The organism is Labrys sp. F242 (assembly GCF_057813875.1).
The window spans coordinates 286015-343082 of record NZ_JBVASG010000004.1 but is presented as its reverse complement, the minus strand read 5'-3'; the positions used below and the strand labels follow the sequence as shown (position 1 = coordinate 343082).

Annotated in this window: 53 protein-coding genes (2 of these 53 only partly in view); 22 read left to right on the top strand and 31 right to left on the bottom strand. The window is 63.9% G+C overall.

The features are described 5' to 3' along the window. The 5 genes in view from ACZYTC_RS25045 to pcaD are tightly spaced (at most 7 nt apart) and all read right to left on the bottom strand, a layout consistent with a single transcriptional unit that may run on beyond the window. Positions 1-935: the 5' portion of a 3-carboxy-cis,cis-muconate cycloisomerase gene (locus ACZYTC_RS25045; RefSeq protein WP_488990824.1), read on the bottom strand. 130 nt of this gene lie to the left of the window's left edge; 935 of the gene's 1065 nt are visible here — the first part of the coding sequence; it begins with the start codon at positions 933-935; the stop codon falls past the left edge of the window. After that, complete coding sequence (gene pcaG, locus ACZYTC_RS25040) at positions 932-1546, bottom strand: protocatechuate 3,4-dioxygenase subunit alpha (protein ID WP_434960892.1); 615 nt, start codon at positions 1544-1546, stop codon at positions 932-934. The genes ACZYTC_RS25045 and pcaG overlap by 4 nt, the downstream gene beginning before the upstream one ends. Continuing rightward, on the bottom strand, positions 1546-2298 hold the full coding sequence (pcaH, locus tag ACZYTC_RS25035; protein ID WP_488990823.1) for a protocatechuate 3,4-dioxygenase subunit beta: 753 nt from the start codon (positions 2296-2298) through the stop codon (positions 1546-1548). The genes pcaG and pcaH overlap by 1 nt, the downstream gene beginning before the upstream one ends. After that, positions 2288-2704, bottom strand: a complete 417-nt coding sequence (pcaC, locus tag ACZYTC_RS25030; RefSeq protein WP_481271278.1) for a 4-carboxymuconolactone decarboxylase — start codon at positions 2702-2704, stop codon at positions 2288-2290. The genes pcaH and pcaC overlap by 11 nt, the downstream gene beginning before the upstream one ends. A gap of 7 nt (positions 2705-2711) precedes the next feature. After that, complete coding sequence (gene pcaD, locus ACZYTC_RS25025) at positions 2712-3509, bottom strand: 3-oxoadipate enol-lactonase (protein ID WP_434960895.1); 798 nt, start codon at positions 3507-3509, stop codon at positions 2712-2714. A 92-nt stretch (positions 3510-3601) separates the two neighbouring features. Between pcaD and pcaQ the strand changes: the two genes are divergently transcribed. Next, a complete protein-coding gene (gene pcaQ / locus ACZYTC_RS25020) occupies positions 3602-4519 on the top strand; it encodes a pca operon transcription factor PcaQ (protein ID WP_488990822.1) in 918 nt (305 codons plus the stop codon). Between the two features lie 186 nt (positions 4520-4705). On the opposite strand, the gene ACZYTC_RS25015 is transcribed toward pcaQ, so the two are convergent. The 8 genes from ACZYTC_RS25015 to ACZYTC_RS24980 form a co-directional block, all read right to left on the bottom strand. Further along, positions 4706-5560, bottom strand: a complete 855-nt coding sequence (locus tag ACZYTC_RS25015) for an alpha/beta fold hydrolase (protein WP_488990821.1) — start codon at positions 5558-5560, stop codon at positions 4706-4708. Next, on the bottom strand, positions 5553-5753 hold the full coding sequence (locus ACZYTC_RS25010; RefSeq protein ID WP_434960898.1) for an FAD-dependent monooxygenase: 201 nt from the start codon (positions 5751-5753) through the stop codon (positions 5553-5555). Before ACZYTC_RS25010 ends, ACZYTC_RS25015 begins: the two co-directional genes overlap by 8 nt. A 166-nt stretch (positions 5754-5919) precedes the next feature. Then, on the bottom strand, positions 5920-6180 hold the full coding sequence (locus tag ACZYTC_RS25005) for a hypothetical protein (RefSeq protein ID WP_434960899.1): 261 nt from the start codon (positions 6178-6180) through the stop codon (positions 5920-5922). Between the two features lie 591 nt (positions 6181-6771). After that, a complete protein-coding gene (locus ACZYTC_RS25000) occupies positions 6772-7233 on the bottom strand; it encodes a Ros/MucR family transcriptional regulator (protein WP_434960900.1) in 462 nt (153 codons plus the stop codon). 371 nt (positions 7234-7604) lie between these two features. Next, positions 7605-8093 (bottom strand): hypothetical protein, encoded by a 489-nt coding sequence (locus ACZYTC_RS24995; protein WP_488990820.1) that lies wholly within the window; start codon positions 8091-8093, stop codon positions 7605-7607. A 264-nt stretch (positions 8094-8357) separates the two neighbouring features. After that, positions 8358-9362 (bottom strand): hypothetical protein, encoded by a 1005-nt coding sequence (locus ACZYTC_RS24990; protein ID WP_434960902.1) that lies wholly within the window; start codon positions 9360-9362, stop codon positions 8358-8360. A gap of 335 nt (positions 9363-9697) precedes the next feature. Next, entirely contained in the window at positions 9698-9907 is a 210-nt protein-coding gene (locus ACZYTC_RS24985) for a cold-shock protein (RefSeq protein ID WP_434960903.1), read from the bottom strand. A 361-nt stretch (positions 9908-10268) separates the two neighbouring features. Next, entirely contained in the window at positions 10269-11183 is a 915-nt protein-coding gene (locus ACZYTC_RS24980; RefSeq protein WP_488990819.1) for an AraC family transcriptional regulator, read from the bottom strand. A 100-nt stretch (positions 11184-11283) separates the two neighbouring features. On the opposite strand from ACZYTC_RS24980, the gene ACZYTC_RS24975 reads away from it, so the two are divergent. The 4 genes from ACZYTC_RS24975 (at position 11284) to ACZYTC_RS24960 (ending at position 15875) form a co-directional block, all read left to right on the top strand. Beyond that, the gene (locus ACZYTC_RS24975; protein ID WP_488990818.1) at positions 11284-12027 is read left to right on the top strand and encodes an SDR family oxidoreductase; all 744 of its coding nucleotides are present in this window, start codon (positions 11284-11286) and stop codon (positions 12025-12027) included. Between the two features lie 464 nt (positions 12028-12491). Next, positions 12492-13490 (top strand): HlyD family secretion protein, encoded by a 999-nt coding sequence (locus ACZYTC_RS24970; protein ID WP_488990817.1) that lies wholly within the window; start codon positions 12492-12494, stop codon positions 13488-13490. Position 13491: 1 nt separating this feature from the next. Then, positions 13492-14712, top strand: a complete 1221-nt coding sequence (locus ACZYTC_RS24965) for an ABC transporter permease (RefSeq protein ID WP_434960907.1) — start codon at positions 13492-13494, stop codon at positions 14710-14712. Next, positions 14709-15875: an ABC transporter permease gene (locus ACZYTC_RS24960; protein ID WP_488990816.1), complete on the top strand. Its 1167-nt coding sequence runs from the start codon at positions 14709-14711 to the stop codon at positions 15873-15875. Before ACZYTC_RS24965 ends, ACZYTC_RS24960 begins: the two co-directional genes overlap by 4 nt. Positions 15876-15880: 5 nt before the next feature. Here the strand turns inward: ACZYTC_RS24960 and ACZYTC_RS24955 are convergent, their stop codons facing one another. The 3 genes from ACZYTC_RS24955 to ACZYTC_RS24945 all read right to left on the bottom strand — a co-directional run bounded on the left by ACZYTC_RS24955 (position 15881) and on the right by ACZYTC_RS24945 (position 19197). Continuing rightward, positions 15881-16606, bottom strand: coding sequence for a haloacid dehalogenase type II (locus ACZYTC_RS24955; protein ID WP_434960909.1), 726 nt, complete (start codon positions 16604-16606; stop codon positions 15881-15883). Positions 16607-16781: 175 nt separating this feature from the next. Next, entirely contained in the window at positions 16782-17855 is a 1074-nt protein-coding gene (locus ACZYTC_RS24950) for a tartrate dehydrogenase (RefSeq protein ID WP_488990815.1), read from the bottom strand. A gap of 28 nt (positions 17856-17883) precedes the next feature. Then, entirely contained in the window at positions 17884-19197 is a 1314-nt protein-coding gene (locus ACZYTC_RS24945) for an MFS transporter (protein WP_434960911.1), read from the bottom strand. A gap of 125 nt (positions 19198-19322) precedes the next feature. On the opposite strand from ACZYTC_RS24945, the gene ACZYTC_RS24940 reads away from it, so the two are divergent. Next, positions 19323-20237 carry a LysR family transcriptional regulator gene (locus ACZYTC_RS24940; protein ID WP_441773715.1) on the top strand — a complete coding sequence of 305 codons (915 nt, stop codon included), beginning with the start codon at positions 19323-19325 and terminating at the stop codon, positions 20235-20237. Between the two features lie 45 nt (positions 20238-20282). On the opposite strand, the gene ACZYTC_RS24935 is transcribed toward ACZYTC_RS24940, so the two are convergent. Continuing rightward, positions 20283-21185 carry a LysR family transcriptional regulator gene (locus ACZYTC_RS24935; protein ID WP_481271274.1) on the bottom strand — a complete coding sequence of 301 codons (903 nt, stop codon included), beginning with the start codon at positions 21183-21185 and terminating at the stop codon, positions 20283-20285. A gap of 145 nt (positions 21186-21330) precedes the next feature. On the opposite strand from ACZYTC_RS24935, the gene ACZYTC_RS24930 reads away from it, so the two are divergent. Continuing rightward, positions 21331-22179 carry an alpha/beta fold hydrolase gene (locus ACZYTC_RS24930; protein ID WP_488990814.1) on the top strand — a complete coding sequence of 283 codons (849 nt, stop codon included), beginning with the start codon at positions 21331-21333 and terminating at the stop codon, positions 22177-22179. A 22-nt stretch (positions 22180-22201) separates the two neighbouring features. Here ACZYTC_RS24930 and pcaF read toward each other — a convergent pair whose 3' ends face one another. From pcaF to ACZYTC_RS24915, 3 genes are read right to left on the bottom strand one after another with little or no spacing between them, the layout of a single operon-like run. Next, positions 22202-23401: a 3-oxoadipyl-CoA thiolase gene (gene pcaF / locus ACZYTC_RS24925; protein WP_488990813.1), complete on the bottom strand. Its 1200-nt coding sequence runs from the start codon at positions 23399-23401 to the stop codon at positions 22202-22204. Between the two features lies 1 nt (position 23402). Then, on the bottom strand, positions 23403-24071 hold the full coding sequence (locus ACZYTC_RS24920; protein WP_488990812.1) for a 3-oxoacid CoA-transferase subunit B: 669 nt from the start codon (positions 24069-24071) through the stop codon (positions 23403-23405). Position 24072: 1 nt separating this feature from the next. After that, on the bottom strand, positions 24073-24804 hold the full coding sequence (locus ACZYTC_RS24915) for a 3-oxoacid CoA-transferase subunit A (RefSeq protein WP_488990811.1): 732 nt from the start codon (positions 24802-24804) through the stop codon (positions 24073-24075). 120 nt (positions 24805-24924) lie between these two features. On the opposite strand from ACZYTC_RS24915, the gene ACZYTC_RS24910 reads away from it, so the two are divergent. Next, a complete protein-coding gene (locus tag ACZYTC_RS24910; RefSeq protein WP_441773710.1) occupies positions 24925-25683 on the top strand; it encodes an IclR family transcriptional regulator domain-containing protein in 759 nt (252 codons plus the stop codon). Positions 25684-25697: 14 nt separating this feature from the next. On the opposite strand, the gene ACZYTC_RS24905 is transcribed toward ACZYTC_RS24910, so the two are convergent. From ACZYTC_RS24905 to ACZYTC_RS24865, 9 genes are all read right to left on the bottom strand, one after another. Beyond that, complete coding sequence (locus ACZYTC_RS24905) at positions 25698-26420, bottom strand: metallophosphoesterase family protein (protein ID WP_434960919.1); 723 nt, start codon at positions 26418-26420, stop codon at positions 25698-25700. Continuing rightward, positions 26413-27246, bottom strand: a complete 834-nt coding sequence (locus ACZYTC_RS24900; protein WP_441773709.1) for a nucleotidyltransferase family protein — start codon at positions 27244-27246, stop codon at positions 26413-26415. The genes ACZYTC_RS24905 and ACZYTC_RS24900 overlap by 8 nt, the downstream gene beginning before the upstream one ends. Before the next feature lie 318 nt (positions 27247-27564). Next, a complete protein-coding gene (locus ACZYTC_RS24895; RefSeq protein ID WP_454819317.1) occupies positions 27565-28038 on the bottom strand; it encodes a VOC family protein in 474 nt (157 codons plus the stop codon). A gap of 257 nt (positions 28039-28295) precedes the next feature. Further along, positions 28296-29246: an ABC transporter ATP-binding protein gene (locus tag ACZYTC_RS24890; protein ID WP_488990810.1), complete on the bottom strand. Its 951-nt coding sequence runs from the start codon at positions 29244-29246 to the stop codon at positions 28296-28298. Then, complete coding sequence (locus ACZYTC_RS24885; RefSeq protein ID WP_488990809.1) at positions 29243-30442, bottom strand: amidohydrolase family protein; 1200 nt, start codon at positions 30440-30442, stop codon at positions 29243-29245. The genes ACZYTC_RS24890 and ACZYTC_RS24885 overlap by 4 nt, the downstream gene beginning before the upstream one ends. Before the next feature lie 29 nt (positions 30443-30471). Further along, complete coding sequence (locus tag ACZYTC_RS24880) at positions 30472-31395, bottom strand: ABC transporter permease (RefSeq protein ID WP_434960923.1); 924 nt, start codon at positions 31393-31395, stop codon at positions 30472-30474. After that, positions 31392-32357 (bottom strand): ABC transporter permease, encoded by a 966-nt coding sequence (locus ACZYTC_RS24875; protein WP_434960924.1) that lies wholly within the window; start codon positions 32355-32357, stop codon positions 31392-31394. Before ACZYTC_RS24875 ends, ACZYTC_RS24880 begins: the two co-directional genes overlap by 4 nt. 490 nt (positions 32358-32847) lie before the next feature. Then, a complete protein-coding gene (locus ACZYTC_RS24870; protein WP_488990808.1) occupies positions 32848-34419 on the bottom strand; it encodes an ABC transporter substrate-binding protein in 1572 nt (523 codons plus the stop codon). A 283-nt stretch (positions 34420-34702) separates the two neighbouring features. Then, positions 34703-35692, bottom strand: coding sequence for an ABC transporter ATP-binding protein (locus ACZYTC_RS24865; protein WP_454818157.1), 990 nt, complete (start codon positions 35690-35692; stop codon positions 34703-34705). A gap of 220 nt (positions 35693-35912) precedes the next feature. On the opposite strand from ACZYTC_RS24865, the gene ACZYTC_RS24860 reads away from it, so the two are divergent. Beyond that, complete coding sequence (locus tag ACZYTC_RS24860) at positions 35913-36575, top strand: GntR family transcriptional regulator (RefSeq protein WP_434960927.1); 663 nt, start codon at positions 35913-35915, stop codon at positions 36573-36575. Here ACZYTC_RS24860 and ACZYTC_RS24855 read toward each other — a convergent pair. Further along, on the bottom strand, positions 36522-37313 hold the full coding sequence (locus ACZYTC_RS24855) for an aspartate/glutamate racemase family protein (RefSeq protein WP_488990807.1): 792 nt from the start codon (positions 37311-37313) through the stop codon (positions 36522-36524). The genes ACZYTC_RS24860 and ACZYTC_RS24855 overlap by 54 nt on opposite strands. A gap of 367 nt (positions 37314-37680) precedes the next feature. Here ACZYTC_RS24855 and ACZYTC_RS24850 point away from each other — a divergent pair, with 367 nt between their 5' ends. The 12 genes from ACZYTC_RS24850 (at position 37681) to ACZYTC_RS24795 (ending at position 55001) form a co-directional block, all read left to right on the top strand. Next, a complete protein-coding gene (locus ACZYTC_RS24850) occupies positions 37681-38676 on the top strand; it encodes an ABC transporter ATP-binding protein (protein WP_434960929.1) in 996 nt (331 codons plus the stop codon). After that, positions 38673-39656 carry an ATP-binding cassette domain-containing protein gene (locus ACZYTC_RS24845; protein WP_434960930.1) on the top strand — a complete coding sequence of 328 codons (984 nt, stop codon included), beginning with the start codon at positions 38673-38675 and terminating at the stop codon, positions 39654-39656. Before ACZYTC_RS24850 ends, ACZYTC_RS24845 begins: the two co-directional genes overlap by 4 nt. 50 nt (positions 39657-39706) lie before the next feature. Further along, entirely contained in the window at positions 39707-41350 is a 1644-nt protein-coding gene (locus ACZYTC_RS24840; protein WP_488990806.1) for an ABC transporter substrate-binding protein, read from the top strand. 335 nt (positions 41351-41685) lie between these two features. After that, entirely contained in the window at positions 41686-42636 is a 951-nt protein-coding gene (locus ACZYTC_RS24835; protein WP_322432131.1) for an ABC transporter permease, read from the top strand. 7 nt (positions 42637-42643) lie between these two features. Next, positions 42644-43585: an ABC transporter permease gene (locus tag ACZYTC_RS24830; protein WP_488990805.1), complete on the top strand. Its 942-nt coding sequence runs from the start codon at positions 42644-42646 to the stop codon at positions 43583-43585. Positions 43586-43589: 4 nt separating this feature from the next. Further along, positions 43590-45107: an amidohydrolase family protein gene (locus ACZYTC_RS24825; RefSeq protein WP_488990804.1), complete on the top strand. Its 1518-nt coding sequence runs from the start codon at positions 43590-43592 to the stop codon at positions 45105-45107. Positions 45108-45147: 40 nt separating this feature from the next. After that, the gene (locus ACZYTC_RS24820) at positions 45148-46608 is read left to right on the top strand and encodes an amidohydrolase family protein (RefSeq protein ID WP_488990803.1); all 1461 of its coding nucleotides are present in this window, start codon (positions 45148-45150) and stop codon (positions 46606-46608) included. A gap of 366 nt (positions 46609-46974) precedes the next feature. Then, positions 46975-47946 carry a LysR family transcriptional regulator gene (locus ACZYTC_RS24815; RefSeq protein ID WP_488990802.1) on the top strand — a complete coding sequence of 324 codons (972 nt, stop codon included), beginning with the start codon at positions 46975-46977 and terminating at the stop codon, positions 47944-47946. Positions 47947-48360: 414 nt separating this feature from the next. After that, positions 48361-50457, top strand: a complete 2097-nt coding sequence (locus ACZYTC_RS24810) for a hydantoinase/oxoprolinase family protein (protein ID WP_434960936.1) — start codon at positions 48361-48363, stop codon at positions 50455-50457. A gap of 111 nt (positions 50458-50568) precedes the next feature. Next, the gene (locus ACZYTC_RS24805) at positions 50569-52716 is read left to right on the top strand and encodes a hydantoinase B/oxoprolinase family protein (protein ID WP_441773695.1); all 2148 of its coding nucleotides are present in this window, start codon (positions 50569-50571) and stop codon (positions 52714-52716) included. A gap of 26 nt (positions 52717-52742) precedes the next feature. After that, a complete protein-coding gene (locus ACZYTC_RS24800; RefSeq protein ID WP_434960938.1) occupies positions 52743-53504 on the top strand; it encodes an SDR family NAD(P)-dependent oxidoreductase in 762 nt (253 codons plus the stop codon). A gap of 42 nt (positions 53505-53546) precedes the next feature. Then, entirely contained in the window at positions 53547-55001 is a 1455-nt protein-coding gene (locus tag ACZYTC_RS24795) for an aldehyde dehydrogenase family protein (protein WP_488990801.1), read from the top strand. A gap of 18 nt (positions 55002-55019) precedes the next feature. Here the strand turns inward: ACZYTC_RS24795 and ACZYTC_RS24790 are convergent, their stop codons facing one another. Continuing rightward, positions 55020-55937 (bottom strand): LysR substrate-binding domain-containing protein, encoded by a 918-nt coding sequence (locus tag ACZYTC_RS24790; protein ID WP_488990800.1) that lies wholly within the window; start codon positions 55935-55937, stop codon positions 55020-55022. A 161-nt stretch (positions 55938-56098) separates the two neighbouring features. On the opposite strand from ACZYTC_RS24790, the gene ACZYTC_RS24785 reads away from it, so the two are divergent. After that, positions 56099-57068 carry the 5' portion of an aromatic ring-hydroxylating oxygenase subunit alpha gene (locus ACZYTC_RS24785; RefSeq protein WP_441773692.1) on the top strand. The gene runs 284 nt beyond the window's last position, so 970 of the gene's 1254 nt are visible here — the first part of the coding sequence; it begins with the start codon at positions 56099-56101; its stop codon lies off the right edge, out of view.

Genomic DNA, 57068 nt, shown 5'->3' with positions numbered 1-57068 from the left:
CGTTCCTGTTCGTGCAGCAAGGCCTGATGCATGCCGGCAAGCTGCGTGGCGTTGAAGCGAGCGAGCGTAACCAGCATCTCCGCCGCCACCGGATTTTGCTTGTGCGGCATGGCGGAGGATCCTCCGCCGGCGGACAAGCCAATCTCGCCGCCGTCCTGGGCCATCAGGGCGATATCCTGGCCGAATTTGCCGAGGCTTCCTGTGATCAGCGACAGCAGACCGGCGAAATCGGCAAGCCGGTCGCGCTGGCTGTGCCATTGCGGGGCATCGCCGAGACCGAGGCGAGCGGCGAGCCCCGCCCGAACGGCAGCGGCCTTGGTCCCGAGCTTGTCCAGCGTGCCCGCGGCCCCGCCGAACTGCACTACCAGCAGCGCCGGCCGCATGGCTTCGAGCCGCTTCCTGTGCCGTTCCAGCGGTTCGCGCCAAGCCTGTATACGGTCGGCGACCGTAATTGGGATCGCCGCCTGCATGCGGGTACGGCCCATCAGCCTGCGGCTGCCGAATTCCAATTCCAGGCCAGCCAGTTTCGCGACCGCCTCGACCAACAGGTCATCCAGCCGCTGCACTATCGCCACCAGTCGCAACACCAGCGCGGTATCGATGACATCCTGGCTAGTGGCGCCGAAATGCAGCCTGTCGCCATGCGGCGTTCCAACCGCTTCACGCAATTGGCGCACCAACTCCGGCACGATGACGCCATCACTGGCAACGCCACGCCTGAGCGCCTCGAGATCGGGGACGAACGAGGCCAGGCCGAAGGCGATCGCCGCGGCGGCATCGGCTTCGATTACCCCCTCTTCGGCTTCCGCCTCGGCGAGGGCAAGCTCGAAAGCCAGCATCGCCGCCATCTCCACTTCGAAGGAGAACTGGCGTGCCGTTTCCTCATCGCCCAACAGGGAGGCAAGAACCGGATGATCGAGGGGCGAGACTGTCATATATCGAAGAACACTGTTTCCTGCTCGCCCTGCAGGTGGATGTCGAAGACATAGGGATCGCCTTCGCGCGCCGCGACGAGCGTGGCGACGCGATGGCGATGCTCGATGCGTGCCAGCACCGGGTCCTCGGCATTCGCCTCCGCTTCGTCGGCGAAATACATGCGGGTCTGCAAGCCGAGATTGATGCCGCGGGCAACGATCCACAAGGTGAGATGCGGTGCCATCAGGCGGCCATCCTTGAACGGCACCCGGCCCGGCTTGACCGTCTCGAACAGGCACTCACCCGTCGTCATATCCGTCGCCTTGCGGCCCCAGCCGGCAAAGTTGGGATCGGCCTTGCCACGCCGTTCCGAAGGCGAATTGTAAAGGCCGGCGCTATCGGCCTGCCAGATCTCGACGAGCGCGTCCTTGAGCGGCGTCCCCAAGCCGTCGAGCACGCGCACCCGCACGCCGATGCGCTCGCCCTTGGTCGCGGCATTGACCATCACATCGCCAAGGTCGCGGTCATAGACGCCCGCTATCCCTGCGAAATTCGGTGTCAGCCCGATATGCACGTAAGGACCGGCGGTCTGCGAGGGGCTTTCCTTGAGGCGATCGAGAGCCTGAACCATCAATTGCCCTCCAGGCGGTTCTCGAACATCGCCGAGCGGCGACCGCGCAGCACGATGTCGAATTTATACGCACGGGCATCCATGGGGATGGTCGCCTGCATGTCGAGGGCTGCGATCAAGGTTTCGATACCAGCCCTGTCAGGGATCGTCTTCACGATCGGGCACAGCCAGATCAGTGGATCACCCTCGAAATACATCTGCGTGATCAGACGCTGGGCAAAGCCGTGGCCGAACACCGCGAAATGAATATGGGCGGGACGCCAGTCATTGACGCCATTCGGCCAGGGATAGGGACCGGGCTTGATGGTGCGGAAGGCATAGCCGCCGTCCACATCGGTGATGGTGCGGCCGCAGCCGCCGAAATTCGGGTCGAGTGCGGCGAGATAGCCTTCCTTCTTGTGCCGGTAGCGCCCGCCGGCATTGGCCTGCCAGAATTCGAGCAGTGCCCCCGGCACGCCCTTGCCGCGCTCATCCAGGACACGCCCATAGACAATGATGCGCTCGCCGATGGCGCTCTCGCCGGGCCTGGCGAAATTGTGGATGAGGTCGTCGTCGAGCGGGCCCAGCAGATCGTGGCCGAAAACCGGTCCCGTGATCTCGGACAGCGTATTGTCGAGCGACAGCAGCGCCTTCTGCGGCGAGCGCAGCACGGACGTCTTGTAGGGCGGCGTCAGGGCCGGCGGATGCCAGCTCCGGTCGCGCTGAAAGAAAGCGCCCGTCTCGGGCCGGAGGTCGGTGCGTTCAGCGGACATCGGATTTTCCGGCCTCCTCGTCCATCTGGGCAAACACCTGCTTGGCGATCTTGATGGCCCGGTTGGCTGCCGGCACGCCGGCATAAACGGCCACATGCAGGAAGGCTTCGCAGATATCCTCCCGCGTCGCGCCGGTATTGGCGGTTGCCCTGACATGCATGGCCACTTCCTCGTCATGGCCGAGTGCAGCCAGCAAAGCGAGGGTAACGATCGAGCGCTCCCGCTGCGTCCAGGTCGGGCGCGACCACACCGTACCCCAGGCAGCCTCGGTGATCAGGTCCTGGAACGGACGGTCGAACGCGGTCGAGGCCCCCTCCGCATGATCGACATGGGCATCGCCGAGCACGGCGCGGCGAACGGCGAGGCCCTCGCGATATCTGGCCGAGCGTGGCGCCGAAACACTCATGACAGGGTCACTCCGATGGCAAGCGTGCGAGAAACTGGGTGATGAGGGCAACGAGCACGGCCGGCTGCTCGATGCAGGGAATGTGGCCGGCGCCGGCGATGACCTCGAATTGCGAACCGGGGATGATATCGGCCATGGAACGCACCAGAGCCGGCGGCGTCGAACCATCCTGATCACCGACGATGCACAGTGTAGGAACGGCGATCGCCTCGGCGGTCCTGGTATAGTCGGCATCGCGGATCGCCGCGCAGGTCGCCGCATAGCCCGCAACGGGCTGACGGGCGAGCATGTTGCGGCAACCATCCAGCGCTGGCTTGCGCTCGGCATGAAAACGCGGCGTGAACCACAATTTCATCACGGTATCGGCGATCGCGGCGATCCCGCCCTTCTGAACAGCGGCGATGCGGCTGTTCCAGCCATCGGCGGTACCGATCTTATGCGCCGTGTCGCACAGCACCAGGCCCTTGACGATGCCGGGTCGGCGGCCGGCAAGGCCGAGCGCGATGAGGCCGCCGACGGAAAGGCCGCACAGCACCACTTCCTTAATGCCGAGATGATCGATCAGGCCAAGGAGATCGTCGACATGGTCCTCGATCTTATAGGGCGTGGGGCCGAGATCGGACAGGCCATGGCCGCGCTTGTCATAGGCGAGCGTGGCGATCGAGCCGTCGAACGCCCCGGCCACCTCGCTCCAGATGCGCAAATCCGTGCCGAGGGAATTGATGAAGACGAGGTGGGGTCGGCCCTGCCCGGCCGGTCTGCGATCGAAATGCAGCGTAATGCCGCCGATGGTGATGAACTGCACGGCCGTCTCCTCCCCGCGAAGATGGATGATGCAATTGGTTTGGTAAAATCATATTTTCTAGCGTTATCTTAACTGCTGGGTTATGGATCGCCATGATCGACAGCCGTGTCAAGTTCCGCCATCTTCAGACTTTCCTGGAAGTCGCGCGACAGAAAAGCGTGATGAAGGCAGCCGGCGTGCTGCATGTCAGCCAGCCGGCGGTGACCAAGACGATCCGCGAGCTCGAGGAAGCCTTGGGCGTTTGCGTGTTCGAGCGGGACGGCCGTGGCATCAGGATAACCCGGACCGGCGAAGTGTTCATGCAGCATGCCGGCCTCGCCGTCAGCGCCCTCAGGCAGGGGATCGATTCCGTCGCCCTCGCCGGCGCCAAAGTGGGGCCGCCCCTTCGCATCGGAGCGCTGCCGACGGTCTCGGCCCATATCATGCCGCTCGCCATGCGGTTCTTCCTCAAGGAGGACACCGGCGTCACCGTCAAGATCGTCACCGGGGAAAACAGTGTCCTCCTGGAGCAGTTGCGCATCGGTGAGCTCGACCTCGTGGTCGGGCGCCTGGCGGCACCGGACAAGATGACCGGTTTTTTCTTCGAGCATCTCTATTCGGAACAGGTCGTGTTCGTGGTGCGGCCTGGACATCCGCTCCTCGACAGCGGCGGCAATCTGTTCGAGCAGATGAGCGCCTATCCCGTGCTGATGCCGACGCGCGGCTCCGTCATCCGTCCCTTCGTTGAGCGTATCTTCATCGCCAATGGCATCGCGTCTGTTCCCACGGAAATCGAGACGGTGTCGGATTCCTTTGGCCGGGCTTTCGTGCGCCAGAGCGATGCAATCTGGGTCATCTCCCACGGCGTGGTCAGCAACGACATCGAGGAAGCCACCCTGAGAGCCCTGCCCATCGAGACCAGCGACACGAAGGGACCGGTAGGCCTGACCATGCGCACCGACATGATTGCCCATCCCGCCTTCGCCATTCTGCTCAGGACCATCCGCGAGGCGGCCGGAAAGCTCGGCTGAAGCGCACTGCAACGGATTGCGATCCCGGCAAGCTCAAGGGATCACGCCCGATTCCTTCGCATCCTCGCTGTCGTCGTCTCGATCGCCATCGGCCTTGCGGGAAGTACAGTGAAGTGAAGTGCATTTATTTCTGCTTCTGGGCTTCACATATCGCAAATTAAGTGCACTTCACCGTAATTACTTAAGTCAGACTCTCGGTGGGCTAGTGAAGAAGCGCCGCAACTCGCTGGCGACCAATCTTGGCTTGCCGACATTGTCGGAGGCCATGTGGCCGATGCCCTTGAGTTCGACCCGCTCCGCCTGAGGCAACTCGTGCTGCAACGCGTCGAGCGCCATCGGCAGATAGGGATTGGAATTGTCACCGCCCATGAGCAGGACCGGCATGCGGATGGCGCCGAAGCGCTGAACCTGCCCGGCCGTGGCGGCGACCAGTTGCAGATCGTAGTGGACGGAGGGCACCAGTTCGCGGATCGCTGCCGCCTCTTCGCCGTCGCCGCGCAGCGCCATACCCATCATCGGAGTCAGCAGCAGCCGGGGCAAGTCGGTGAACCAATCGCGTCGGTCGCCCGTCCCCTTCATCACCGTGACCATGGCGGCCGGCAAATTGCCGGCGGCAAGCTCGCGCTCATAGCGCGGCACAAAGTCCAGCGATGACAGTGTGCCGACCGGCAGCGGCGGCTCGTAGAGCGCAATTCTAGCGAGCGCCTGCGGCCGGTGCAGCGCCGTCCACAGCGTGGCGATGGCGCCCGAACTCAGCGCGAATACGTCGCGCGCGCCCGTTTGCGCCAGCACCGCCGACAGATCGTCGACCTCGGTCTCGATGCCGTAGTCCGGCCCCGGTGGGCCGCTGAGGCCACGTCCGCGCCGGTCAGGCAAATGCAGTGTGAAGCGATCGGCCAGCAACTCTCCCAACTGGGTGAAGTTGCGGCTGCTCTGCATGGCGCCTGCCAGCAGCACGAGGCTCGGGCCAGCGCCGACCTGCCTGTAACCGATGATCGTTCCATCGCGCGAGACAGCGTGACCCACGGTCCATTCAATCATGGCGTTTCTCCAAGCGCGCCGAGCCATAGGCATCGAGGCCGGTTGCGTTCGCCTCACCGCGCAGTACCGTTAGCAGGAGGCGCGCGAGCGCCGCGGCGCCGCCGAAGCCCTGGTCGAGTCCCTGCCCGCCGGCCGGTGAGTGGATGTGCGCTGCACCGCTCGCAGCTTGAACTCGCGGCTGAAACTTCGACATTCTTGGTCGGACATCCATTCTCCTAACGAGAACTGTCCCTATTTTGTCTGTCTCAGTCCAGGGGTTCACTCCAGTCGCAGATTGAGCGCGATAGCCGTAGTTACCAGCTTCGCCTGCGCACGCCGGAGCGACATTGCGATCCCGGCAGGCGTCACGAAATCACGCCCTATTCCTTCGTATCCTCGCTGTCGTCGTCGCCATCGGCCTTGCGGCGTTCGATGACCGCCTGCACCTGCGTGAAATCGGAGGGTGCCATCGACAGGCCCTCGATCTTTTCGCTGCCGATCTGGCCGACGGTCGCCCTCAGCTCACGCACCGGCACGACCTGCACGTCACCGCCATGCAGCATGATCGCCACTGTTCCCGGCTCCACCAGATCGCTGGCGACAATGCCGAGACCGTTCAACAAGATTACCTCACCGGTCACGCATCACTCTCCCCTGAGCAGCTTTCTGTTGATCGAGCACAGGCGCGATCAACAGAAAGCTGCAAGACACCAGACATTGCAGGCGTTCCCGGCGAAGCTCGTCCATGTGCCATGCCGAAAAACCCTGCTTGGTCTCTCCATGCACGTAGCATAGGGGGATCGGGAAAGCGTACCAACCTTTTAAGACTGTCGCCTCGTGCCAAGCTGCCCAAGCATGGAAATCACCGCTGGTTGGCGGCCGACGACGAAATCGGCGAGAAACAGGCGATCGACGGCAAAGCCTCCCTCGCCCCGGCATTTTGCGATTCGGCGGAACCATCAGGGCCGGCAAGGGGCGCGCCAAAACAAGAAGCTGGAGCCAAAGCGCGTTTTCGAAAAATCGAACCTTGCTCCAACTCTTTGTTTCAACAGGTTTTCTTAATCGAGAAGCCTCGTGGCGTAGTTGCTCACGGTGGTGCCACCCCACCCATACCCTCGCCCCGTTCTTACAGCGAGAGGCCAGCCTTTGCTTTGCAAGGGCGAGGGGTGAGGAACAGTACGACCTCAACGGCAGGGGGTGAGCAGTTACTTATCGGCTTTCCCAAAAACGCCTTAGGCGTTGGCTTTCTTGGCCCTGCCGCGCGCGGTGCGGGCCGGGGCCTTCTCCTTGGTCTGGCGGCCCTGCTGACCCAGGCCAAGTTCCTTTGCCAGCCGGGAGCGATGAGCCGAATAGTTCGGCGCCACCATGGGATAATCGGCGGGCAGGCTCCATTTTTCCCGATATTGCTCGGGCGTCATGTCATAGGCGCTGCGCAGATGCCGGCTCAGCGACTTGAACTTGCGTCCATCTTCCAGGCAGATGATGAAGTCGGGTGTGATGGACTTCTTGATCGGTACTGCGGGCGTTGCCGCCACGGCGGCTTCGGCCGGTTTACCAGTATTCAGATCGCTCAGCCGCCCATGCACCGATTGTATCAGTTCGGAAAGGGACGAAGAGGAGACCTGATTGTTTGCGACGTAGGCAGAGACGATGTCGACCGTCAGGTCGACCAGTTTCGTGTCAGCTTCAAGCACGTTCAACCACTTTCATTGTTGTGTTGATTTCAAAGTGAGTGAAGTTTTCTTAGTGGCCGCAGCGTTGTGGACCCGATTGCTGCGGCGAGTCTGAAATTCTCAAGCAAATTGCGACGCGTGTAAAGCCGGGTCGGGGAAGTCTTTGAACCTGTCCGCAGGCAACACCGACAGGGCCAACGATTCGACCGTATCGGCCTTCGGACGCCATGCCCAAGACTGTCGATATGCTTGCGAAAAAGGCAGCCATCGGTGGTCGGCAGCGGCGATGGCAGCTACTCACCAGGATCGTGGCGCAAAGCAGCGGACCTTAGCCTCGCTCCCGGTCCGAGGTGAATCTCGGGCATGGCATGGCATGGCGAGGCCGGCTGGCGTCAGCGCTGGCAGCGCCAATAACGATGACCGTCCCTCGTATAATAGACGCGATGGCAGCCGACAGCACTCGCCGGCTTTCGCGTGGTCAGTCGGCGGTCTTCGCTGGGTGGCGCCGGGGGCGGCGTGGGTGGGGTGGCTGCGGTGGGTGGGGTTTCGGGGGCCTCCGCCGTCTCGATGGGGGCTGAACCGATCGGCAGCATCGCCTGCAGGGCGTGCAGGCGGATCCCCACGACCTTCGCGATCTGGCGGGCATCCTCCTCCTCGCAAGCGAGCCGGGTGAGTTGCGTGAGGGCGGACATCTGACCGATCACCAGGGCGGCCTGCACCGGCGCCACCGGCAGCGGCCCCCGCTCGATGCGCATGAAGTCCATATTCGCGGAGACCAATGCCCGCTTGATGTCGCTGCAACTGGCACCATCGGCCCAAGCCGGCGCGATGCCCAAGCAGGTGATCAGGCCGGCGCAAGACAAGGCGAAGGCAATCCTCATTGGTGAACTCTCCAGACCGGAGGGTGATATTGGCGACTTTCTCAAAGCCGTTCAATCGTCAGGCCACCATAACGGCGGCTATTCCTGGCAACTATGAGGCCGGTTCTGATCTTCGCCGCGGCAGATGAAGCCCACGCGGCGTCCCGAGACAAACGACCCGACGGAAAAGCCGCGGTTTGGGGGAGCCTCGCCCTCGGTCCCCAGAGGGCGAGGCTGCGCCGAGTTTTCCCGCGCTGTCGCGCGCACTTTACGTGGTGGTCGCGCTTATTCGCTGCCTTCGCAGATCGGGGTCGGCCGTGGCGGCGGCGCAGGGTGGTCGAGCTTGTATTGCGCCAAGACCGGCTCGAGCACTTGCCGCGACCAGTATTTGGGAGCCCCGATCTCCCTCAGGCAGGCAGCGTTCCAATAGAGGCCGGCGCGGGCAGGCGACTGCCCGGCCGCCACCGAGCGTGCGACATTGCTGACGTCGGCGGCTTCGGGATAGATGTAGAGCGTGGTCGGATAGTCCTTCACCATGGACAGGATCTGCTTCACGTCTCCGAGCGACCAACTGGTGCAGCCATTGCTGCGGCCGCCCGCATAATCCACCAGCTTGCCGAAGGGAACGTAACCATCCTGGTTCGCATAGGGGCTGCTCGGAGCCTTGCGCAAGCACACGCCCTTCAGGGCGACGGCGGCATGGCCGCCGATGGCGCGCTGGCGGGCGTTCGCGGTCTCGCCCACACCATCGAATTGGATGAAGGACCGCAGAAATGCCGCGTCCTGGTTTACGGCCACGCGATAATAGCCCTTGAACGAGGTTTTTGTCTCGGCAGTCACATAGGCGCCGCCCGTCGTCAGTTCCGAATCCTGCGCATTGCCGAAATGCCTCGCGCAGCGTCGTCCATTGGAGAAATCCGCCACGCCCCTCAGATTGCGGCCGCCACCATGCCCCGCCGAAATGGCCCGGAACGAGTGCTGGGATTCGCAGATGATGTAGAAGCGTCCGCCCGAGCTGCCGGGATCGTTGGGGCGCGTCGCATCCATGGCGAAATAGCAGGGATTGTTGACGGTTCCCTGGCTCGCCTTCTGAACATAGAGCGCTCGCGCCCTCTGCAGGACCGGCAGGGCAATCTGTCCCTGCCCCTCGCCGACATACGTCATCAACCAGCCGGGAATGCCGGCGGCCTGGCCAGCCGCCAAAGCCTCGAACGATCCCGCGCCGACAGCGGCGCCAAGAGACAGGCAGGTGATGCCCACGCCCTTCACCAGCCTGGATTTCAGTCGCACCGAGCCGATTTTCCTTGTGTAATGTGGTCCGAGGGCTGCTTTCAGGATCTCCATCCTGCGGATGGGAAGGGCCGCCTTGGGGGTATGCGCCGACCGAGCCATCGTAAGTTCTTTCCCTCTTTATCGCCGAACCGGCCCGCGAAGAAGGCGCGGCACGAGCAATGCGAAAGCCAGGCGAGCATGGCCATAATCCGCACGGGGTCAGGCTAGCCGGGAAGCGTTACGTTTCCTTTACCCACCTTGCATGTCGGCAGAGGACGGCAAATTGATGGAGAGCCGGCGTCCGGGTGCGAAGAAGTGAAGTTGCCCGCCAGATATTGGCGGCAGTGGATGCTTCAGCAACGCTTCAGCGCACCTGCTTTTGAGCTGCCGGTCTTGCGATCGACGACGAGCTCGAAGCTCACCTTCTGCCCCTCGTGCAGTTCGCCAAGCCCTGAGCGCGTCACGGCGGTAATATGAACGAAGATATCCCGACTGCCATTGTCCGGTGCGATGAAGCCGTACCCCTTGGCGGGATCGAACCATTTGACAGTACCAGTGCTCATGCTGAGCCTCCTCCCAGAGGCTTCAATCTCGGCTTTTGGCACCCGATGCGATTTCGAACTTTTGCCAAGGACACCGAGCTGTCCCGGAAACCCCGTTCATTCAAGCCGGTACAATGTCCTCGGCAGCCAGTTGGCAGGCTATTCCCAATGGCACAGGCGAGCGGGTCGCAGCCTCCGCCCTCAATGCACAAAGAGCCCGACGCTGTGAACGCCGGGCAAGGTCGTTTTCTTAGGACCGTGTCACCCGCCAGCTCCCCCTAAGGCAGGGGCTGGCAGTATCTCGACTGTCGCACGGCCTCGTGATTCCTCCGTGACTACGTCCATGGAGTACGGCGCGCTCGGGCCTGGCAAGCAGCCCCTTTCAGAGATGGCCCGATGGCCCATGCAGTCGGGCGTAATGGGCCGGCGGCAGACCGACATGCCGGGTGAAGGCGACACTGAACGTGCTCGCTGAACTATAGCCCACCCGTTCGGCGATCTCGGCGATGCCGCCCTCGCCGCGCCGCAACAGCGGCTTGGCCAGGGCCATGCGCCAGGCCAGCAGATATTCCATCGGCGCGACGCCGACCATGCGCTTGAACCGCTCGAAGAAAGCCGAACGGGACAGGGCCGCTTCCTGCGCCAATTGCACCACGGTCCACGGCCGGGCCGGATCTTCGTGCATGCGGCGGATCGCGGCCGTAAGGCGCCCGTCACCCAGGCCGCGCAGGAGTCCGGCGGAGGCAGCGGTCCGGGCCGTCGACCGCAGCGCTTCGATAAGAAGAACCTCCAGCAGCCGTGCCAGAATGACCTCGCGTGCGGGCCGCGTCCCTCGTGACTCCTCACCGACGAGTTGCACCAGGGTCGTAAGCCGGCTCTCTCCGCGCACATGGACGAGTTGCGGCAGCAGTGAAACCAGCAGGGCCGCATCGGGCGAAGCGAAATCGCAATAGCCTATCAACATCACGACATCGGGCGGGCCAGCGGGAAAGCCGAGCCTGAATTCGCCGTCGCCAAGGGCAATCGGCGTGCTGTCGATCGCGTCCGATGCCATCGGGGCTTGACTCGACATGGTGAAGCCATGAGCCGCGGGAATCAGCATGAAATCGCCGGCTTGGAGATCGATCGGCTTCTGTCCATCGGCCACGAGGCGACATGCACCTTCAAGGATCGCGCAGTAGAATGGCCGGCCCGCTTCCGTTCGGCGGACACGCCAGGACCCTGCCGCGCCGACGACTTTCGAAAACCGGGCCTCAGGTTGGAGCAGTGTGACAATTTCGGTGAGCGGGTCGATCAAATCCGGACTTCTGCAAATGATATATGGACTTCTCATTGTAGCAAGTCCGAGAACGGCGATCTAGCTTTCCGACTCCGCCAACGAATTTGCGAAAGCCCCGATGAAAACCGTCCTGATTACCGGATGCTCGTCCGGATTCGGCCTCGAAACGGCCCGCTACTTCCTCGATCGCGACTGGAAGGTCATCGCCACGATGCGCACGCCCCGCGAGGAGATCCTGCCCCACTCCGAGCATATGCGCCTGCTCGCCCTCGACGTCACCGATCCCGACAGCATCAAACGAGCTGTGACAGCCGCGGGGCCGATCGACGTCCTGGTCAACAATGCCGGGATCGGCGTTTTGAACGCCCTCGAAGGCACTTCCATGGCTGATATCCGCGAGGTCTTCGAGACGAATGCGCTCGGCACCATCGCGGTGACGCAGGCCCTGCTGCCCCAGTTCAGGCAGCGCCGATCCGGCGTCATCGTAAACGTCACCTCCAGCGTGACATACAAGCCGTTTCCGCTGCTCGCCGTCTACAGCGCCAGCAAGGCGGCAGTGAACGCCTTCACGGAATCGCTGGCGCTTGAACTGCATCCCTTCGATATACGCGTCAGCCTGGTGCTGCCCGGGCGAGCGCCGGAGACCCGTTTCGGCGAAAACGCGCGAGCTCGCATGCAGGAAGGCATTCCCGAAGCCTATGCCGGCTTGGCGCAGAGCATCTTCGCCGAATGGGGGCAGACGTCCGCGGCGACCCAGGCACAGGACGTTGCAGAAGCGGTGTGGCGCGCGGCGAACGATCCGTCCTGCCCCCTGCGCATCGCCGCGGGCGCCGATGCCGTGGCACTGGCCGGAACGAACTGAACCCGGGAAGCAACCACGCTCCCGTTCTCGCGGCGCCATAGCCTCATGGCTACGGGCCATTCGAGCTGCAAGAACACTGAAGGCATTCCTGCCGCCTTCAGTGACCAGGCCAAAGCTGTTCACGACCGAACGCTGCCTTGCTCCAACACTTTGCATCAAAACGTCTTGGAATTCTTGCCGATTCCGGTAATTCAAAAAGCAGCATAGCACCTACCGGAATCAGGCACACATCGATAAATGCTTTGCTTTTCAGAAAATCAAGAAGGTATTATTCTGCTATTCATTGGTATAATATCGCTGTATCCTTTATTAACCATGCTTCGTGCACCTGAAATAAACGAGATAGGGAGCGTTTTTCACGTCACGATGCCGATCGGGGCTTGATCAATTCTGCAACTGCGCCCTAGATCGATGCTGGGATAATCGTCATTTCCAGGCCTTTCACCTGTTTGCGGGGGTGTTTCGTGGCAGCTGACACCAAGGGACGTGCTGTTTTCCGGTCGATCATCGGCATTGGCGCGCTGGCCGCGCTGGGCGCGGTGCTGTGGTTCGCGACGCGCCCTCCGCCGCTGATCGTGCAAGGGGAAGTCACCGCCAACCGGGTCGACATCAGTGCCCGGGTGGGCGGCCGCATCGCCAAGCTGGCCGTCGATGTCGGGGACAATGTCAAGCAAGGCGACGTGATCGCCCAATTGGAGAGCCCCCAGCTCGATGCCGGCCTGCTGGCAGCGCGGGCGGCCTTCAATGTCGCCAAGGCCGATTTCGGACGCGTCAACAGCACGCGACAGGAAACCATCGATGCCCGCAAGGCCGACCTCGCCGCCGCCAAGGCGGATGTCGTGCTCTATCAAGAAGTCTCCAATCGCCAGGCCGCGCTGGTCAGGAGCGGCAACACGCCCCAGCAGCGGGTCGATGAGGCCACCCGCAATCTCGAGGCTGCGACCCGCAAGCAGGAAGCGGCCGAAGCGCAGCTGCGCCTGGTGGAAAAGGGTGCGAGCGACGAGGAGAAAGCCCTGTCGGCCGCTCAGGTCAAGCAGGCCGAGGCCAGCCTCGGCCAACGCGAGGCCGATGTGAGCGAGATGACCATCAAGGCTCCGATCTCTGGACAGGTGACCACACGGGTCGCCGAACTCGGCGAGAACTTCAGCGCCGGCGCGCCCATCTATTCGGTGATCGATATCGATGATCCCTGGTTCACCTTCAACCTGCGTGAAGACCTGCTGGCCGGGCTCAAGGTCGGCGACAAGTTCGAGGTCACCATCCCCGCCTTGGCCACCAAGACGCTGAGCGTCCATGTCACCACCATCAATGTCCAGGGCCAGTTCGCGACATGGCGGGCCACCCGAGCCACCGGGGACTTCGACCTGCGCACCTTCGAAGTCCGGGCCAAGCCTGTCGACCGCGTGGAGGGATTGCGGCCAGGCATGAGCGTCATCGCGGCCTGGAACCGGCAAGGCCATTGAGATGACCGGTGTTGGCCGCATCAGAGCCGGCTTCTGGCTGGTGTTCTGCCGGGAATTCGCCTGGCTGCGCCGCCGCCCCTTCCTGCTGTGCCTGACCACGATCATCCCCTTGATCTTGATCGCGGTGCTGTCGGTGACCTTCAGCGCGGGCCTGGTGACGCGCCTGCCGATCGCAGTGCTCGATCTCGACGGCAGCGAGTTGTCGCGCCAGGTCATCCGCACCGTCGATGCCACGCCCGATACCGCGATCGGCATGCGCGTCGCCGATCTCGGCGAAGGCAAGCGGGCCATCCAGTCCGGCAAGATCTATGGCCTGTTGATGCTGCCCAAGAACCTGGAGCGCGATGTCTTTGCCGGCCGCCAGCCTCAGGTCGTGTTCTTCTACAACAATCAGCTGATGACGCCCGGCGGCCTGGCCTCCCGCGGCGTCAACAATGCGGTGCCCGCGGTCGAGGGGGCTGTGCGAATCTCGCTGCGAACCAGCCGGGGCACGCTGGCGGCAGCAGCCCAGCAGGCGATCACGCCGATCCCCGTGCAGACGCAGGCCCTGTTCAATCCGACCCTGAACTACGCCCATTTCCTGCTCGCCTGCATCTTGCCGGCCGTGCTGCAGATCGTGATCGTTCTGTCCTCGGTCTATGCCGTCGGGCTCGATACGCAAACACGCCATCGCCTGCGCATCCTGCGCCGGCTGGGCAAGGGCCTGTGGCCGGCCCTGGCCGGCAAGATGTTGCCCTATACGCTGATCTTCCTCGGCGTACTCGGCCTTAGCGACGCTATCCTTTTCGGTCTCCTCGGCCTGCCGCTGCGCGGCAATCCCTTCCTGCTGTTGGCGGCCGGCACGCTCTATATTCTGGCCTGCCAGTTCTACGGCTTGGTGCTGACCTTGTTCATCAAGCCTGTCGCCTCCGCCCTCAGCCTGGCAACACTGATCGTTTCCCCTGCCTTCGGCTATATGGGGATCGGCTTCCCACGCCTGGGCATGAACGCCTTTGCCTATTGGTGGAGCGCCGGGCTGCCGGGAACCTGGTACCTGACTGCCCGCATAGACCAGACGCTGCGGGGCACGCCGCCGGATCTGTCGCTGCACCCCATCGCGATCCTGCTCGCCTTCGTCATCGGCCTGGCGCTGCTGGCCGGCCTCAAGCTGGAGCTTATGGGCCGCCATACCCAAGCTGAAAAGCGGGCTGCCTTGGCAGCGCGCGCGGAGGCGCGGGCATGAGCGGTATCCTCAAGGCCTTCAGACACGAATTAGGGCGCATCTTCGCGCTCAAGGCGATCTTCTCGACCCTGTTCGTCGCCGCCCTGATCTACGCGGTCTATTATCCGCAACCCTATCGCAACGAGGCGCTGCGCGACGTGCCGATCGCGGTGGTGGACCTCGACGGCACCACCGCCAGCCGCGAACTGGCACGGCGGCTCGATGCCTCCTCGGATGTCGCGGTGGCGATGGCCCTGCCCAACCTTGCCACCGCCGAGCGTGAAGTCTTCAAACGCACGCTCTCCGGCGCGGTGGTGATCCCGCTTCATTTCGAGCGCGACCTCCTGCATGGCCGCGCCTCGCCGATTTCCCTCTATTCCGATGCCAGCTATTTCCTGATCAACTCACGCGTCGCTGGCGCCGTGAATACGGTGGCCCGCGCTTTCGGCACCGAAGTCGAGACGGCCCGCCTCATCGGGCTTGGCATCGACCCGGCGGTCGCGGCGTCGGCAACCAGCCCGATGCCGCTCGTCTCCATTCCCCTGTTCAATCCCCAGGGCGGCTATGCGACCTATGTGCTGCCGGGCGCCTTTACCATCATCATGCAGCAGACCCTGTTGATCGCGGTCTGCCTGCTCGCCACCATCGCCGGCATGCCCGGTGTCGCCGGGCAGAGCGCGCCCAATGTCGGCGCGACCTCCACGGTTCTGGGCAAGCTCGCCGCCTATCTGACCGTGGCCGCGCTCCTGGTGCCGTTCTATTTCATCGTGCTTCCCTATTTCTACAACATTCCCCGGCTGGGAACCCTCGGCACCATGGCACTGTTCGCCTTGCCCTTCGTGCTGTCGGTCAGCGCACTCGGCATGGTGATCGGGCTGATGCTGCGTTCGCCGCTGACCGTGCAGCTCACGGCCGCGGCCCTCGGCATGCCGCTCTTCTTCCTCTCGGGCTTCTCCTGGCCGATCGAAGCGGTGCCGCCTGTCCTGCGCGCCCTGGCCCAGCTCATTCCCGGCAGCATGGCCATCACCGGCATGACCCAGGTGGTCGAGATGGGTGCCTCGATCGACGATGTCCGGTTTCAGTTCCTGGGCCTGTGGGCGCTCGCCATCGGCTATACCTTGCTCGCCATCCTGCTCGAATGGCGCCGCCAGCGGCGCCAGGCTGCCCGATCTGCCCTCGCCTGAATTTTTCAGGCGCCGAGCTTGTCGGCCAATTCGGTAAAGCTGCCGGCATGGACGTCGAACCAAGGCTCGGGCGCCGTGTCAGGCCGGGCCTCCGGTCCGAACTCCTGCGGCCGCGCCACGAAGGCGGTCCGCATGCCGAAGGCCCTGGCTGCCTTGAGGTCGTATTTGTGGCATGCGACCATCATGATCTGGTCGGGCCGGTAACCGAGATAGTCGACGGCGAGCTGATAGACGGCCGGGGCAGGCTTGTAGCTGCGGGCCAGCTCCGCGGTCAGCACCGCGTCGAAGGGCAGGCCGGCATGCCTGACTACAGCGACTACCGCGGCCATGCCGGCATTCGACAAGGTCGAAGTCACGAATTTGCGCCCGAGCCGGTCGAGCCCCGCGACGCTGTCGGGCCAGGCATCGAGCTTCGTCCAGACCAGGTTGAGCTCGTCGCGCTCCGCAATCGAAAAACGCGCCGACAAGGCATGGCGCTCCAGCAGGACATCGAGGGCCTGACGATAGATCGCATCCACCCGTATCCACGGCCGCTGCCCGGCGATGACCTCGTCGAGCGTGCGGCGATAGAGATCGCGCCATTCGGCCGACAGGCGCGCCCAATCCACTTCGATGGCCTTGGCGCGGTTGAGGCTCGCTCCCATGCGCTGGATAGGCTGGTAGAAATCGACGCAGGTTCCCTGCACGTCGAAGGTCAGCGCCTTCACGCCTTCAAGAGCTTCAGCCGCCACGGCATCTTTCCTGTCCAGAGCCATTGCGAGCATCGTTGCACCCGCACCGGCCAGAATATCTCGACGATTCAATCGAGTCGAAAGCCCCGGTACTTTCATCTGTCCTGCTCCCTGGTTCGCTTTTTTGTCGCGACCGCAAAGACTGGCAGATCTCGCGACGCCATCGCCGACTTGCTCAGAGATTGGACGAATGGATCGCGTCGACGACCGCATCAGTGACCTCCTTGGTGGTGGCCGTGCCGCCGACGTCGGGCGTCAGAATGCCTGAGCCCGTCACCCTTTCCACTGCCCGCATCAGCCTGGCGGAGACATCCGCCTCCCCGAGATGGTCGAGCATCTGGGCGGCCGTCCAGAACGTCGCCACGGGATTAGCGATGCCCTTGCCGGTGATGTCGAAGGCCGAGCCGTGGATCGGCTCGAACATCGAGGGGAAACGCCGCTCCGGATCGATATTGCCCGTCGGCGCCACGCCGAGGCTGCCGGCCAGCGCGCCGGCGAGATCGGAGAGAATATCGGCGTGGAGGTTGGTGGCGACGATGGTGTCGAGGCTCTTGGGATTGAGGGTCATGCGCACCGTCATGGCGTCGACCAGCATCTTGTCCCAACTCACGTCCGGAAACTCCCCGGCGACCTCGGCGGCGATCTCGTCCCACATCACCATGCCGTGGCGCTGCGCATTCGACTTGGTGACGACCGTCAGGAACTTGCGCGGCCGTGATTGGGCCAGCTTGAAGGCATAGCGCATGATGCGGGTAACGCCGACGCGGGTGAAGATCGCGACTTCCGTACCGACCTCCTCGGGAAGCCCCCTATGGGCGCGGCCGCCATGCCCGGAATATTCCCCCTCGGAGTTTTCGCGCACGATGACCCAATCGAGATCACCGGGCCCGCAATGGCGCAAGGGCGAGGTGATGCCCGGCAGGATCTTGGTCGGCCGGACATTGGCATATTGGTCGAAGCCCTGGCAGATCGGCAGGCGCAGCCCCCACAGCGTGATGTGATCGGGGACGTCGGGCGCACCGACCGCGCCGAAATAGATGGCATCGAATTTCTTGAGCTTGGACAGCCCGTCAGCCGGCATCATCACGCCGTGCTTCTTATAGTGGTCGGAGCCCCAGTCGAAATTCTCGATGTTGAACTTCAGCCTGCCGTCGCGCCTTTCGAGCGCAGCCAGCACCGTGGTGCCGGCGGCGATGACTTCGGGGCCGATGCCATCTGCGGGAATGGCGGCGATGGAATATTCGCGCATCTTCTATGCTCCAGGGGAAAAAGAGGGATCAGCTATGCTGGCGGACAGCGCTGGTGTTGGCAGTATCTGGGGTGCTGGTGGCGGAACGGGCGAGGACCAGGGTCAGCACGGCCGACAGCACCAGAAGCCCGGCGACGAAATAGAGCCCTCCGGCAAATCCGCCCGTCACGTCCTTGATCCAGCCGATCATCGAGGGGCCGACGAAGCCGCCGAGATTGCCGATGGAGTTGATCGTGGCGATGCCGGCTGCCGCGGCCGGGCCGGAGAGGAACAGGGTCGGCATGCTCCACAGCGGCGGCTTCGAGCAGCTGATGCCGATATTGACCAGCGTCAGGGCGATCAGGACGGTGACGATCCCGCTGGCACCTGAAGCGAAGGCAAGGCCGGCCGCCGCCAGCAGGCAGGCGAAGACGACATGCCAGGTGCGTTCGCCGGTCCGGTCGGAATGACGGGCCCAGAACACCATGGCGATGACGGCCATCACGGCCGGTATGGCGTTGAGGAAGCCGACCTGCAGCGATGTCAGGCCGAATTCCTTGATGATCTGGGGCGCCCAGATGCCAAGCGTATACAGACCTGCGGAAGTGCCGAAATAGACCAGAGCAAGGGCAAGGACGCGGATATCGGCCAGACCCGCCCAGATACCGTGGCTGGCCCTGGGCCCCTTGGCCTTCTGCTCGTCCGCCATGGTAGCAACCAGCCAGGCGCGCTCCTCCTCCGTCAGCCATTTCGCCTTCTCCGGGCGATCGGTGAGATAGAACAGCACGATGATGCCGAAGACCAGCGCCGGTGCAGCTTCGATCAGGAACATCCACTGCCATCCGGCCAGACCCATCAGCCCGTGCATTTCCAGGAGCATCCCGGATATTGGTGACCCCAGCGCCGTGGACAGGGGAGCCGCCGCCATGAAGATCGCCGTGACGGCGGCGCGGCGGCGGGCGGGGAACCAGAAGCTCAGATAGAGGATGATGCCCGGGAAGAAACCGGCTTCGGCGACGCCAAGCAGGAAGCGAAGGATGTAGAAATCCGTCACTCCCTGCACGCAGGCCATCAGGCCGGAAATGACGCCCCAGGTGATCATCACCCGCGCGATCCAGATGCGTGCGCCGACCTTGTTGAGGATGAGATTGGACGGCACCTCGAACAGAAAATAACCGAGGAAGAAGATGCCGGCACCCAGGCCGAAAATGGTCGAGGAGAAGCCCAATTCCTTGTTCATCTCCAGTGCAGCAAAACCGATATTCACGCGGTCGAGGAATGCAATGAAGTAAAGCAGCATGACGAAGGGCACTATGCGCCATGAAATCTTGCGTAAGACACGGCTTTCCAGCTCGCTTGCCACGGCAATCTCCTCCCATTTTTTGCGGAGCGCTTCTGCTGCGCTTGTTCATCGTTTTTCCGCGGAGGAGCCCTGGACTTCAATGCATCCAAGATTATATAATTTATTTGTATAATTGGGGGAGGATCGTGGAACTCGGCCAACTCCGGTGTTTCGCCATGGTGGCGGAGGAACTGCATTTCGGCCGGGCCGCGCAAAAGCTCGGCATGCTGCCGGCCTCATTGGGCCGGCATATCCGGCTTCTGGAGGAATCGCTGGGCACGCAATTGCTGCTGCGCACGACGCGCAATGTCGGCTTGACCAGCGAGGGCACAACGCTCCTGCCGCAGGCGCGCCAACTCCTCGAGCAATCCGACGGCATTGTGGCCCGCTTCAGGGCGATGGGCGGGAACTCGGCCAAACCGCTGAGGATCGGTGCGATCGACAGCGCCGCCGCCGGCCTCCTGCCGACGCTTCTCCAGGACCTTCGAGCTGTTCATCCGGACATGGCAACCCAGCTCATCGAGGACAAGACCATCCGGCTGCTACCAAGGCTGCTGTCCGGACGCATCGATCTCGCCTTCATTCGCCCGCCCGATGCGGTGGACCACCGCATCAAGACCGTCCGGCTGTTTCACGAAACCGCGGTGGTGGCGATGTCGGTCCATCACCGCTTGGCGGAGCGGCCCCATGTCGCGATCCGCGAGCTCGAGGACGAGCCGCTCATCGTTCCGGAGCGGCGATCCCGCCCCCACAGCCACGACCTCACCATCAAGCTGTTCACCGAAGCCGGCCTGCAGGCCAGGATCGCGCAATTGGCGGATGAAAAGCAGACCATCGTCAATCTCGTGGCGGCGCGGATCGGTATTGCCATCGTCCCCCAATGGACCGCCCGCCTCGCGGTCAGCGGCGTCGTCTACGTGCCCCTTGCCATCGAGCCGGGCGCGATGACCAACAAGCTGCCGCTTTCAGTGGCCTGGCTGAAGGGCGCACGCGATCCGGCCAGGGACAGGATCCTGGAGGTTCTGAACCGGAACCTATCGCGATACGAGGAATCAGCCTGAAGCGTTTTGAATTTTGATGGAACCGTCAAGAATTGCGACAACGCTTTAGCTCGTCCACAAGGCAGGTGCGTGGACGCCGATATAGTCCCAAAGGCGGTTGGCGACGGGACCGTGCGGGCGATCACGCCGTCGCGCGGCGACCAGCTCGGTTTCAACACCCGGAAAGGAGGCGCCGGCGATGGAGAGAAGGCGTCCATCCCGCAATTCCTGCTCGATCATGAAGCGCGGCAGATGTCCCCAGGCCATGCCGCGAAGGATGACCTCCTTCTTCATCGCGTGATCGGCGACCGTGCATTGCGGTGCCCCCTCCAAGACGTAGAAATTGACCTTCGCGGCCGCTCGCGTCGTATCGCGGATGATGCATTGGGTGAGCCCGCGCATTTGATCCGGTGAGATCCGGCGCGTGAGCTCGAACGGCAGAAACCGCGGGGCAACCACCGGCACGAACGACACCTTGCCCAGGTCGATCCATTCCAGGCGGGGATCGGCCTTTTCGACCCAATGCAGGATCAGATCGGCCTCATCCTCCAAAAGCCGTTCCGATGGGCCGCCGATCGTCTCGAAATGGAGGTCCAGTCGTGTCTGCGGGCATTGCGAGAAGAAGCCGCCCAGCAGTTGCAGGCCTTCATGCAGGGGGCAGGTGTCGCCGAGAATGACGCGCACATGCGTCTCTTCGCCCATTGCAAGCTGGCGGGCATGTATGCGCAGCGCCTCCATTTCGCCGAGCAAGGACTGGGCCTTGCGGTGGAACGAGCGGCCGGCCTCGGTCAGGGTTACGCGATAGCCGCTGCGGTCGAGCAGGAGGACGCCGAGATTGGTCTCCAGCTTGGCGATCGCCGCGAATATCGCCGCATGCGAACGGTGGAGCGCGGCGGCCGCAGCCTGGAAGCCGCCTTCGCGGACCACGGCATCGAAGCACTGGATTTCCTGGAGCGTGAAGGCTTGCATTGCCAATTATTATTACAAAGATTGTAAAATCTTTTCAATTTTTATTGAAATTCTGCGGCCCTAATTTCGAAACGTCCAACGAGGAGCGCGGCTCTCGATCCCGGCGCTGCCGCCGGAAAGAGCACAGCATGAAAAGGTGCACGCTATGACCAACGCTATTGCCCGGCTGGCCACGCCGGATCCTGAGGAGCCGGCAACCCTGTCGTTCCTGACCACGGGAGACGGCGTCAAGATCGCCTACAAGGTGGACGGCCCGGAAGATCGCCCGGCTCTCATCCTGTCTAATTCCATTGGCACGACCCTGCATATGTGGGATCTGCAGATCCCGCAGCTGTCGAAACATTTTCGGGTCATTCGCTATGATTTTCGCGGCCACGGCGCCTCGGAGGTATCGCCCGGCGCCTATTCAGACGGCCGGCTCGGCCGCGACGTGCTCGAGCTGATGGATTGGCTCGGCATCGAGCGCGCGCATTTCCTCGGCCTATCCCTGGGCGGCTTCGTCGGCCAGTGGCTCGCCATCCATGCGCCGGAGCGCATCGAGCGCCTGGTGTTGAGCAACACGGCCGCCCATCTCGGCCCCACAGCCTATTTCGACAAGGCCATCGCCGCCGTACTTGCCGCGCCGGATATGAAGGAGACTGCGGAAACCTTCATCGGCAACTGGTTTCCGAAGGCCATGATCGAGGCGAATGGGCCGGTCATTCGAACCTTCCGGGAGATGCTGCTGAACACCTCGCGGCAGGGTCTTGCCGGCAACTGGGCAGCAGTGCGCGATGCCGACCTACGCCGCCCCATCGCCCTGATCGCAGCCCCCACGCTGGTCATTGCCGGTGAGTTCGACACGGTCACCTCTCTCGGCAAGAGCGAAGAGATCGCCAACACCATCCCCGGCGCCCGGCTGAAGGTGTTGCCCGCCGTTCACCTCAGCAATATCGAGTTCCCGCAGGAGTTCGTGGCGGAGGTGCTGTCGTTCCTGCAAGTGGATGCGGCGTAATCGCGATTGGGAAAGGCGGGATTCACACGCGCTCGAGCGCGATGGCGATGCCCTGCCCGACGCCGATGCACATGGTCGAGAGCGAGCGCCCGCCGCCCTTGTGGGCCAATTCCAGCGCCGCCGTTCCGGTGATGCGAGCCCCGGACATGCCGAGCGGATGACCAAGCGCGATGGCGCCGCCATTCGGGTTCACACGCGGATCGTCATCGGCAATGCCGAGTTCGCGCAGTGTGGCAAGCCCCTGCGCGGCAAAGGCTTCGTTGAGTTCGATCACGTCGAAATCACCCTGTGTCAGCCCCAGCCGCGTCATGAGCTTTTGCGAGGCCGGCGCCGGGCCGATCCCCATGATCCGCGGCGGCACGCCGGCCATCGCACCGCCCAGGACGCGGGCAATCGGGGCCAGGCCATGGGCTTTCGCCGCCGCTTCCGAGGCCAGGATCAGCGCGGCAGCGCCGTCATTCACGCCCGAAGCATTGCCCGCCGTGACCGAGCCCCCCTCGAACAGCGGCCTGAGCTTGGCGAGAGATTCCAGCGTGGTGGCACGGGGATGCTCGTCCCGGTCCATCACCACCGGATCGCCCTTGCGCTGTGGAATCGTGACCGGCACGATTTCCTGCGCCAGCCGCCCATTGGCCTGCGCAGAAGCGGCTTTTTGCTGCGAGGCCAGCGCCATGACGTCCTGCGCCTCGCGGGACACGCCGAAATCACCTGCGACGTTCTGGCCGGTCTGCGGCATGGAGTCGGTGCCATAGGCCTTGTGCATCGCCGGATTGACGAAACGCCAGCCGATGGTGGTGTCGTGGATTTCGGCATGGCGCGAAAAGGCGCTGTCCGCCTTGGGCATGACGAAGGGCGCGCGCGACATGGATTCGACGCCGCCGGCAATCATCAAACCGGCCTCGCCGGCCTTGATGGCACGGGCCGCGGCAAGGACGGCATCCATGCCCGAGCCGCAGAGCCGGTTGATGGTGGTGCCGGGAACCGTGAGAGGAAGCCCCGCCAGGAGAAGCGACATGCGGGCAACATTGCGATTGTCCTCACCTGCCTGATTGGCGCAGCCGAAGATCACGTCGTCGACATCGCGCCAGTCCACGCCAGCATTGCGGGCCATCAGTGCCTTCAGCGGCGCGGCACCGAGATCGTCGGCCCGAACCGACGCCAGCGCACCACCGAAACTGCCGATTGGGGTGCGGACATAGTCGCAGATGACAACCTCGGTCATGTCATAGCTCCGGAACGACGAGATCGACAATCGGACCGGATACATGGAGCTGAGCCCCTGTCACGGCCTGCAATTGGCCGATTGAAAGAGAGGGCAATTTCTCGCGCAGCACGAACCGACCACCTTCGATGTCAACAACGGCGAGGCTGGTATAGACCCGGGTAACGCAGCCCACCCCGGTCAGCGGCAGGGTGCATCGTTCGAGCAGCTTGGGCTGGCCGTCCCTGGTCGCGTGATCGGTAATGACGGCGACGCGCTTTGCGCCATGCACCAGGTCCATGGCGCCACCTACGGCGGGCATACCCTTCGGCCCGGTCGACCAATTGGCGAGGTCACCGGTCTGGGCGACCTGATAGGCACCGAGGATGGCCACGTCGAGATGGCCGCCCCGTACCATGGCAAAGCTATCGGCATGGTGGAAGAAGGCAGCCCCCGGCTTCAGCGTCACCGCTTTCTTGCCCGCATTGATAAGATCCCAGTCTTCTTCCCCCTCTGCCGGGCTCTCGCCGAAGTTCAGGATACCGTTCTCGGTGTGAAAGATCGCCTCGCGCCCGGCAGGCTGATACTGGGCCACTTTCTCGGGAAGACCGATACCGAGATTGACATAGGCGCCATCGGCGATGTCCTGCGCTGCGCGCCATGCAATCTGGTTGCTCGACAATCTGCTCATCTCAGGCCTCCAGCGGATAGGCGGCATTGGCGCGATTCAGGTCTTCTTCCTGATGCGGATGGGGCACTTCGACGATCTTCTGGACGAAGATGCCGGGGGTGACCACCGCCTCGGGATCGATCTCGCCCGCCGGCACGATGCGGCTGGCCTGCACGATGGTCACGGCCGCGGCCATGCACATCAGCGGGTTGAAGTTCCGCGCCGCCATCCGGTAGGTCAGATTGCCATAGGGATCGGCCAATTCGGCCTTCACCAGCGCGACATCGGCCTTGAGCCAGCGCTCGCGCACATAGGAACGTCCCTCGAATTCCGCCACCGGCTTGCCCGCCGCCAGATCGGTGCCAAAGCTGGTTGGCGTATAGAAGGCAGGGATGCCGGCGCCGCCGGCGCGGATGCGTTCAGCCAGCGTGCCTTGCGGCACGAGTTCCAGCTCGATCTCGCCGGCAAGGTAAAGCTGCGTGAACACCACCGGATCCGCCGAGCGCGGGAAGGAGCAGATCAGCTTGCGCACCATGCCCGCCTCGATCAGCGCGGCGAGACCGACATGCCCGTTGCCGGCATTGTTGCTCACCACCGTCAGGTCCCTGGGATGCCCCGTGGCGCGATAGCGGTCGATCAGTGCATGGATCAGCTCGATCGGCGAACCGGCGCCGCCGAAGCCTCCGATCATCACGGTCGTTCCGTCCTCGATCTCAGCCACGGCGCTGGCGAGGTTCGCGACTGTCTTGTCCATCTCAATCCATCCATGGGCCAACGCGATCTGGAGGCGCAGGATTAAGCGCGATAGCGCATTCCGTAAATCCAGTTTGTGCGATATGATATTATTTGTTGACATATCGCACGAAGAAAACGGATGGCGATCAGCGAACGCGACATCATGGGAGGGTTGGCCAAAGGACTGGCGGTGATCGAGACCTTCACCGCCGAACGCCCGCGCCAATCCATTGCCGAAGTCTCGGCCGCCTCGGGATTGGACCGGGCCACGGCCCGGCGCTGCCTGCTGACGCTCGCTTATCAGGGCTATGCCGATTACGACGGCAAATTTTTCACCCTGACGCCGCGCATCCTGCGGCTCGGTACGGCCTGCCTCGCGACCATGCCGCTGCCGCAGATCGTGCAGCCGATGCTGGACAGACTGTCAGAAGAGATCGGGGAAAGCTCGTCGGTCTCCATCCTCGACGGCAGCGAGATCGTCTATGTCGCCCGCGCCGCACAGAGAAAGGTGATGTCGGTGGTGCTGATGCCCGGCTCGCGCCTGCCGGCCTATTGCACCTCGATGGGGCGGGTGCTGCTCGCCGGCCTGCCGGAATCGGAAGCACGGGCGATACTGGGTACGGATACGCTGCCGGCGCGCACCTCGCGCACACTGACCGATCCCGAGGCTGTCGTCGCCGAACTGGTGCGGGTCAGGGCCCAGGGCTATGCCGCCATCGACCAGGAGGTGGAGGAAGGATTGCGCTCCGTTGCGGTGCCTCTCCTGAATGTACGCGGCCGCGTGATCGCGGCGCTCAACACCGGCCTGCCGGCTTCCGGCCCGGTGGCGGATCTGACCAGCCGCTATTTGCCGGCCCTGCTGGCCGTGCAGGCGCAACTGAAACCGATCCTGCGATAGAGGTACCGTCGCATTCAGATCTCGAGCAAGGCGTAGGGCCGGCCCGTCGGCTTTTCGATATGGGCAGCCACATTGTAGACGGGCGCGCCTCGCGGCGTCTTGCCCTGATAGGCACCACGATGGGCATGGCCATGGACCACGGCGCTGACCTCGAAGCGATCGATGGTTTCGGCGAGCCGCGAGGAACCCAGGAAGGGATAGATTTCAGGGGGCTCGCCGGCGACCGTCTCGACGATGGGGGCGTAGTGAAGCACCACCACCGCCCGATCGGCGCGAACCTGGCGCATGGCATTCTCCAGGCGCATCGCCTGGTCGATGCCCTCGGCCACCATGGCCTTGATGGCGGGCTCGCCGAACGAGCTCAGCATGAAGCGCCCGAAGCCACCTGCAAATCCCTTCACACCGACGAAGCCGACACCTTCGATCTCGACATGACGGCCGTCGAGCAGATGCACCTTTGCCGCTTCCAGAATGGCAGCCAGCCTGTCCGTCTCACCTCCCTCATAGTCGTGATTGCCGAGCACGGCGACCACGGGAATGCTGCAGGCGGTGAGGTCAGCGGCAAGATGCTCGGCCTGTTTCGGCTTGCCGAGATCGGTGAGGTCGCCGGCCAGCACCAGCACATCCGCCGCCTCCGAAATCTCCTTGAAGAGATCGCGGTAGGACTCTTCCGGCGTATCCTTGACATGCAGGTCGGCCAGGGCAGCCACCTTGATGCTTTTTGGCCTGTCATTCATCGCTTCTGTGTCCCTTGGAAGCGCGGCGGTCCCCCTCACCGCCCACATCGGCAAACCCCCATTCCTTGACGTCGATCTCAAAGTCTATGCGTGAATACATGCGGCCCCGGCAGATCTTCATCTGTGGGGGCGGCAATTGCCGCTGTGCAGCGAGCCGCTCAAGCAATTCCGTCAACAGCCAGGCCGGAACGACGTCGCGCTCTGATGGATAGATCCAGCGGAAATTGAGCAGGTGCATCAGGAGCACCTCCCAATGCACCTCCATATGCGCAAGCAGGCGCTGCCAGTCGATCTGCGCATGCGTCTTGAGGATGAGATGGACCACGTCGGCGCCGTCATAGCGATGGCGCATCTGCACGAAACATTTGGACCAGATGAGATCGGTCGGTCCGACGATGCCGACCTTGCAATCATAAAGATGGATCTGGCGTCCCTGCTCGAACCAGTCGTCTCCCACCGGCATCGTGCCGTTCGGCGAGGCAAAAATGACGTCGAAGAACTTCTTGCCCTTGAAAACCTTGCCGAGCCAGCGATCATCCTCGATCTCGACGGCATAGTTCTCGGCCTGGAAATAGGCGAGCAGGCGCTGGGCATCCCCCGCCTTGCAGAAAATGTCCAGATCCTTGGTCAGGCGGGTGATGCCGGTATAGGCGCTGACGGCAAAGGTGCCGGCCACCAGAAACGGAACATCGCAGGCAGCCAGGTCGTGGATGGCCTGTTGCACGAAGCTCTCTGCTTCGTCGTCGTGCAGCAATGGCTCGGCCATGGCCTGCATCAGGTGCGACCGCTTTGCCTTGCCTGTCTGTTTCTTGCGGCTTGTCGCCATCCCCACCGCCTTTGCCCGCTCGAAGCATTGATCCTCCCTGTTGGAACCGACGTTGAACAACTTGGTTCCGAAGTGATCACGTCCGGTGAGCATTCGATCGCGCCGCAGCCGCAATCGAAGGGCTTGCCTGCCAGCCGCAGCGGTTACCCCGGCCTTCGCCGCGCGAGGGTGAAGTGGATGGCACAGTGATGGCAATGTTGCGACCACCACCGACACCGTGCAAGTGGCCTTGCAATGCATCGGCCGGGTGTCCGAGGCCGCCCTGGTCTCCCAGGGAGCGACCTCATCGATCCCGACGCTGCCGAATTGGCGGCATCGTCAGCCTCGACGAGCCGCCTCGATCGCCGCGACGTCGATCTTCCTCATCGCCATCATCGCGTCGAACGCGCGTTTTGCTTCCGCACCGCCGGCGGCTATCGCCTCGGTCAAGGCGCGGGGCGTGATCTGCCAGGAGATGCCCCATTTGTCCTTGCACCAGCCGCACGCACTTTCCTGGCCGCCATTGCCGACGATGGCGTTCCAGTAACGGTCGGTCTCCTCTTGGTCATCCGTGGCGATCTGGAAGGAAAAGGCCTCGCTATGCTTGAATGCGGGCCCGCCATTGAGGCCAAGACAGGGGATGCCGGCAACGGTGAATTCGACCGTCAGTACGTCGCCCTCCTTGCCCGACGGATAGTCGCCGGGAGCGCAATGGACGGCATGCACGTTGCTGTCAGGAAAGGTCTCGGCGTAGAAGCGGGCCGCAGCCTCCGCGTCCTTGTCGTACCACACGCAGATCGTGTTCTTGGCAATCGCCATTGCTTGTCCTTTCGCTTTCAAAGCCAATGGAGCTTCTGGCGGACTCGCGGTGGTTCGCAGTCGGCCTGAGCACCGCACCATGACCATAGAATGCGTTGCCACCGCACAACGTTCCGACAGCTACGCCCAAAAAGTCAATGTTGGTGCAGGCACTTGTTGTTCGAAGTCACTGCTCGCGGGGGCACTGCCTCTGCAGGATGGCTGGGCAAAGACGGTTCGATGAGGGCAGCGGCGCAGCTACCGGACTTCCATCATGCTGCGTGGCAGGCGACACGCACGTCACCCTCGACCGTCCGCATCTCGGGCCGTTCGCGCTTGCACATCTCCATCACCAGCGGACAACGCGGGTGGAAGGCGCAGCCCGAAGGGGGATTGAGCGGGCTGGGCAGATCCCCGGCCAGGGGCGCGCGATCCCGGTTGGGATTTTCGATATCGGGGATCGTCTCCAGCAGCAGCCGCGTATAGGGATGGCGCGGCGTGTCGAACACGGTGCGGCCCGGCCCCTCCTCCACCAGGCGGCCGAGATACATCACACCGATGCGGTCGGTGAGAAAGCGCACCACCGACAGATTGTGGCTGATGAACAGATAGGTCAGGCCGAGGCGCTGCTGCAGGTCCTTGAGCAGGTTGAGCACCTGCGCCTGGACGGAGACGTCAAGGGCGGAGGTCGGCTCGTCCAGCAGCAGCAATTCGGCCTCGGCGGCAAGGGCGCGGGCGATGGAGATGCGCTGGCGCTGGCCGCCGGAAAACTCATGCGGATATTTGGTGCCGTCACCGGGCGCCATCCCGACGGTCGCCAGGAGTTCACCGACCCGGCGCCGGCGCTCGGCGCCCGGCAGATGCCGCATCGGCTCGGCGATGCTGCGGCCGATGCGCCAGCGCGGATTGAGGCTGCCGACCGGATCCTGGAACACCATCTGCAACCGCACCGCCTTGCCACCGACGCCGACGAAGTCGATACGACCCGCGCTCGGCGCATCGAGACCGGCGATCAGGCGCGTAATGGTGGATTTGCCGCAGCCCGACTCGCCCACGATCGAAAAGGTGGTGCCACGCTCAATCCAAAAGCTCACGCCATCGACGGCCCGGACCAGCTTGCGGCCGGCGCGCGTGACCACACGCTGCAGGAAGGGCGCCGAGACGTCGAAGGTCTTGGAGAGATCGGCGACCTCGAGCAGCGGGCTGGCGTTGTCCTGCTTCATGGCGCCTCGCTATCGATCCATTGATTGTCGGCGGCCACGACACGGCCCCGCTTCACCACGAGCGCGCGCGGCGGGCGATCCACCAGGATCTGCGCCAGGTTCTCGCCCTCGATCAGCACGAGGCTGCCTTCGCAGCCTGCCTCGAGCCCATAGCCTTCCAGCCCGAGCAGGTCGGCACCGCGGCGCGTGCCCATGTCGAGCGCCCGCAGCAGCTCGGCATCGGTGCGGCAATGGGTGCGGTAGGCCAGGAGCCAGCAACGGTCGAGCATGTCGCCATCGCCATGCGGGTTCCAGGTATCGCGCAGCGAATCGGAGGCAACGGCACAGCGCACCCCGCGCGCCGCGAGCTCGAACATCGGCGGGAAGCCAATCTCGCCCGGTACGGCGGAAATGATGCCGATTCCGGCTTCGGCCAGCACATCGATCATGCGCTGCACCTTGTGCGCCGGGCCGTCGCCGAGGCAGAAGGCGTGGCTGACGACAACGCGGCCCTGCATGCCGAGAGCGCGCGTGCGCTCGGCGATCATGCCGAGCTCGAACAGGCCCAGTTCCCCTGGCTCATGCAGGTGGATGTCGATCTTGGCGCCCTTGCGGCTAGCGATGTCGAAGATGGTGTCGAGATGTCCCTTCGGATCAGCGTCGATGGTGGCCGGGTCAATGCCACCGATGACCGAGGCGCCCTCGTCCAGCGCAGCCTCCATCAGATCCGCGGTACCGGGATCGATCATCAGGCCGGTCTGGGGGAAGGCGACCAGTTCCAGGCCGACGGCATGCTTCACCTTCTGCCAGGCCTCCAGCACGCCGTGCAGATTGTCGAGCCTGTAGGCGGTGGAGATATCGACATGGCTGCGGATATGGGTCGAGCCCATCTCCACGCAGCGCCGCATCAGATTGCCGGCGCGCTCGGGCACGCCCCAGGGCAGCTCCTTGCGGATGGCGACCTCATTGTCGATCATGGCCCGCAAGGAGGGCGGCACATTGATGCTGTGCCAAGGCAGGCCCCACAGGATCTTGTCGAGATGGACGTGGGCTTCGACGAAAGGCGCGATGGCGATGGCCCCCTTGCCCTCCACCTGCGGCACGCCTTCGGGCCGGGCCAGGTCGCGGCCGACGGCGGCGATCTTGCCGCCGCGGATCAGGATGTCAGCGCTTTCCTTGGCATCCGGGCGGACATCGGTGAGAAGCAGATCGGTCATTTCAGGGCCCATGATCGACAAAACAGGGATCAACGAAGACGAGGATTGAGGACATCGCGCAACCAGTCGCCGACGATGTTGACGGAGAGGACGAGCAGCACCAGCGCGGCCCCCGGGAACAGGGAGATCCACCATTCGCCCGACAGCAGGAGATCGTTGCCGGCGCGGATGAGCGTACCGAGCGAGGGCTGGGAAGGCGGCATGCCCAGGCCAAGGAAGGACAGGATTGCCTCGGTGAGGATGGCGACGCCCAGCCCGAGCGTAGCGAGCACCAGCACCGGCCCGATCGTGTTGGGCAGGATATGCGAGAGCACGATGCGAAGGCTGGATACCTTGCTGATGCGCGCCGCGGCCACATAGTCCTTCTGGCGCTCGATCATGGTGGCGGCCCGCACCGTGCGTGCGAACTGTACCCAGTCGGCGACGCCGATGGCGAGGATGACGACATAGAAGCGCATGTCTTCGCGCAACGCCGCCGGCATCACGATCTTGGCGACCCCATCGATGAAGAAAGCGATCATGATGGTTGGAAAGGAGAGCTGCACATCGGCAAGGCGCATGATGAGGGCATCGATCCAGCCCCCGAAATAACCGGCCAGCAAGCCGAGGGTCACCCCGATGGTAACCGAGAACAGCACGGCCGCGGCGCCGACGAGGATCGATATGCGCATGCCGTAGAAGATGGCCGACAGAATGTCCCTGCCCTGCTCGTCGGTGCCGAGTAGGTAGCGGACGCTCCCGCCTTCCGACCAGACGGGGGGCAGGCGTGCATCCATGATGTCGAGCGTGGCCGGATCGAAGGGGTCATGCGGGGCGATCAGGTTGGCGGCCACGGCGCACAGGATCAGCAGGCCGAGGATGAAGGTGGCGATGATGACCGCGGGCGAAGTGCGAAAACGCCAGGCGAGTTCGCTGGTGGCCATGGTCCGGACGATGGCGGCAAACTGGCTCATTTCACCCTCAATCTCGGATCGACCAGGAGATAGGTCAGGTCGACGATCAGGTTGATCAGCACGAAGCTGAAACCGACGAAGGCGAGATAGGCTGCCATCACCGGAAAATCCGCAAACTCGATCGCCTGCAGGATCAGGAGACCCATGCCGGGCCATTGGAACACCGCCTCGACCACGATGGCGAAGGCGATCAGCGAGCCGATTTGCAGGCCGACGATGGTGATCACCGGCAACAGGCTGTTGCGCAGGCCATGGGTGAGATGAACAGCCCGGTCCGACAGGCCGCGGGCCCGGGCGAACTTGATGAAATCGGAGCGCAGCACCTCCAACATCTCGCCGCGGATCAGGCGCATGATCATCGAGACCTGGAAGACGGCGAGCGTGATGGTGGGCATGATCAGGGCCTTGAGGCCGCTCACCGTGAGGAAACCGGTGGTCCACCAGCCGATCCGCACCGTGTCGCCGCGCCCGAAGGCCGACAGCCAGCGCAGCTCCACCGAAAAGACCAGGATCAGCAGCATGCCGATCAGGAACTGCGGCATGGAAATGCCGAGGAGCGAGCCCATCTGGAACAGGCGGCTCAACCATCCGCGCGGCCTCAGCGCCGTATAGACCCCCATGGGAATGCCGACCACCAAGGCGGTCAGGGTCGCCGCGAAGACCAGTTCCAGCGTCGCCGGCAAGCGGGTGAGGATGAGATCGAGCACGGGCTGCCGGTTGCGGTAGGAGACGCCGAAATCACCAACCACCGCCCGTTCGATGAAACGCCAGAATTGCACGATCGTCGGCTGGTCGAGGCCGAGGGCAGCCCGCAATTCCTCGCGCTGGGCCAGGGTGGCATTGACGCCGAGTACATTGTTCACGGGGTCGCCGAGGAAATTGAAGATGCAGAAGGACAACCCGGTAACGACCAGCATGACCAGGATGACGCTGGTGAGGCGGGTTGCGAGCATGGAGATCATGAGGGTCTCTCGATCCCTGGCGCATTTTCCAGAAGAGACGAAGGAGTCTCCGGTCGAGAAAGTGCGTCAAAACAAGAAGTTGAGCAAAGGCTACGACTCAACGGCAATGCCCCTCGGTTTGTGCTGCCCCTCACCTTACCTCTCCCCGTAAGAACGGGGCGAGGAGGCACGAGCGTTGCGATTGATCTTCAGTCCCTTCATCTCGCCCGACGGTCGGGCGAGATGGCGTGCCGCCGGCATGAAACTCGCCGCCAAAGCCCCCTCGCCCCGTTCTTACGGGGAGAGGGTATGGGTGAGGGGCTGAGCGACCTCATCAGAGTGAATAAGCTGAAATGCGGTCACACCCCACGGGACCTGCGGAGGGGCGGTGGGAGAAACCGCCCCTCCGTTTGCGCATGACGCCGGACAGTTTCGGGGGACCCGGAGAAAACATCATGCGGCAAGCGAAGACTGAGGGCATGGCGTCGCCGGCACAGGCCGGCTCGCAGCCCTAGTTCATGGTGTAGTACCAGAAGCGCGTATACTCGTCGGCGGGCACGACGGCATTGACCTTGTCGCTCATGCCCCAGGTCAGGAACTGCTGGTGCAGCATGATCTTGCCGACTTCGTCGCGATGGATCTTCACCACTTCCGAGATCATGGCCTGGCGCTTGGCCGGGTCGTATTCGGTGCCGATCTGTTCGATCAGCTTGTCCACCTTGGGGTTGGAATAGCCCTTGGGGTTCCAGGTGCCCAGATCGCCGGTAGGCGTATGGATCGTCGCCGACATGATGTTGTAGGCGTCGATCGAGGGCAGGCCGGCCCAGCCCAGCATGTAGAAGGAATATTTGCCGGCGGGCAGCTCGGTGTCGGTCTGGACCGGCGTGTGCATGGTCAGCTGCACCTTGATGCCGATCTTTGCGAGCATGCCGACGGTGGCCTGGCAGATCCTTTCGTCATTGATGAAGGAACCGGCCGGGCAATCCATCGGCAGGGTAAAGCCCTTGGCATAACCCGCTTCCGCCAGCAACGCCTTGGCGGCGGCGACGTCATAGGGGAAGCGCACGTCCAGGCCGGCATCGTAGTAGGGAAGCTCGGGCGCGAGCGGCACGGCCGTCGGGCGCGAATTGCCGCGCATGATGCTGCGCTTGATGCCCTCGATGTCGATGGCCTGGTAGATCGCCTTGCGCACCCTGACATCGGCGAGCGGATTGCCCTCGACGCCGCTGCCCGGCAATGTCTTGCTCTGCTGGTCCATGCCAAAGAAGATCGAGCGCAGGTGCGGCGCGCGCATGATCTTCATGCCGGGTGTGGATGCGATGCGGTCCACATCCTGGGGCGGTGCATTGCGGATGAAGTCGACCTCGCCCGACAAGAGGGCGGCGACGCGGGTGGCGGCATTGGTGATCGGCGTATAGACGATCTCGTCGAGATTGTGCTGCGGCTTGTCCCACCAGTCCTCGTTCTTGACCAGCACGGTGCGTATGTCGGGTTGGCGCGAGGCCAGCTTGAACGGCCCGGTGCCGATGCCCTGGGTGGTCATGGCGCCGCCGGTGTTGGAGGACAGGTCGATCGGCTTGGTGGCACCGACCGATTCTTGGAATTTCTTGTCCAGGATGTACCAGCCGGCGAAATCGTTGAGCAGCAGCGCATATTTGCGCTTGAGCGTAACCACCACCGTGTGATCGTCGACCTTGGTAATCTTGGCGATCGGCTCGAGCAGGCCGGCGAAGGGAGAGCCCGGCGCGCCCGCCCGTTCGAAGGAGAAGATCACGTCGTCGGCGGTGAAGGGGTCGCCATTGTGGAACTTGACACCCTTGCGCAGGTGGAACCGCCACTCGGTGTCCGAAACCGCCTCCCAGCTCTCGGCCAAAGCCGGCTCGAGCTTGAGGTCGCGGTTCCAGCGCACCAATCCTTCATAGACATTGCTGAGCAGGCTGAGCGTGAAGTCGTCCCGCGCCGCATGCGGGTCCATGGAACTGATTTCCTGGGCTTCAGCGAAACGCAGCGTCTTGGCGCTGGCCGCTCCCGTGGCCAGCACGGCGCACGAGGCGATCAGCAGGATCTTCAAATAGGTCTTCACGGCCATCTCCCGGTTAAACGGTCCTTCGTCGGCGGTCACGACGGCGCGGCTTTATTTTTGTCTCGCGCTTCGCCACCAAGCGATCGGCTGCGTTCCGAATGGCTGGTGACACCGTTCTTCGCAGACGATCCATTCCCCTGCCCGTATCCAGTTCGGGCATTTCGATCATTCCATAAGCGGCACCAGCCGTCTACAAATTTGTACTATAACGAGTATACAATATTGTATGGCAGCGTTGGAGACGAGCTTACCCGGCGCGGGAGATGCCGCTCCCGCGTGATCGTCAGAGCGCTGTACCGCCTTGATGCAAGAAACAGGCCGCCGCGGTGGCGCCTGCAATGGCGAGCCGGGGACTCTCGGCCTGGCAGCGCGGACCGCTCTGCTGGCAACGCGGGTGGAAGGCGCAGCCCTTGGGCCAACTGCCCAGACGCGGCATCGCCCCGTCGATCTGCGCCAGGCGCTCGACCTGCCGGTTGAGCGATGGGATCGAAGCCATCAGGCCAGCCGCATAGGGATGGTTGGGCCGATGCACCACCGCTTCCACCGGGCCGATCTCGACCACTCGCCCGGCATACATCACCGCCACGCGGTCGGCGATCTCGGCAATCACCCCCATGTCATGGGTAACCAACATGATGGCGGTGTTCTTCTCTCGTGCCAGGCGCTTGAGCAGGGCCAGGATCTGGGCCTGAATCGAAACGTCGAGCGCCGTCGTCGGTTCGTCGGCGATGATCAGCTCGGGCTCCCCCGCCAGCGCCAGGGCAATGACGATGCGCTGGCGCATGCCGCCGGAGAATTGATGCGGATATTGTTCGAAACGATTGACGGGGTCGGCGATGCCGACTTCGGTGAGAAGGCGAATCGCCCGCTGGCGCGCTCCCTCGCGATTCAGATTGGGAAAATGCGTGCGGATGGTCTCGGTCAGCTGCCGCCCCACGGTGAACAAGGGGTCGAGGCTGGTCAACGGGTCCTGGAAAATGGCGCCGATCCGCCGGCCGCGGATCTGGCGCTGGCGGTGCGGAGGCAGGTTGTCGATGCGCTCCCCGCTCAGCCGGATGCTGCCCGCCGCGATGCGGCCCGGCGCCTGCAAAAGCCCGATCAGGGCGCTGCCGGTCATCGACTTTCCTGCACCCGATTCGCCGACCACGCCGAGGATCTCGCCCTGGACGATGTCGAAGGAGACATTGTCGATGGCAACCAGCGTGCCCGTGCGTGTCGGGAACTCGATACGCAGATCCCGGACCTCCAGCACGGCCGGAGGCAACGTCGTCATCCCATCTGTTTCACTGTGTGAACTGGTCATGCCGCCTCACAATCCGGGTGCCGCCGCCTGGTTGCGGCCACCATGACAGGGGTTGTTTCCAACTCGGCAATATACAATGTAGAATACACTTGGTTTCCTCCGTTGAGTCAAATTGCAAGGCCACATCATGCCCCCATCGTCCGGGCCTCAAACGAAGCAAGCGCCTGTCGCCCCCAGGCGCCGCGGACGGGTGGACGAACGGATCCATTCGGAGATCTATTCGGCCATCATCAATCATCAGCTTCGACCGGCCACGCCGCTCCAGGAGGATGCCCTGGCCACCGCCTTCGGCGTCAGCCGCACGCTGATCCGCAAGGTCCTGCAGCAGCTTTCCCATGAAAAACTGGTCGAGCTCATCCCCAACAAGGGGGCGATCGTGGCCCGCCCCTCGGTGGAGGAAGCACGCCAGGTTTTCGAGGCTCGGCGCGAGATCGAGTGCATCCTGATCCGGCGCCTGGCCGCGACCATCACCGATGCGGAGATCACTCGCCTGCGGGCCGCGGTGGAAGCGGAGGCCCGGGCCCAGGAGCAAGGCGACAAGCGCCGGCGGCTGCAACTGTCGGGAGACTTTCATCGCGAACTTGCCTCCATGGCCGGCAATGACGTTCTCAAGGATTTCGTGCATGAGCTCGTGTCGCGTTCCTCGCTGGTGATCGCGCTTTACGAATCTCCCGGTGCGGTTCCCTGCGCCTATGACGAACACAAGCGCATCGTCGATGCCCTGGCCAAGCGCGATGCGCAGGATGCCGCCCGCAACATGGAGCACCATCTGCGCCATGTCGAAGCCCAGGTAGACCTGTCAGACGTTCCGGCCCGCATCGACTTCAAGTCGCTCTTCCGACCGCTGGGCTGATACGCGCCAGCCGGCTGGCGCGTAGGCGGCCAACTTGCCGGCATAGGGCTTGGCGAGGGGATAAGCGAGGTCGCCATGCTTGGAGGTTTTGAGGCCCATGCCGACCAGGGCCTCGGCGAATTTGACCGCGGCGCAGACGCCGTCGATCACCGGGATCTGTAACCTGTCCTCGAGAAAATCGGCCAGGCCGGCCATGCCGGCGCAGCCGAGCACGATCGCCCCGGCCTTGTCCTCCTCCAGCGCCATCCGGCACTCGGCCAGGATGATGTCGCGAGCCCGCGTGCCCGGCTGCTCGAGCTCGAGTACCGGCAGTTCCGTCGCCCGCACGCGGCGGCAGTGATTGTGCATGCCGTAGTTGCGCACCAAATGCTCGGCGATGATGCGCGTGCGCTCCAGCGTGGTGACGACGGAAAAGCCGGTGGCCACGAAAGCGGCCGCATGCATGGCCGCTTCCGCAATGCCGATCACCGGCGCGTCCGTGATTTCGCGCGCCGCCAGCAGGCCCGGATCGCCGAAGCAGGCGATCACATAGGCGTCCGCGGGCGGCCCGTCGCGAATCTCGTCGACGAGGCCGATCACGCTCATGGCTTCGTCGAAATGCCCTTCGATCGAGGCCGCTCCGGAACGAGAAGTCGAGGCGACGATCTCTGTGCCGCGCGCAGCCACAGCGCAGGCGCTGATACGCATCGCCTCGGTCATCGACGCCGTGGTGTTGGGATTGATGAGCTTGATGCGCATGGGGTTCCTCGGACGGGGTGACGCATTTTGTTCTTAATATTGTATACGATATTGTATCTTTATGTGATTTCCCGCAGGCGTCAATGGCAATGATGGGGAACGATGCCGTCGTGCCATCCAGCCCTTCTTGATTGAGGATCAGGATCGATCAGGCCCGAAGGAACCCTTTCACGAAGCGCATCAACTCAATCACCCCTCCTGGCAGGCCTGACCGGCACGCTTGCCGTTCATATTGACGGAATGTGGTGACGTTGCCCGACGGCCGGATGCAATGCCATCGCAGATTGAATTTCATTGTTGACACATTATTGTATACATGTGACGTTCCAGATCGTATCCGACAGAACCGCCTGCAAGGGAGATGTCGATGGATCGCGATACCAGGCCCATCCTCAGGGTGCGCAATCTCAAGACCGGGTTTGCCACGCCGGCAGGCACGGTGGTGGCAGTCGACGGGGTCGACTTCGACCTCCATCGCAACGAGATTCTCGCGATCATCGGCGAATCCGGCTCGGGCAAGACCGTGACCGCGCTCTCGCTGATCCGTCTGATCACCTCGCCACCCGGGCGCTATCTCGGCGGATCGATCGAGATCGGCGGGCGCGACCTCCTCACTCTCGACGAGGCGGCGATGGAGACGGTTCGCGGCAAGACCATCGGCATGATCTTCCAGAACCCGCGCGCCTCGCTCGATCCTTCCTTCACCATCGAATCCCAGCTCGTCGAGACGCTGATGCGCCACGATCCGGCCCTCGGCCGCAAAGGCGCCCGCGCCGCGGCTGCCAAGGCGCTCCAGGAGGTCGGCTTTCCCGACATCGCGCGCGTGCTGGCAAGCTACCCCCACCAGCTCAGCGGCGGCATGTGCCAGCGCATCGGCCTCGCCATGGTGCTGGCCTGCAAGCCGGAACTCCTCATCGCCGACGAACCCACGACGGCACTCGATGTCGGTGTCCAGGCCAAGATCCTGCTGCTGCTCAAGAAACGCAGCCGCGAGACCGGCCTGCCCATCGTCATCATCACCCACGATATCGGCGTGGTGCGCGCCATCGCCACCCGCGTCCTCGTGATGTATGGCGGCCATGTCCAGGAGGCCGGCGACATCGATGAGGTCCTGTCCGAGCCGCTGCACCCCTATACCAAGGCCCTCATCCGCTCCATTCCCGATCCGGACGCCCGTTCGGACGCCATGACCTTCATCAAGGGCGAACCGCCAAACCTGTTGGCACCGCCGCCCGGCTGCCGCTTCGCGCCGCGCTGTGATCAGGCGATCGGGCTGTGCCATCAGAAGCTGCCGGACTGGCGCGCCGCCGGCCCGGGTCGGATGGTGCGCTGCCACCTCGCCGCTGCGGGAGCAACCCAATGACGCGCCCTGCCCTGATCGAGGTGCGTTCCGTCAACAAGACCTTCTCCGTCAGCAAGGGCGGCCTGCTGCGCCGGCCCGCCGCGAGCACCAAGGCGGTCAACGATGTCAGCCTGACCATCGCCAAGGGCGAGATCCTCGGCTGCGTCGGCGGCTCGGGCTCGGGCAAGTCGACGCTCGGGCGCATCATCCTGCGCCTGATCGAGCCTGACAGCGGCGAGATACGCTATGATGGAACCGATCTGCGGGCCCTCTCGCGCGAGCAGATGCGCCACTATCGCCGCCGGCTGCAGATCGTCTTCCAGGACCCGCTGCAATCGCTCAACCCGCGGCGCACGGTGGCCGAGAACATCGCCCGGCCCCTGCTCAATTTCGGCATTTCCGGCGCGGCGGCCAGCCGGCGCGTCGACGAACTGCTCGAACTCGTCGGCCTCGATCCGCGCCAATCCTATCGCTATCCGCACGAATATAGCGGCGGCCAGTGCCAGCGCATCGCCATCGCCCGCGCCCTGGCGCTCGAACCCGAGTTCCTGTTCCTGGACGAACCGGTTTCGGCGCTCGACGTCTCGATCCAGGCCCAGATCCTCAATCTCCTGGCGGAGCTGAGAAAGAAGCTCGATCTCACCTTCCTGTTCGTTTCCCACGACCTGAAGATCGTCAAGCAGTTCTGCGACCGCACCATGGTGATGTATCGCGGCTGCGTGCTCGAACAGGGCACCAGCGAGGAAGTCTATGCCGAGCCGTTGCACCCCTTCACCCGCGACTTCCTCGGAACCGTGCTGCATCTGCGCAAGGATTCGCGCTGGGAACAGGCGGCCGAGCGAGCCGAGGATCTGGAAGGAACCGCGGGCCTTATGGGAGCGGGCTGCATCTATGCCGGCAATTGCGCCGAGCGCTTCGAGCCCTGCACCCGATCGGCACCCACGCTGACGGCCATCGCCGGCGAAAGGAAAGTGGCCTGCTTCCGCCACGGCGGGCCCTGAACGTCAAAACACCATCCCAACGACAATGAAAAATCACGAGGGGAACCATCATGACGAAAGAGCATCGCACCGAACGAACGGGACCGCGCAGGTCCTGGAGCGGCCTGCTGCGCGCGGGCGTGACGGCCGCCGCGCTGATTGCCGGCGCCTTTGCCGCCTTCGACGCGCCACCGGCGCTTGCGGCCAGCAACACCATCACTTTCGCGGTGGAATCGGATTTCAGCCGCCTCGACCCCCACGCCTCGCGCACCTGGAACACCTTCAAGGTGGTGCGCCATCTGTTCGAGACTTTCGTCGAGGAGGATCTTACCAAGGGCCCCGACGTCGCGCCCAAGATCGTGCCGGCGCTGGCCGAGAGCTGGGACGTCTCGGCCGATGGCAAGAGCTATACCTTCCATCTGCGCAAGGGCGTCCAGTTCCATGACGGTACGCCCTGGAACGCGCAAGCGGCCAAGTTCAATCTCGACCGCATGACGGACAAGAATTTCAAATATTTCCAGCCTGTCTCCCCCGGCCTGATGGGCTGGATGTGGCAGGACCTCGCCGGCTATGAGGTGGTCGACGACACTACCTTCAAGATCAATCTCAAGCAGCCGAATGCCGAGTTCCTGCGCCGGATGGCCGCCGGCGGCTCGGGTGCGCCGCGCATGATCAGCCCCACCGCCGTCGAGACCTATGGCAACGACAAGATCGAGCAGCATCCCATCGGCACCGGTCCCTTCAAATTCGTGGAACGAGTGGTGGGCGAGAAACTCGTCATCGCCCGTAACGACAATTACTGGGATCCAACGCGCAAGCCCAAGGCGGATCAGATCATCTTCAGAGGCATTCCCGAGGTCTCCACGCGCGAATTGGCGCTGGCCGGCGGCGAAGTGGACGTGATCGGCACGCCTTCCCCCGATTCTCTCGATTTCCTCAAGCAGCAGGGCATCCAGATCATCTCCGGCCAGAGCCCGATGATTTATGTGCTGTGGCTCAACCACAAGGACGAGCATTTCAAGGATGTACGCGTGCGCAAGGCCGCCTGCATGGCGATCAACCGCGACGACATGGCCAAATATCAGCGCAAGGGCCTGGCCCGTCCAGCCTACGGCGTACTCAATCCCGGCGGCCCAGGCTTCGATCCCGCCTATAAGGACTGCAACTACGACCCCGAAGGCGCCAAGAAGCTGCTGGCCGAAGCCGGCTACCCCAACGGCTTCACCACAAGGATGGACTGGACCTTCGGTGCCGGCGCCGACGTGAATACCAAGGGCGACGCCGAGTGGCTGCAGCGCGATTTCGAGAAGATCGGCATCAAGGCAAGCATCGAGATGTTCGACAACAACACCTTCTGGGAGATGATGTCGAAGGGCATGCGCGAGGGCACCGGCCTGACATCGGCCTCCTGGGGCGAAAGCACTTTTGCCTGGCTCGACCAGATGATAACCACCACCGCTTTGCCGCCGAACTGCTGCAATTCGGGCTACTACAACAACCCCAAGATCGACACCCTCTTGTCGCAGGCCCGCGGTGCCGCCACGGCGGAGGCCATGGACAAGAAGCTGCACGAGGTGCGCGATGCCATCGCCAACGACATGGCTTTCACCTCCTATTACACGGCCGATTCCGTCTATGCGGCCCGGCCCGAAGTGAAAGGTTTCGTGCTGGCGCCGCAGCACTGGTTCGACCTCACCGGCATCACCAAGCAGTAGCAACACCCCTCGTCCAGTCGCCCCCGCTGAGATTTTGGTGTTCGTGCATCGACGCCGAGACGAGCAAAGCGCAACGATCCCTCCCCGGTTTCGGGGAGGGCGCACACACAACTTGTGTGTGCTGGGGCCGGCAAAGCCGGCTCGGGTGGGGTAGCGTGGCGCTTAGGACGACCAGCTGGTCCATGTCGCACCACGCTCCCCCATCCGCCGGTGCTGCACACCGGCGCCTTCCCCGAAGTCCGGGAGGGATCTCAGCGCTCCATCTGTTCGGGTTGAGATGCGTGAATCCGAAGGCTCGATGGGGACGGCCAGATGCACCAATGAAGGGCTTTGCCATGTCCATCTTCGCTTTTGCCGGCAATCGGCTGCTCTATGCCATTCCGGTGCTGCTTGGCGTGACACTGGTGGTTTTCCTGTCGCTCCAGCTCATTCCCGGTGATATCGCCCTGACACTGCTCGGGCGCATGGCCACCGAAGCGCAGCTCGAAGCCTTGCGCCAGCGCCTCGGTCTCGACCAGCCGCTGATCCTGCAATATCTGCGCTGGCTGTGGAATCTCCTGCATGGCGACATCGGCAATTCCGTCTCGCAGCAATTGCCGGTGCTGCAGATCCTGCTGCCCAAGATCCTCAACTCGCTCATCTTGATGGCCGGCAGCCTCGTGATCGTGCTGGCCTGCGGCTTCGGGCTCAGCGTGCTCTCGGCGCCGCGTTTCCGCACCTTCACCGACAAGTCGGTGGTGGCTCTCACCTTGGTGCTGGCCTCGCTGCCGGTGTTCTGGCTCGGCATCGTGCTGCTCTATTTCTTCGGCTTCAAATGGAAGCTCTTCCCCATCTCCGGCATGTACAACATGATCGATCCCGGCGGCCTCGGGCAGTTGCTCCATCATATGGTGCTGCCGGCGATCGCGACCGCGGCTTCCTCGATCGCCGTCGTCACCCGCGTCACCCGTTCGCGCATGCTCGATGTCCTCGGCCAGCCTTATATCCTGGCCGCCCGCGCCCGCGGCCTCAGCCGCCGGCAGATCGTGCTGCGCCACGGCGTGCGTAACACCCTGCCGACCTTCGCCAGCATCGGCGGCCTGCAGATCGGCTATCTGTTCGGTGGCGTCATCTTCACCGAGATCATCTTCAACTGGCCCGGCGTCGGCCAACTCCTGTTCGACGCCATCATGCAGCGCGACGTGCCGGTGATCCAGGGCTGCGTGCTCGCGGTCGCCATCGTCTTCGTCCTCGGCAATCTGATCTCGGACGTCATCGTCCACGCCCTCGATCCCAAGCAACGGTGAGGCTGCCATGACCGCGGTCCCTTCCCTGGCGCCGGCCAGCAAGCTTTCGCCGCAGCGCCGCGGCAATCTCTATTTCGTCTGGCGCGGCGTACTCGGCGATCCCGTTGCCCGCATCGCCGCCGGCATCATCATCGTGCTGGTCCTCACGGCGATCTTCGCGCCTGTTCTCGCCCCGTTCCCGCCCAACGAAGCCAATCCGGCCCTGCGACTTCGCCCGCCTGGCACGCCGGGCCATCTGCTGGGGCTCGACCAGCAGGGCCGGGACATCCTTTCGCGCCTGATCTACGGCGCGCGCCTCACCTTGATCTCAGGCGTCATCCCCGTATTCCTGGGGGCGGCCATCTCGATCCCACTCGGCCTCATCGGCGCCTGGTATCCCCGGCTCGGCGAGGTGATCATGCGCCTGATGGACGTGCTGTTCGCCTTCCCCATGGCGCTGCTCGCCATCATGCTCGCGGCGCTGATGGGCCCCGGCCTCGTCAACATGATGATCGCCCTGGTGGTGACTTTGGTGCCCTATAACACCCGGGTGGTCTATGCCGCGGCCCGCCAGGAGCGCGACCTTGCCTATGTCGAGGCCTCGCGCGCCATGGCCACGCCCGATCTCAAGATCCTGTTCGTGGAAATGCTGCCGAACGTGGTGGCCGCCTCCGTCGTCTATAGCTGCACCATCGTCGGCGCGGTGGTGATCACCGCCGCCGGCCTGAGCTTCCTCGGCCTCGGCGTGCAGCCCCCGATCGCCGAATGGGGCATCATGACGAGCGAAGGCCGCAGCTTTGTGTTCGTGGCGCCCCATATCGCCGCCATTCCGGGCCTCGCCATCACCATCCTGGTCATGGCGTTCAACCTGCTCGGCGATTCCCTGCGCGACTCGCTCGATCCAAGGACGCGTCTCCAGTTGGTCAAGCACCGGGCCGATCCGGCCGGTGGCCAGGACAGGGAGCGGTGAGGCCATGCTGACATTGATCAAGGATGCTCGCGTCCTCACGCTCGATGAGACCAATGGCGAGCATTCGAGGGCCGACATCCTCATCCGCGGCGACACTATCGAGGCGATTGCCCCGGACCTTGCGGCCGGAATCGGCATGGACGGCGTGCGGGTGATCGATGCCTCCGGCCAGCTCGCCATGCCGGGCCTGGTCAACGGCCACTTTCATTCACCGGCCAACTTCATGAAGGGCGCGCTCGACAACTGGCCGCTCGAGCTTTTCATGCTCTACGAGGTACCGCCTTTGATGCGCGAGGTCGTCTCCGCGCGCTTTGCCTATGTGCGCACCATGCTCGGCGCCATGGAGATGCTGCGCCAGGGCGTCACCTCTGTGCATGACGACTGCTTCTTCGTGCCGGTGGTCACACAGACGGAAGTCGACAACGTCATGCAGGCCTATGAAGATGCCGGCATGCGGGCCACGGTAACGCTCGACCAGCCCAATGTGGTCGAGCACGCCAAATACCCCTTCCTGAAGGATCTGCTGCCGCCCCACCTGCGCGAGCGCATGGAAGCGGTGCCCCTGATGTCGGACGCCGACCTGCTCGCCCATTACAAGGGCTTCCTCGAGCGTTGGCATGATCGCGCCGGGGGACGGCTGCGCTGTGCGGTGTCGTGCTCGGCGCCCCAGCGCGTCACACCCTCCTATTTCAAGGCGCTCGGCGCGCTCGCCCGCGAACGCGACCTTCCCTACAACATGCATATCCTGGAAACGCGCCTGCAGCGTGTGCTCGGCGAGGTCAATTACGGCAAGTCGCTGATCCGCTATGCCCATGATAGGGGCGTGCTCAACGAGCAGGCCATGGTCATCCACGCCATCTGGATCGACGAGGACGATCTGGCGCTCCTGGCTGATTCCGGCTGCTCGATCGCCCATAATCCGGTGTCCAACCTCAAGATCGGCAGCGGCATCATGCCGTTCAGGCGCCTGCGCCAGCGCGGCATCAATGTCTGTCTCGGCAATGACGAGGCGGCCACCGATGACGGCATCAATCTGTGGACCGTCGGCAAGGTCGCCGGCCTCGTCCACAACGTCGCCGATCCCGATTTCGACCGCTGGCCCCTGCCCCTGGAAATCCTGACCGCGCTGACCTCGGCCGGCGCCAGGGCCATGCGCCTGCCCCGCCCGACCGGGCGGCTGGCGCCGGGCTGGCAGGCCGACATCATCCTCCTAGATCTCGACAGCTTCGCCTTCACGCCCCTCAACGACCTCAGGCGCCAGCTCGTCTATTGCGAGAACGGCTCGTCGGTCACCACGGTGATAGTGGGCGGACGCATCGTCGTCGAGAACCGCCGCCTGCTCACGGTCGACGAGAATGCGCTGAAGCAGGAAGCCCGCCTCCTGGCCGGCGAATTCGCCGAATACATGGCCCGCTGCAAATCCGCCGCTGACGAGCTCGAACCCCATTATCGGCGCATGTATCGGCAAGCGCTCGCCACACCCATCGGCCTCAATCGCTGGGCCGGGCCGATGACGCCCTGATCCACCTCCTCCTCAAGTCATCCCGAACGGACCGGAAATCATGACCACCACCAGAGTGAAAGCGCGCTATGTGATCGGCTTCGACGGCGAGCAGCACCGCACGCTCGTCGATACCGAAGTCGTCTACCAGAACGACACCATCGTCTTCGTCGGGCGTGGCTATCAGGGTGAGGTCGACGAGGAAATCAACGGGGGCAACGCCATTCTCGGGCCGGGCTTCATCGATCTCAATGCCCTGGGCGACCTCGACACCACCATCCTCGCCTTCGACAACCAGCCCGACTGGGCGAAGGGGCGCGTCTGGCCGGACGACTATCTTGCCGCCGGTCCGATCGAGATGTATTCGGCCGAAGAGCAGACCTTCAAGATGAAATATGCCTTCGCGCAATTGGTGCGCAACGGCATCACCACGGCCCTGCCGATCACCTCGATGTTCTACCGGCAATGGGCCGAGACCTATGACGAGTTCGCCCGCTCGGCCGACAGCGCGGCGGAGATCGGCATCCGGGCTTATCTCGGCCCCTGCTACATGACCGGTGTCACCATCATCCGCCAGGACGGTAGCTTCGATACCTTCTGGGACGAGGAGCGCGGCCTCAGGGGACTGGAGACGGCCAGGGACTATGTCCGCACCTATGACGGCGCGCATGGCGGGCTGATCCGAGGCATGTTGGCGCCCGATCGCATCGAGAACTGCACCCCTGAGCTGCTGCGGCGCTCGGCCCATATCCGCGAGGAGCTCGACTGTCCGATCCGCCTGCATTGCTGCCAGGGCATGGACGAATTCGAGACGATCGTGGAGCGCCATGACAAGACGCCGGTGGAATGGCTGGCCTCGCTCGGCTTCCTCTCCAGGCGCTCGCTGCTGCCCCATGGCGTCTACCTGACCGGCCACTCCAAGGTGGCGCGGAGGGGCGACGATGTCGGCCTGCTGGCGCAATCCGGCGCCACGCTGATCCATTGCCCGCTCGTGCTCTCTCGCTATGGCGGCGCCATGGAATCCTTCGCGCGCCTCAAGCGCCAGGGCATTCCGATCGGCCTGGGCACCGACACCTTCCCGCCCGATATGGTGGAGAACATGCGTATCGGTATCAGCCTGTGCCGGGTTGCCGATGCGGATGTCGGCGCCTGCAGCTCGGCCGATTTCTACAACGCTGCCACCCTCGTGGCGGCCGATGCCCTCGGGCGCCCCGATCTCGGCCGGCTTGCCGCCGGCGCCAAGGCCGACATGACGCTGTTCGATCTTGGGGCCTTCGAACTCGGCCCGGTCATCGATCCCATCCAGACCATGATGCTCAGCGGCACCGGCCGGGATTTCAAGACCACCATCATCAACGGCCGGGTGGTGATGCGCGACCGGCAATTGCCGGGCATCGACCTCGAAGACTATCGCTTGCGAGCCCAGGCCCAGTTCGAGCGGCTGATCGACAAATATCCGCTGCGCACCTGGCGCCACCCGCCGGTCGAAGACATCTTCCTGCCCTCGTTTAAATTTGCATGAGCTGGTCGTGCCGGCCCGGCTGTGCTCCTTGATTGCGTCGAGGTTTCGCTGCCCCTCTCCCCGTAAGAACGGGGCGAGGGGAAACATCGGCGTGGCGCTCTAACCTGAAATCAATTCGTCTCGCCCGACGGTTGGGCCAGATACAGGATTGCAAGGACATGTTGCGACGCTTGCGCGCCCCTCGCCCCTCGCCCCGTTTACGGGGAGAGGGTTAGGGTGAGGGGCAGCGCAACAGCGACAGAGTGGCTGAACAACGAGAATCCCCGCGGCCATTGGTATAACTCTTTGTCTTGACCTATTTTCTCAATCGAAGGATCTCCAGCTCAAGCCGGAAGGCGCGAAATGCCGAGTGCCGATAAGACTCCAATGACCAAAGGGCACGGTGCGCAGCGCTTGTTCGCGTCCCAGGCCACGCTCCACAAGCTCGAGATCTTTTGCATGGTCTGCGACCTTCAGAGCGTCACCCGCGTGGCGGAGCGGCTGCGCATCGCACAGCCGGTGGTCAGCGCGCATCTGCGCTTCCTGGAGGACAAGGTCGGCGCCAAGCTCTTCGAGCGCAGCGGGCGGCGCCTGGTTTTGACGCGGGAAGGCATCCGCGTCGAGGCCTGGGCTCGCGATGTCGTCACCCGAACCCGCGAACTGGAACGCGAGCTGGCGCTGTCAGGCGACGGGGAAGCAGGCAGCGCCGTGGTCTCGGCGTCCATGACGGTCGCCTCCTATGTGCTGCCTCCGATGTTCGCCGCCTTTCGCCGCACCTTGCGCGAGGGCGGCATCACCGTCCAGGTTTCCAACCCGCAATTCGTCACCGCCAGCGTCAGGGATGGCTCCTGCGATTTTGGACTGTGCATTCTGGATCCACGGCACGATGTCGATGGCCTCGGCGTCGAAAAACTATGGACTGAACAGCTCGTCCTGGTCGTCGCAGCCGACAGCTCCCTGGTCGGTAACAGTGCCGATCCGCAGGCGATCGCAAGCTTGCCCTTCGTCTCCTCCCCTCGCCAGCAGGTCCGGCGCGAGCTCGAGGAGGACGCGCTCTATGCCCATGGCATCCGGCATCGTGAGGTCGTCCTCGAATTCGGGCATCCGGAGGCCATGAAACAGGCGGTGCGCCATCATGCCGGTGTCGCCTTCGTGCTGGAGAGCTGCGTGCGCGACGAACTCGCCAGGGGGCTGCTGCGGCAGGTCGCGACGCCGGGGCTTGACCTGCCTGTCCCCGTCTTCCTGATCCACAAGCGGGGCAAGACCTTCTCGCGCTTCCAGTCCCGGCTGATGGATTTCGTGCGGGAGGCAGCCGCAGATGGTCAGGTACCGAGTTTCGAGCCTCCTGCGGCGGTATGATGGCGGGCTGAGGATTCGTCCGTCAATAAACGAAACGAATTGGCTCGACCTGTGTCATTTGCCGGGCTTGACCCGGCAATGCAGTCCCTCCCTCCAGACCTCGAAGAGGGTGCCCCAGGATGCCCGGGTCAAGCCCGGGCATGACAAAGGTGGCGCTCCAGCTATTTCCGGGACGATGCCTCGGCAAGCCCGTTCGTCATTCTTCATTTCATAGGCATTTGGCTATGTATCGCTGCGAATTATATATTGGATTGTTGTAAAGCCCGGGCGTAAAACTCGACCCATGCTCGCGGGGAAAGAGAGCCCCGCGCCGGGACAGAATCCAATTTCGAGCGCGTTTCCAGCCGCTGTGCCATGCACGGCAGCCTACGCGCTCGGCCATGGATCATCCGGTACCAGGCTGGGAGGAAGTCCATGTTTCTGGGTGTCGATATTGGCGGCACGTTCACCGACCTCGTTCTGCTGGACGAGAATGGCGGCCTGATTACCACCAAGGCGCTGTCCACGCCGGGCGAATTGGAGGTCGGCGTCTTCAATGCCGTACAGGATGCCGCCGCGCAGCGCGGCATGACCGGCGAGGAATTGCTGGCTCGGGTTATCGCCTTCGGCCATGGCACGACCCAGGCGACCAACGCCGTCATCGAGCGCGACGGGGCCCGTACCGGCCTGCTCGCCACCCGCGGTTTCGGCGACACGCTGGCGATCCAGCGCCTGATGGGCTTTACCGCCGGTGTGCCGGTCGACCGGCTCGGCTGGTATTCGCGCCGGCGCTATCCCCAGCCGATCGTGCCGCGCCATCTGGTGCGGGAGATCCGCGAACGTGTCGACCATGCCGGCAAGGTGCTGGTTGCACTCGACGAGGAGCAGGTGCGGGCCGCAGTTCGCTCCCTGGCGAGCGAGGGCGTCCAGACCTTCGCGGTCGCCTTCCTGTGGTCATTCCGCAATCCCGAGCATGAGCGCATTGCCGCCCGCATCATCGGCGAGGAAGTACCGGGCGCCTATGTCAGCCTCTCGAGCGAGGTTGCCCCCGTCATCGGCGAATATGAGCGCACGGCCACGGCCGCGCTCAATTCCTATCTTGCCCCCAAGGTCGTCTCCTACCTCGACGGCATCGAGCAGATGCTCAGGAAACGCGGTTTCAAGGGCGCCTTCTCCATCCTCAATTCGGCCGGCGGCGTCATGCCGGTTGCCGAGGCCGCGCGCCGGCCGGTGACACTGGTCACCTCCGGCCCGACCGGCGGGGTGATGGGCTCGGTCCATCTGGCCAAGAAGCTGGGCTATCGCAACCTCATCACCACCGACATGGGCGGCACCTCCTTCGACGTCGCCATCGTGGTCGACGACAAGCCGCTGATGTCCACCAATCACGAGGCCGGCGGCTTTCATATCGCCACGCCGATGATCGAGGTTCGCGCCATCGGCGCCGGCGGCGGCTCGATCGCCCGCGTCATCGACGGCCAGCTGCGCGTCGGCCCCGACAGCGCCGGCGCTCGGCCAGGACCGGTGTGCTACGGGCGGGGCGGCAGATTGGCCACCGTCACCGACGCCGATGTCGTGCTCGGCATCATCGATCCCCAGACCTTTCTCGGCGGCAAGATGAAGCTCGACAAGGCGGCGGCATCGGCCGCCATCGAGGAGCAGATCGCCAAGCCGCTCGGCCTGACCACCGAGGAGGCCGCCGCCGGCATACGCCGCATCGTCGATGCCCAGATGGCCGATACGCTGCGCGAGGTCACCATCGGCCGCGGCCACGATCCGCGTGACTTCGTGATCTTCGCCTATGGCGGGGCTGGCCCGGTCCATTGCGCCGGCTATGGCGCCGAGCTCGGCGTGCCCAAGATGGTGGTGCCCGTGACCTCCATGGCGCATTCGGCCTATGGAGCGCTCGCCGCCGACCTGCAGTTCGCCGTCGAAAAGTCGCTGCTTATGCGGGCAGGCGGCGGATCGCGCGCGCCTGCCGACGGCCTGGTCGCCTCCGAGATCGCGGCGGCCTTCGCGAGCCTCGAAGCCGAATGCCTGGACGCCATGCGCCGGGCCGGGGTCGCCCGCGAGGATATCCAGCTCGTGCGCACGGCGGATCTGCGCTATCGCCGCCAGACCAACGACCTCATCATTCCCGTGCCGGCGGGCGAGATCGCCGCTGCGACGCTGGACGAACTCGTCGCGCGCTTCGAGGCTGTTTATGAGCAGACCTATGGCAAGGGATCGGCCTTCCGCGAGGCCGGCCTCGAGCTGACCAATGTCCGTGTCGAGGCTTTCGGCAAGGCGCGTCGGCCCGAGATCGCCCTTGTGGCCCCCACGGGCGAGCCGACAGTCGGCAAGCGCCGGATCTTCGAGCCCGTCGCCACCGCATGGATGGATTGCGCCGTCTATAATTGGCGCGAGCTGCCGAAGGATTTCATCGTGACCGGCCCCGCCGTCATCGAGCACCCCGAGACCTCGGTCTTCGTGGCGGCCAGTCAGGTCGCGCGGCTCGACGCCACCAACAACATCACCATCGAGCAGCGCTAGGACATGGTGCGATCCGATGGGATCGCAACCCGCCCTAATTCTTTGTTTTGACGCATTTTCTTAGCCGAAAAGTCTATCGACTTTTCTGGAAAATGCTCTTGGGAGGCAGCAATGTCTACGACTGACAACGCCATCGATCCCATCACCTTCGAGGTCGTGCGCAACAAGCTGCAGGCGATCACCGAGGAACAGGCGATCACGCTCAAATCGGTCTCCGGCTCGCCGGTGGTGACCGAGGCGACCGACTTCAACAACGGCCTCTATCTCGCCGATGGCTCGATCGTCACCATGGGTCCGCAGGTGCTGTTCCACACCGGCACGATGTCCTCGGTCATCCGTTCTATCAATGCCGAGTTCGCCGAGAATCCAGGAATCCGCGAGGGTGACATGTTCATCCTCAACGATCCCTATCGCGGCGCCATCCATCAGCCCGACGTCTCGATCGTCGCGCCGATCTTCCACCAGGGCCGCCATGTCGCCTGGGCCGGCTCCTGCGCCCATCAGCTCGATGTCGGCGGCATGAGCTTCGGCTCCTGGGCCATCGGTGCCACCGAAATCCAGCAGGAAGCCATGCTGCTGCCGGGCATCAAGCTCGTGGAGAACGGCGTGCTGCGCCAGGATCTGTGGCAGATGATCATGGGCATGACCCGCCTGCCCCATGTCCTGGGCCTCGACCTCAAGGCGATGATTGCGGCCAACACCGTGGCGGCCCGCCGCCTGGTCGAACTGATGGACCGCTATGGCGGCGACACGGTCGAGACCATCATGGCCGAGGAGATCGCCAGTTCCGAGCGCCAGATCCGCCAGGTCCTTTCAGCCCTGCCCGACGGCGTCTTCCGGGCGCGCGACTATATCGAGCATGACGGCCACGAGAACGTGCTCTACCGCGTCTGCGTCACCGCAACCAAGAAGGGCGACCGCCTCACCCTCGACATGACGGGGACCTCGCCGCAAGCGCCCGGCTTCATCAATTGCACGGCCTCGGGCATGCGCGGCGCCGCTCTCACCGGGCTCCTGCCGATCCTCGCGCCGCGCATTCGCTGGAACGAGGGCATCCTGCGCGCCGTCGATTTCGTCGCGCCCGAAGGCATCTTGTGCAACGCCTCCTGGCCGGCTCCGGTTTCCTCGGGCACGATCTCGACGGCCTGGATCGTCCAGAACGTCGTCGTTGCCGCGCTGTCGCGCATGGTGGCCTGCTCGCCCGAACATGCCGGCGAAAGCCAGGCCGTCACCAAGGGCCACATGATGGTGATGACACTGGCGGGGCAGGACCGCGACGGCGGGCCGTTCGGCACCTTCCTGCTCGACTCGACGGCGGGAGGTGGCGGGGCCTTCCCCGATCATGACGGCCTCGACGGCTCCGGCGATTTCTGTGTGCCGCGACCGGCCATCGCCAATGTCGAGGCCAATGAGGCGAACGGACCCTTCCTCTACCTTTTCCGTGCCTTCGTACCCGATAGCGGCGGCCCCGGCCGCCAGCGCGGCGGCGCCGGCGCCTCCCTCGCCATCGCACCTTATGGTACCGACGCCCTGCATGCCATGATGCTCGGCCATGGCGTGGAGGTGCCCAATGCGGTGGGCCAGTTCGGCGGCCTGCCCGGCGCCTGCGGCCGCAACGTCATCCGCCGCGACGCCGGCGATCCGGCCGCCCTCGCAGGCCTTGCCGGCGATCTCGACGAATTGCTGGCTGCCGGAGTCGAGCAGCTCGGCCCCAAACCCGGCCGCATGCGCCTCACCTCGCGCGACGTGCTCGGCTATGCCTTCCAGGGCGGTGGTGGCTATGGCGACCCGCTGCTGCGCGATCCTGCCGCCGTGCTCGGCGATGTCGCGAACCGCCATGTCAGCCTCACGGCGGCGGCCGCCCAATATGGCGTGGTGATCGCGAAGGGCACAGTCGACCTCTCCGCAACCGAACAGGCCCGGGCCGCGATCCGCAGCCGGCGCCTGGCCGGCGCCACGCCCAAGCATGCTCCCGGCAAAGGGGAGTTCACCATCGCCGAGGGGCGCTTTGCCTGTGGCTGCGGTTGCGACCTCGGCCCCGTTACGGCGAACTGGAAGGACAGGGTGCGCAGCTATCGCATCGAGCCGGAGACCTATGGACCGCATATCCGTACGCATGCCGATCTCGAACTGCGCGAACATGTCTGCACCGCCTGCGGCACGCTGCTGGAAGCCGAGGTCGTGCGCAAGGACGAAGCTTCCCTGGTCACGCTGCAGCTCGACATCCACCAGAGCCAGCCCGAACACGCGGCGGCCTGATCCGGCCCGCAGGAAAGGAACCCATCATGCAATCTTACCCGTCACGCGGCGCCGTCATCGTCACCGGCGCCGGCCAGGGCATCGGGCGCCGGCTCGCTCTCACGCTCGCCGGCGAAGGCGTCGATGTCTGCATCGCCGACTGGAACGAGGACAAGGGCCGCGCGGTGGCCGAGGAAGACACGCCGGGCACCGGCCGGCGCCTGTTCGTGCGCACCAATGTCGCCGATGAGGCCAGTTGCCAGGGAGCCGTCGCGGCGGCGGTCGAAGCCTTCGGCGGTGTGTTTGGCCTGGTCAACAACGCCTCGATCTTCTCCACCTTGAAGATGCGTCCCTTCTGGGAAATCCCCTCCGACGAGTGGGACCAGGTCCAGGCCGTCAATCTCAAGGGCGTCTTCAACATGACGCGTGCCGCTCGTGAGGCGCTGGTGGCATCGGGCGAAGGCTCGGTGGTCAACGTGGCTTCCTCGACCATCCTGTTCGGGCGGCCCAATTATGCTCATTACGTCTCGTCCAAGGCCGGCGTGATGGGTCTGTCGCGGGCCATGGCGCGCGAGCTCGGTGGCCACTCGATCCGGGTCAACACGCTGACGCCTGGCCCGACCTTCACGGAGGTCGAACGGGCGACCGTGACGCCCGAGCAGAAGGCCGCGATGATCGAGCAGCAATGCCTCAAGCGCGCCGGCGGCCCCGACGACATCGCCGATGCCATCGCCTTCCTGCTCTCCCGCCAGGCCCGCTGGATTACCGGGCAGCTCCTCAATGCCGATGGCGGCATGATCACCCATTAATGTCAGGCCACCCGCACGGGTGGCCGGAAAGAGCACGCAGACATGGCTTACGCGATAGAACATGACAGGATGCTGATCGGCGGCGAACTGGTGCACGCTTCGAGCGGGGAGTTCGACATTTCCATCAACCCCGCCACCGAGGAAGCGATCGGCCATTCCCCGCGCGGCACGGCCGAGGACGTCGAGCGTGCCTTTGCCGCCGCCGATGCCGCCTGGCCTGCCTGGGCCGCCCTCACCCCGTCCGAGCGGGGCGCCCGCATGCGCGCCTTCGGCGAGGCCCTGCGCGCCCGCGCCGAGGACTTCCTGAGGATCGAGGTCGCCGATACCGGCAACACCATCACGCCGATGCGCGGCGATGTCGGCCATGCCGTGGACAGCCTGACCTACTATGCCGGCCTCATTCACGAGCTCAAGGGCGAGACCATTCCCGCCACGGCCGAGAACCTGCATTTGACCGTGCGGGAGCCCTATGGCGTGGTGGCGCGCATCGCGCCCTTCAACCATCCCTTGATGTTTGCCGTCGCACGCACTGCCGCCATGCTCGCGGCCGGCAATGCGGTGATCGTCAAGCCGCCGGAGACGAGCCCCCTGTCGGCGCTGCTGCTGGCCGAGGTCGCGCGCGAGGCCCTGCCGCCGGGCGTGTTCAACATCGTCACCGGCCCCGGCGCCACGGTGGGCAATGCCATCGTCCGCCACCCCGGCATCAAGCGCATCGCCTTCATCGGTTCGCCCCAGACCGGACGCGCCATCCAGCGCTCGGCCGCCGAAGTGGCGGTCAAGCATGTGACGCTGGAGCTGGGCGGCAAGAACCCTCTGATTGCCTTTCCCGACACCGACCCCGAAATCATCGCGGCCGCTGCCATGCGCGGCATGAACTTCAGCTGGCAGGGCCAGTCCTGCCGATCGACCAGCCGGCTGCTCCTGCACGAGGACATCCATGATGCCGTGCTCGAGCGCGTGGTCGAGAAGGTTTCCCACCTCAAGCTCGGCGATCCCTTCGATCCTGCCACCGACATGGGCCCTCTCAATTCACGCCTGCAATTGGAAAAGGTCGTTTCCTTTTTCGAAAACGCCAGGGATGACGGCTCGCGCCTGATGACGGGCGGCCGCAGGCCCCCAGGCGAGCGCTTCGCCAAGGGGTTCTGGGTGGAACCAACAGTCTATGCCGACGTCAAGCCCGGCATGCGGCTATGGCAGGAGGAGGTATTCGGCCCCATCCTGTCGGTTGGGCGCTGGAAAACGGTGGACGAAGCGGTGAACCTTGCCAACAGCACCGAATATGGCCTGACCGGCGCAGTGTGGACCAACGATATCCGCAACGCCCTCAATGTCGCCCGCAGGATCCGTTCCGGCCACGTCTGGATCAATGGCTGCTCCAACCATTTCCTCGGCGTTCCCTTTGGCGGCATGAAGAATTCCGGTGTCGGCCGTGAGGAAGGCATCGAGGAGATGATCTCCTACACCGAGGCCAAGACCATCAACATCATGCTGGGCTGAGCCGACCGCGAAGGTCCATCAGGCGGGTTCGAGAAGACGGGCTTCCCGCTTGAGCCAGTCTATGAACAGATCGACGGCCTTCTTCCGTGCCTTGCGCCGGGGCGCGATGAAGAAATAGGCGCTTTGCGTGACGATGGCTTCATTCGTGAGCCTGACCAGCCGGTTCTGGATCAGCAGATCCTCGACCAGCCGGCGCCAGCCGAGCGCGATGCCATGACCGTTCAAGGCGGCATAGATCGCCTCGGTATAGAAGCTGCAATGCATTCCCGAGGCTTTGCCGGGAGCCGCGACGGAGAACGCCGCAAGCCACTCGGCCCAATTGGTCCAGGTGGGGTCGGCGGTATCGTTGGTGATCAGAGGATAGCGCGTGAGCTGGGCGAGATCTCTGATCTCTCCGATCTCCTGCGCATAATCGGTGCTGCAGATGGGAAAGATCTCGTCGCGGAAGAGAAATTCGGCGTCACTGTCAGGCCAAAAACCGCTCCCGAAACGGATAGCCAGATCCACGTCCTCGCCGTCGACCTTGATGGCATTGTCCTGCGTGATGATGCGCAGCCTGATGTTGGGGTGGGCTTTCGAGAAGGAGGAAATGCGGGGAAGAAGCCAGAAATGGGAGAAGGCTATCGTCGCCGCGATGGCAAGATCGTCCTCGGCCTCTTCCTTCGACCAGTCCGAGATCGTCTCCGCAATGAGATTGAAGGCCGTCGAGGTCGTGGACGAAAGCTGCTTGCCCTTCTCGGTCAATTCGACCCGCCTGTGCAGGCGCCGGAACAAGGGAAAGCCGAACATATCCTCCAGGAGATGGATCTGGCGGCTGATCGCCGCCTGGGTGACGCCCAGTTCCGCGGCCGCCCTGGTGAAACCGCCCAGGCGCGCCACCGCCTCGAAGGCGGTGAGAGCGGTGAGCGGAGGAAGCTTTCGCCGCAGATTGGCCATGACCTACAGCCCTCGGGAATTCTGACGCGCCGAATGCACCGCGATGACGGTGGCGTCACCCAAGACGCATTACATTGAGTTATGGGAAATGCAAACATTTGTGCCGTTGAGTGGGCGGTTTCAAACGCGCAATATGGGAGGAAATCTGGTGAGGAAAACTCATGCTCAATACATTCTCGTCTGCGATTTCGCCCCTGCTGGATCAGCGCATGGCGGGCCATGCCCTTCCCGCCGGCCTCTACACGCGCGAGGATGTCTTCAAGGCGGATCTGGAGGTGTTCTTCCGCCGGCACTGGATCTTTGTCGGGCTGGAATGCGACGTCCCCGAGCCGGGCGATGCTCATGTGATCGATCTCGGCAGCTCCAGCATCATTCTGCTGCGCGACGACGACGGCCAGATCCGGGTGCTTCACAATGTCTGCCGCCATCGCGGCGCCCGCCTGCTGGACAGCGGCACTTCGATCGTCTCGAAGCTCGTCTGCCCCTATCATCAGTGGACCTATGAGCTCACGGGCGAACTCGCCTACGCCCCGCATATGGGTACGACCTTCGACAAGACCTGCAGGAGCCTCAAGCCCGTTCACTTCCGGTCGATCGGCGGGCTCATCTATGTCTGCCTTTCGGACAATCCCCCCGAAGACATCGGCACGCTCGAGACCGTGATGCGGGAGCGCCTGGCGCCCTACGACATCGCGAACAGCAAGGTCGCCTTCCAAAGCGAGATCATCGAGAAGGGCAATTGGAAGCTGACCATCGAGAACAATCGGGAATGCTATCACTGCTCGTCCAATCACCCCGAGCTCTGCGTCTCCTTCATCGATCTCGATTTCGGCTTCGATCCGGCCAGCCTGAGCCCCGAGGACCGGGAAGAAGCCGAGAAGCACCAGGCTCTCTACGAGGCACGCACCAAGGCCTGGGAGGCTGAAGGCCATCCCTCGGCACCAGTCGAGCAACTCGTCGACTGCGCCACCAATTTCCGCACCCAGCGCCTGATCATCGCGGGTGCCGGCGAGTCCCAGACGCCGGATGCCACCGCCGCCTCCTCCAAGCTGCTTGGCTCGATGACGCGCAAGGATCTCGGCGACGTCCATCTATGGGGCCATAATTGCTGGCATCATTTCATGGGCGACC

What these genes read in the sequence shown, in the direction of transcription:
- ACZYTC_RS24850 (WP_434960929.1), top strand. Translation starts at nt 37,681, where the DNA reads ATGGATCGCGATACCAGGCCCATCCTCAGGGTGCGCAATCTCAAGACC.
- pcaH (WP_488990823.1), bottom strand. Translation starts at nt 2,298, where the DNA reads ATGTCCGCTGAACGCACCGACCTCCGGCCCGAGACGGGCGCTTTCTTT.
- ACZYTC_RS24830 (WP_488990805.1), top strand. Translation starts at nt 42,644, where the DNA reads ATGACCGCGGTCCCTTCCCTGGCGCCGGCCAGCAAGCTTTCGCCGCAG.
- ACZYTC_RS24815 (WP_488990802.1), top strand. Translation starts at nt 46,975, where the DNA reads ATGACCAAAGGGCACGGTGCGCAGCGCTTGTTCGCGTCCCAGGCCACG.
- ACZYTC_RS24875 (WP_434960924.1), bottom strand. Translation starts at nt 32,357, where the DNA reads ATGATCTCCATGCTCGCAACCCGCCTCACCAGCGTCATCCTGGTCATG.
- ACZYTC_RS24790 (WP_488990800.1), bottom strand. Translation starts at nt 55,937, where the DNA reads ATGGCCAATCTGCGGCGAAAGCTTCCTCCGCTCACCGCTCTCACCGCC.
- pcaF (WP_488990813.1), bottom strand. Translation starts at nt 23,401, where the DNA reads ATGACCGAGGTTGTCATCTGCGACTATGTCCGCACCCCAATCGGCAGT.
- ACZYTC_RS24905 (WP_434960919.1), bottom strand. Translation starts at nt 26,420, where the DNA reads ATGAATGACAGGCCAAAAAGCATCAAGGTGGCTGCCCTGGCCGACCTG.
- ACZYTC_RS24835 (WP_322432131.1), top strand. Translation starts at nt 41,686, where the DNA reads ATGTCCATCTTCGCTTTTGCCGGCAATCGGCTGCTCTATGCCATTCCG.
- ACZYTC_RS24930 (WP_488990814.1), top strand. Translation starts at nt 21,331, where the DNA reads ATGACCAACGCTATTGCCCGGCTGGCCACGCCGGATCCTGAGGAGCCG.
- ACZYTC_RS24900 (WP_441773709.1), bottom strand. Translation starts at nt 27,246, where the DNA reads ATGGCGACAAGCCGCAAGAAACAGACAGGCAAGGCAAAGCGGTCGCAC.
- ACZYTC_RS24890 (WP_488990810.1), bottom strand. Translation starts at nt 29,246, where the DNA reads ATGAAGCAGGACAACGCCAGCCCGCTGCTCGAGGTCGCCGATCTCTCC.
- ACZYTC_RS25010 (WP_434960898.1), bottom strand. Translation starts at nt 5,753, where the DNA reads ATGTCGAAGTTTCAGCCGCGAGTTCAAGCTGCGAGCGGTGCAGCGCAC.
- ACZYTC_RS24800 (WP_434960938.1), top strand. Translation starts at nt 52,743, where the DNA reads ATGCAATCTTACCCGTCACGCGGCGCCGTCATCGTCACCGGCGCCGGC.
- pcaQ (WP_488990822.1), top strand. Translation starts at nt 3,602, where the DNA reads ATGATCGACAGCCGTGTCAAGTTCCGCCATCTTCAGACTTTCCTGGAA.
- ACZYTC_RS24920 (WP_488990812.1), bottom strand. Translation starts at nt 24,071, where the DNA reads ATGAGCAGATTGTCGAGCAACCAGATTGCATGGCGCGCAGCGCAGGAC.
- ACZYTC_RS24965 (WP_434960907.1), top strand. Translation starts at nt 13,492, where the DNA reads ATGACCGGTGTTGGCCGCATCAGAGCCGGCTTCTGGCTGGTGTTCTGC.
- ACZYTC_RS24995 (WP_488990820.1), bottom strand. Translation starts at nt 8,093, where the DNA reads ATGAGGATTGCCTTCGCCTTGTCTTGCGCCGGCCTGATCACCTGCTTG.
- ACZYTC_RS24865 (WP_454818157.1), bottom strand. Translation starts at nt 35,692, where the DNA reads ATGACGACGTTGCCTCCGGCCGTGCTGGAGGTCCGGGATCTGCGTATC.
- ACZYTC_RS24975 (WP_488990818.1), top strand. Translation starts at nt 11,284, where the DNA reads ATGAAAACCGTCCTGATTACCGGATGCTCGTCCGGATTCGGCCTCGAA.
- pcaG (WP_434960892.1), bottom strand. Translation starts at nt 1,546, where the DNA reads ATGGTTCAGGCTCTCGATCGCCTCAAGGAAAGCCCCTCGCAGACCGCC.
- ACZYTC_RS24915 (WP_488990811.1), bottom strand. Translation starts at nt 24,804, where the DNA reads ATGGACAAGACAGTCGCGAACCTCGCCAGCGCCGTGGCTGAGATCGAG.
- ACZYTC_RS24935 (WP_481271274.1), bottom strand. Translation starts at nt 21,185, where the DNA reads ATGCAAGCCTTCACGCTCCAGGAAATCCAGTGCTTCGATGCCGTGGTC.
- pcaC (WP_481271278.1), bottom strand. Translation starts at nt 2,704, where the DNA reads ATGAGTGTTTCGGCGCCACGCTCGGCCAGATATCGCGAGGGCCTCGCC.
- ACZYTC_RS24880 (WP_434960923.1), bottom strand. Translation starts at nt 31,395, where the DNA reads ATGAGCCAGTTTGCCGCCATCGTCCGGACCATGGCCACCAGCGAACTC.
- ACZYTC_RS24810 (WP_434960936.1), top strand. Translation starts at nt 48,361, where the DNA reads ATGTTTCTGGGTGTCGATATTGGCGGCACGTTCACCGACCTCGTTCTG.
- ACZYTC_RS24795 (WP_488990801.1), top strand. Translation starts at nt 53,547, where the DNA reads ATGGCTTACGCGATAGAACATGACAGGATGCTGATCGGCGGCGAACTG.
- ACZYTC_RS24825 (WP_488990804.1), top strand. Translation starts at nt 43,590, where the DNA reads ATGCTGACATTGATCAAGGATGCTCGCGTCCTCACGCTCGATGAGACC.
- ACZYTC_RS24985 (WP_434960903.1), bottom strand. Translation starts at nt 9,907, where the DNA reads ATGAGCACTGGTACTGTCAAATGGTTCGATCCCGCCAAGGGGTACGGC.
- ACZYTC_RS24885 (WP_488990809.1), bottom strand. Translation starts at nt 30,442, where the DNA reads ATGACCGATCTGCTTCTCACCGATGTCCGCCCGGATGCCAAGGAAAGC.
- ACZYTC_RS24840 (WP_488990806.1), top strand. Translation starts at nt 39,707, where the DNA reads ATGACGAAAGAGCATCGCACCGAACGAACGGGACCGCGCAGGTCCTGG.
- ACZYTC_RS24855 (WP_488990807.1), bottom strand. Translation starts at nt 37,313, where the DNA reads ATGCGCATCAAGCTCATCAATCCCAACACCACGGCGTCGATGACCGAG.
- ACZYTC_RS24845 (WP_434960930.1), top strand. Translation starts at nt 38,673, where the DNA reads ATGACGCGCCCTGCCCTGATCGAGGTGCGTTCCGTCAACAAGACCTTC.
- ACZYTC_RS24910 (WP_441773710.1), top strand. Translation starts at nt 24,925, where the DNA reads ATGGCGATCAGCGAACGCGACATCATGGGAGGGTTGGCCAAAGGACTG.
- ACZYTC_RS24820 (WP_488990803.1), top strand. Translation starts at nt 45,148, where the DNA reads ATGACCACCACCAGAGTGAAAGCGCGCTATGTGATCGGCTTCGACGGC.
- ACZYTC_RS24960 (WP_488990816.1), top strand. Translation starts at nt 14,709, where the DNA reads ATGAGCGGTATCCTCAAGGCCTTCAGACACGAATTAGGGCGCATCTTC.
- ACZYTC_RS24805 (WP_441773695.1), top strand. Translation starts at nt 50,569, where the DNA reads ATGTCTACGACTGACAACGCCATCGATCCCATCACCTTCGAGGTCGTG.
- ACZYTC_RS25015 (WP_488990821.1), bottom strand. Translation starts at nt 5,560, where the DNA reads ATGATTGAATGGACCGTGGGTCACGCTGTCTCGCGCGATGGAACGATC.
- ACZYTC_RS24950 (WP_488990815.1), bottom strand. Translation starts at nt 17,855, where the DNA reads ATGCGCGAATATTCCATCGCCGCCATTCCCGCAGATGGCATCGGCCCC.